Source organism: Falsihalocynthiibacter sp. S25ZX9 (assembly GCF_041205405.1).
GTDB lineage: Bacteria > Pseudomonadota > Alphaproteobacteria > Rhodobacterales > Rhodobacteraceae > Falsihalocynthiibacter > Falsihalocynthiibacter arcticus.
This window is the reverse complement of the sequence record NZ_JBGFCD010000016.1, coordinates 54,950-111,785: the sequence shown is the minus strand read 5'-3', so window position 1 is coordinate 111,785 and position 56,836 is coordinate 54,950. Positions and strand designations below refer to the sequence as shown.

56 protein-coding genes, 1 tRNA gene and 3 pseudogenes (2 of these 60 cut by a window edge) are annotated in these 56,836 nt (G+C 53.4%); 41 read left to right on the top strand and 19 right to left on the bottom strand.

Features of this window, described 5'->3' with window-relative positions:
- Positions 1-545, top strand: partial view of a hypothetical protein gene (locus tag AB9F29_RS17190; protein ID WP_369756543.1) — the 3' portion only. The gene continues 403 nt to the left of window position 1, outside the view; only the last 545 of its 948 coding nucleotides appear in the window; the start codon falls outside the window, past its left edge; it ends in the stop codon at positions 543-545.
- Positions 546-609: 64 nt separating this feature from the next.
- Positions 610-921 (top strand): annotated as a pseudogene (locus AB9F29_RS17185) (transposase); the annotation flags it as partial.
- Positions 922-1,070: 149 nt separating this feature from the next.
- Here AB9F29_RS17185 and AB9F29_RS17180 read toward each other — a convergent pair.
- On the bottom strand, positions 1,071-1,958 hold the full coding sequence (locus AB9F29_RS17180; RefSeq protein WP_369756542.1) for an NAD(P)-dependent oxidoreductase: 888 nt from the start codon (positions 1,956-1,958) through the stop codon (positions 1,071-1,073).
- Between the two features lie 329 nt (positions 1,959-2,287).
- Between AB9F29_RS17180 and AB9F29_RS17175 the strand changes: the two genes are divergently transcribed.
- The 3 genes from AB9F29_RS17175 to AB9F29_RS17165 all read left to right on the top strand — a co-directional run bounded on the left by AB9F29_RS17175 (position 2,288) and on the right by AB9F29_RS17165 (position 6,104).
- Complete coding sequence (locus AB9F29_RS17175) at positions 2,288-3,247, top strand: TAXI family TRAP transporter solute-binding subunit (protein WP_369756541.1); 960 nt, start codon at positions 2,288-2,290, stop codon at positions 3,245-3,247.
- Between the two features lie 61 nt (positions 3,248-3,308).
- Entirely contained in the window at positions 3,309-5,093 is a 1,785-nt protein-coding gene (locus AB9F29_RS17170) for a TRAP transporter permease (RefSeq protein WP_369756540.1), read from the top strand.
- A gap of 165 nt (positions 5,094-5,258) precedes the next feature.
- Positions 5,259-6,104, top strand: coding sequence for an urea carboxylase-associated family protein (locus AB9F29_RS17165; RefSeq protein WP_369756539.1), 846 nt, complete (start codon positions 5,259-5,261; stop codon positions 6,102-6,104).
- A gap of 56 nt (positions 6,105-6,160) precedes the next feature.
- On the opposite strand, the gene AB9F29_RS17160 is transcribed toward AB9F29_RS17165, so the two are convergent.
- Positions 6,161-6,820, bottom strand: coding sequence for a rhomboid family intramembrane serine protease (locus tag AB9F29_RS17160; protein ID WP_335586838.1), 660 nt, complete (start codon positions 6,818-6,820; stop codon positions 6,161-6,163).
- Here AB9F29_RS17160 and AB9F29_RS17155 point away from each other — a divergent pair.
- From AB9F29_RS17155 to AB9F29_RS17140, 4 genes and pseudogenes are all read left to right on the top strand, one after another.
- Positions 6,819-7,166: pseudogene (locus AB9F29_RS17155) on the top strand (SOS response-associated peptidase family protein); the annotation flags it as partial. The gene AB9F29_RS17160 and the pseudogene AB9F29_RS17155 overlap by 2 nt on opposite strands.
- A 41-nt stretch (positions 7,167-7,207) precedes the next feature.
- Positions 7,208-7,522, top strand: coding sequence for an SOS response-associated peptidase family protein (locus tag AB9F29_RS17150; RefSeq protein ID WP_369756538.1), 315 nt, complete (start codon positions 7,208-7,210; stop codon positions 7,520-7,522).
- A gap of 298 nt (positions 7,523-7,820) precedes the next feature.
- Positions 7,821-8,747, top strand: coding sequence for a hypothetical protein (locus tag AB9F29_RS17145; RefSeq protein ID WP_369756537.1), 927 nt, complete (start codon positions 7,821-7,823; stop codon positions 8,745-8,747).
- Between the two features lie 136 nt (positions 8,748-8,883).
- The gene (locus AB9F29_RS17140) at positions 8,884-9,369 is read left to right on the top strand and encodes a hypothetical protein (protein WP_369756536.1); all 486 of its coding nucleotides are present in this window, start codon (positions 8,884-8,886) and stop codon (positions 9,367-9,369) included.
- A 229-nt stretch (positions 9,370-9,598) separates the two neighbouring features.
- Here AB9F29_RS17140 and AB9F29_RS17135 read toward each other — a convergent pair.
- Both AB9F29_RS17135 and AB9F29_RS17130 read right to left on the bottom strand, forming a co-directional pair.
- Positions 9,599-10,806, bottom strand: a pseudogene (locus AB9F29_RS17135) (IS3 family transposase).
- Between the two features lie 583 nt (positions 10,807-11,389).
- Positions 11,390-11,479: transfer RNA gene (locus tag AB9F29_RS17130), tRNA-Ser, on the bottom strand.
- A gap of 172 nt (positions 11,480-11,651) precedes the next feature.
- Between AB9F29_RS17130 and AB9F29_RS17125 the strand changes: the two genes are divergently transcribed.
- From AB9F29_RS17125 to AB9F29_RS17095, 7 genes are all read left to right on the top strand, one after another.
- Positions 11,652-12,476, top strand: coding sequence for a DUF2059 domain-containing protein (locus tag AB9F29_RS17125; RefSeq protein ID WP_369756535.1), 825 nt, complete (start codon positions 11,652-11,654; stop codon positions 12,474-12,476).
- A gap of 262 nt (positions 12,477-12,738) precedes the next feature.
- Positions 12,739-13,446 (top strand): 50S ribosomal protein L21, encoded by a 708-nt coding sequence (locus tag AB9F29_RS17120; protein WP_039000633.1) that lies wholly within the window; start codon positions 12,739-12,741, stop codon positions 13,444-13,446.
- An 11-nt stretch (positions 13,447-13,457) separates the two neighbouring features.
- The gene (gene rpmA, locus AB9F29_RS17115; RefSeq protein WP_039000634.1) at positions 13,458-13,727 is read left to right on the top strand and encodes a 50S ribosomal protein L27; all 270 of its coding nucleotides are present in this window, start codon (positions 13,458-13,460) and stop codon (positions 13,725-13,727) included.
- Positions 13,728-14,074: 347 nt separating this feature from the next.
- The gene (locus AB9F29_RS17110) at positions 14,075-14,605 is read left to right on the top strand and encodes a GNAT family N-acetyltransferase (protein WP_369756534.1); all 531 of its coding nucleotides are present in this window, start codon (positions 14,075-14,077) and stop codon (positions 14,603-14,605) included.
- 277 nt (positions 14,606-14,882) lie between these two features.
- Entirely contained in the window at positions 14,883-15,920 is a 1,038-nt protein-coding gene (obgE, locus tag AB9F29_RS17105) for a GTPase ObgE (protein ID WP_369756533.1), read from the top strand.
- Positions 15,908-17,032 (top strand): glutamate 5-kinase, encoded by a 1,125-nt coding sequence (gene proB, locus AB9F29_RS17100; RefSeq protein ID WP_369756532.1) that lies wholly within the window; start codon positions 15,908-15,910, stop codon positions 17,030-17,032. The genes obgE and proB overlap by 13 nt, the downstream gene beginning before the upstream one ends.
- Before the next feature lie 112 nt (positions 17,033-17,144).
- A complete protein-coding gene (locus AB9F29_RS17095) occupies positions 17,145-18,398 on the top strand; it encodes a glutamate-5-semialdehyde dehydrogenase (protein WP_369756531.1) in 1,254 nt (417 codons plus the stop codon).
- 42 nt (positions 18,399-18,440) lie between these two features.
- Here the strand turns inward: AB9F29_RS17095 and AB9F29_RS17090 are convergent, their stop codons facing one another.
- Positions 18,441-19,040 carry a histidine phosphotransferase family protein gene (locus AB9F29_RS17090; protein WP_039000638.1) on the bottom strand — a complete coding sequence of 200 codons (600 nt, stop codon included), beginning with the start codon at positions 19,038-19,040 and terminating at the stop codon, positions 18,441-18,443.
- A 29-nt stretch (positions 19,041-19,069) separates the two neighbouring features.
- Between AB9F29_RS17090 and AB9F29_RS17085 the strand changes: the two genes are divergently transcribed.
- The 3 genes from AB9F29_RS17085 (at position 19,070) to AB9F29_RS17075 (ending at position 20,944) form a co-directional block, all read left to right on the top strand.
- A complete protein-coding gene (locus AB9F29_RS17085; RefSeq protein ID WP_369756530.1) occupies positions 19,070-19,258 on the top strand; it encodes a DUF3553 domain-containing protein in 189 nt (62 codons plus the stop codon).
- Between the two features lie 82 nt (positions 19,259-19,340).
- Entirely contained in the window at positions 19,341-20,120 is a 780-nt protein-coding gene (locus tag AB9F29_RS17080) for a GNAT family N-acetyltransferase (RefSeq protein WP_369756529.1), read from the top strand.
- Complete coding sequence (locus AB9F29_RS17075; protein ID WP_369756528.1) at positions 20,117-20,944, top strand: lysophospholipid acyltransferase family protein; 828 nt, start codon at positions 20,117-20,119, stop codon at positions 20,942-20,944. The genes AB9F29_RS17080 and AB9F29_RS17075 overlap by 4 nt, the downstream gene beginning before the upstream one ends.
- Positions 20,945-20,963: 19 nt before the next feature.
- On the opposite strand, the gene AB9F29_RS17070 is transcribed toward AB9F29_RS17075, so the two are convergent.
- Both AB9F29_RS17070 and AB9F29_RS17065 read right to left on the bottom strand, forming a co-directional pair.
- Positions 20,964-21,599, bottom strand: a complete 636-nt coding sequence (locus tag AB9F29_RS17070; RefSeq protein WP_369756527.1) for a thiamine phosphate synthase — start codon at positions 21,597-21,599, stop codon at positions 20,964-20,966.
- Between the two features lie 55 nt (positions 21,600-21,654).
- Entirely contained in the window at positions 21,655-21,984 is a 330-nt protein-coding gene (locus tag AB9F29_RS17065; protein WP_369756526.1) for a TfoX/Sxy family protein, read from the bottom strand.
- An 82-nt stretch (positions 21,985-22,066) separates the two neighbouring features.
- Here AB9F29_RS17065 and AB9F29_RS17060 point away from each other — a divergent pair, with 82 nt between their 5' ends.
- From AB9F29_RS17060 to AB9F29_RS17050, 3 genes are read left to right on the top strand one after another with little or no spacing between them, the layout of a single operon-like run.
- Positions 22,067-22,813, top strand: coding sequence for a TrmH family RNA methyltransferase (locus tag AB9F29_RS17060; protein WP_039000643.1), 747 nt, complete (start codon positions 22,067-22,069; stop codon positions 22,811-22,813).
- A 54-nt stretch (positions 22,814-22,867) separates the two neighbouring features.
- Complete coding sequence (gene ctaA, locus AB9F29_RS17055; protein ID WP_369756525.1) at positions 22,868-24,007, top strand: heme A synthase; 1,140 nt, start codon at positions 22,868-22,870, stop codon at positions 24,005-24,007.
- Positions 24,008-25,486: a carboxypeptidase M32 gene (locus tag AB9F29_RS17050; protein ID WP_369756524.1), complete on the top strand. Its 1,479-nt coding sequence runs from the start codon at positions 24,008-24,010 to the stop codon at positions 25,484-25,486.
- Positions 25,487-25,489: 3 nt separating this feature from the next.
- Here the strand turns inward: AB9F29_RS17050 and AB9F29_RS17045 are convergent, their stop codons facing one another.
- The 4 genes from AB9F29_RS17045 to AB9F29_RS17030 form a co-directional block, all read right to left on the bottom strand.
- A complete protein-coding gene (locus tag AB9F29_RS17045; RefSeq protein WP_039000646.1) occupies positions 25,490-26,779 on the bottom strand; it encodes an HlyC/CorC family transporter in 1,290 nt (429 codons plus the stop codon).
- A gap of 95 nt (positions 26,780-26,874) precedes the next feature.
- A complete protein-coding gene (locus AB9F29_RS17040) occupies positions 26,875-27,798 on the bottom strand; it encodes a site-specific tyrosine recombinase XerD (protein ID WP_369756523.1) in 924 nt (307 codons plus the stop codon).
- Entirely contained in the window at positions 27,798-29,363 is a 1,566-nt protein-coding gene (locus tag AB9F29_RS17035; RefSeq protein ID WP_369756522.1) for a hypothetical protein, read from the bottom strand. The genes AB9F29_RS17040 and AB9F29_RS17035 overlap by 1 nt, the downstream gene beginning before the upstream one ends.
- Complete coding sequence (locus tag AB9F29_RS17030; protein WP_257722127.1) at positions 29,353-29,487, bottom strand: hypothetical protein; 135 nt, start codon at positions 29,485-29,487, stop codon at positions 29,353-29,355. Before AB9F29_RS17030 ends, AB9F29_RS17035 begins: the two co-directional genes overlap by 11 nt.
- 210 nt (positions 29,488-29,697) lie before the next feature.
- Here AB9F29_RS17030 and AB9F29_RS17025 point away from each other — a divergent pair, with 210 nt between their 5' ends.
- Together AB9F29_RS17025 and aroB are read left to right on the top strand one after the other, a co-directional pair.
- The gene (locus tag AB9F29_RS17025) at positions 29,698-30,234 is read left to right on the top strand and encodes a shikimate kinase (RefSeq protein WP_369756521.1); all 537 of its coding nucleotides are present in this window, start codon (positions 29,698-29,700) and stop codon (positions 30,232-30,234) included.
- Positions 30,231-31,355, top strand: a complete 1,125-nt coding sequence (aroB, locus tag AB9F29_RS17020) for a 3-dehydroquinate synthase (protein ID WP_039000653.1) — start codon at positions 30,231-30,233, stop codon at positions 31,353-31,355. The genes AB9F29_RS17025 and aroB overlap by 4 nt, the downstream gene beginning before the upstream one ends.
- A 54-nt stretch (positions 31,356-31,409) precedes the next feature.
- Here aroB and ssb read toward each other — a convergent pair whose 3' ends face one another.
- Positions 31,410-31,922 (bottom strand): single-stranded DNA-binding protein, encoded by a 513-nt coding sequence (gene ssb / locus AB9F29_RS17015; protein ID WP_039000655.1) that lies wholly within the window; start codon positions 31,920-31,922, stop codon positions 31,410-31,412.
- Positions 31,923-32,129: 207 nt separating this feature from the next.
- On the opposite strand from ssb, the gene AB9F29_RS17010 reads away from it, so the two are divergent.
- A complete protein-coding gene (locus AB9F29_RS17010; RefSeq protein WP_369756547.1) occupies positions 32,130-32,663 on the top strand; it encodes a lytic transglycosylase domain-containing protein in 534 nt (177 codons plus the stop codon).
- A 1-nt stretch (position 32,664) separates the two neighbouring features.
- Here the strand turns inward: AB9F29_RS17010 and AB9F29_RS17005 are convergent, their stop codons facing one another.
- From AB9F29_RS17005 to miaA, 6 genes are all read right to left on the bottom strand, one after another.
- A complete protein-coding gene (locus tag AB9F29_RS17005) occupies positions 32,665-34,746 on the bottom strand; it encodes a dipeptide ABC transporter ATP-binding protein (protein ID WP_369756520.1) in 2,082 nt (693 codons plus the stop codon).
- Between the two features lie 3 nt (positions 34,747-34,749).
- Positions 34,750-35,940, bottom strand: a complete 1,191-nt coding sequence (locus AB9F29_RS17000) for an ABC transporter permease (protein ID WP_369756519.1) — start codon at positions 35,938-35,940, stop codon at positions 34,750-34,752.
- Positions 35,941-35,948: 8 nt separating this feature from the next.
- Entirely contained in the window at positions 35,949-37,031 is a 1,083-nt protein-coding gene (locus tag AB9F29_RS16995; RefSeq protein WP_335584338.1) for an ABC transporter permease, read from the bottom strand.
- A gap of 94 nt (positions 37,032-37,125) precedes the next feature.
- Positions 37,126-38,784 carry an ABC transporter substrate-binding protein gene (locus AB9F29_RS16990; protein WP_369756518.1) on the bottom strand — a complete coding sequence of 553 codons (1,659 nt, stop codon included), beginning with the start codon at positions 38,782-38,784 and terminating at the stop codon, positions 37,126-37,128.
- Between the two features lie 266 nt (positions 38,785-39,050).
- A complete protein-coding gene (locus AB9F29_RS16985) occupies positions 39,051-39,962 on the bottom strand; it encodes an AraC family transcriptional regulator (protein ID WP_236939967.1) in 912 nt (303 codons plus the stop codon).
- A gap of 272 nt (positions 39,963-40,234) precedes the next feature.
- Positions 40,235-41,107 carry a tRNA (adenosine(37)-N6)-dimethylallyltransferase MiaA gene (miaA, locus tag AB9F29_RS16980; RefSeq protein WP_369756517.1) on the bottom strand — a complete coding sequence of 291 codons (873 nt, stop codon included), beginning with the start codon at positions 41,105-41,107 and terminating at the stop codon, positions 40,235-40,237.
- Positions 41,108-41,252: 145 nt separating this feature from the next.
- Between miaA and pyrH the strand changes: the two genes are divergently transcribed.
- The 13 genes from pyrH (at position 41,253) to lpxB (ending at position 53,345) form a co-directional block, all read left to right on the top strand.
- Positions 41,253-41,999, top strand: coding sequence for a UMP kinase (gene pyrH, locus AB9F29_RS16975; protein WP_039000661.1), 747 nt, complete (start codon positions 41,253-41,255; stop codon positions 41,997-41,999).
- 120 nt (positions 42,000-42,119) lie between these two features.
- Positions 42,120-42,683 (top strand): ribosome recycling factor, encoded by a 564-nt coding sequence (gene frr / locus AB9F29_RS16970; RefSeq protein ID WP_039000663.1) that lies wholly within the window; start codon positions 42,120-42,122, stop codon positions 42,681-42,683.
- A 23-nt stretch (positions 42,684-42,706) separates the two neighbouring features.
- Positions 42,707-43,429, top strand: a complete 723-nt coding sequence (locus AB9F29_RS16965) for an isoprenyl transferase (protein ID WP_039000664.1) — start codon at positions 42,707-42,709, stop codon at positions 43,427-43,429.
- Positions 43,426-44,127, top strand: a complete 702-nt coding sequence (locus AB9F29_RS16960; RefSeq protein ID WP_369756516.1) for a phosphatidate cytidylyltransferase — start codon at positions 43,426-43,428, stop codon at positions 44,125-44,127. The genes AB9F29_RS16965 and AB9F29_RS16960 overlap by 4 nt, the downstream gene beginning before the upstream one ends.
- 2 nt (positions 44,128-44,129) lie before the next feature.
- A complete protein-coding gene (gene dxr, locus AB9F29_RS16955; RefSeq protein ID WP_369756515.1) occupies positions 44,130-45,308 on the top strand; it encodes a 1-deoxy-D-xylulose-5-phosphate reductoisomerase in 1,179 nt (392 codons plus the stop codon).
- Positions 45,309-45,317: 9 nt separating this feature from the next.
- Entirely contained in the window at positions 45,318-46,655 is a 1,338-nt protein-coding gene (rseP, locus tag AB9F29_RS16950; protein ID WP_369756514.1) for an RIP metalloprotease RseP, read from the top strand.
- An 82-nt stretch (positions 46,656-46,737) separates the two neighbouring features.
- The gene (locus AB9F29_RS16945) at positions 46,738-46,872 is read left to right on the top strand and encodes a hypothetical protein (RefSeq protein WP_335584346.1); all 135 of its coding nucleotides are present in this window, start codon (positions 46,738-46,740) and stop codon (positions 46,870-46,872) included.
- Positions 46,873-47,022: 150 nt separating this feature from the next.
- On the top strand, positions 47,023-49,389 hold the full coding sequence (gene bamA / locus AB9F29_RS16940; protein WP_369756513.1) for an outer membrane protein assembly factor BamA: 2,367 nt from the start codon (positions 47,023-47,025) through the stop codon (positions 49,387-49,389).
- A 31-nt stretch (positions 49,390-49,420) separates the two neighbouring features.
- Positions 49,421-50,023 (top strand): OmpH family outer membrane protein, encoded by a 603-nt coding sequence (locus AB9F29_RS16935; protein WP_369756512.1) that lies wholly within the window; start codon positions 49,421-49,423, stop codon positions 50,021-50,023.
- 93 nt (positions 50,024-50,116) lie between these two features.
- The gene (fabZ, locus tag AB9F29_RS16930; protein ID WP_369756511.1) at positions 50,117-50,581 is read left to right on the top strand and encodes a 3-hydroxyacyl-ACP dehydratase FabZ; all 465 of its coding nucleotides are present in this window, start codon (positions 50,117-50,119) and stop codon (positions 50,579-50,581) included.
- A 3-nt stretch (positions 50,582-50,584) separates the two neighbouring features.
- Positions 50,585-51,382, top strand: coding sequence for an acyl-ACP--UDP-N-acetylglucosamine O-acyltransferase (lpxA, locus tag AB9F29_RS16925; protein ID WP_369756510.1), 798 nt, complete (start codon positions 50,585-50,587; stop codon positions 51,380-51,382).
- Positions 51,382-52,185 carry an LpxI family protein gene (locus AB9F29_RS16920; protein ID WP_369756509.1) on the top strand — a complete coding sequence of 268 codons (804 nt, stop codon included), beginning with the start codon at positions 51,382-51,384 and terminating at the stop codon, positions 52,183-52,185. Before lpxA ends, AB9F29_RS16920 begins: the two co-directional genes overlap by 1 nt.
- Entirely contained in the window at positions 52,185-53,345 is a 1,161-nt protein-coding gene (gene lpxB / locus AB9F29_RS16915) for a lipid-A-disaccharide synthase (RefSeq protein ID WP_369756508.1), read from the top strand. Before AB9F29_RS16920 ends, lpxB begins: the two co-directional genes overlap by 1 nt.
- On the opposite strand, the gene mnmA is transcribed toward lpxB, so the two are convergent.
- Positions 53,342-54,487: a tRNA 2-thiouridine(34) synthase MnmA gene (gene mnmA / locus AB9F29_RS16910; RefSeq protein ID WP_369756507.1), complete on the bottom strand. Its 1,146-nt coding sequence runs from the start codon at positions 54,485-54,487 to the stop codon at positions 53,342-53,344. The two genes, lpxB and mnmA, sit on opposite strands and share 4 nt — an antisense overlap.
- 123 nt (positions 54,488-54,610) lie before the next feature.
- Between mnmA and AB9F29_RS16905 the strand changes: the two genes are divergently transcribed.
- From AB9F29_RS16905 to ligA, 3 genes are all read left to right on the top strand, one after another.
- Entirely contained in the window at positions 54,611-54,889 is a 279-nt protein-coding gene (locus tag AB9F29_RS16905; RefSeq protein ID WP_335584354.1) for a DUF1153 domain-containing protein, read from the top strand.
- A 97-nt stretch (positions 54,890-54,986) separates the two neighbouring features.
- On the top strand, positions 54,987-55,700 hold the full coding sequence (ctrA, locus tag AB9F29_RS16900) for a response regulator transcription factor CtrA (RefSeq protein WP_335584355.1): 714 nt from the start codon (positions 54,987-54,989) through the stop codon (positions 55,698-55,700).
- A gap of 112 nt (positions 55,701-55,812) precedes the next feature.
- On the top strand, positions 55,813-56,836 hold the beginning of the coding sequence (gene ligA / locus AB9F29_RS16895) for an NAD-dependent DNA ligase LigA (protein WP_335584356.1). The gene runs 1,094 nt beyond the window's last position; 1,024 of the gene's 2,118 nt are visible here — the first part of the coding sequence; it begins with the start codon at positions 55,813-55,815; its stop codon lies beyond the right edge, outside the window.

Sequence of the window (56,836 nt, the reverse complement as noted above, 5' to 3'; positions counted from 1 at the left end):
TGGGGTTCTTCGGTGGTAGTGTTAAAATTTCTGGGACCACAGCCATCATTATGTCTGGCGACGCCGTATATTTGTTTGATACCGTAGCTGGAAAGCAAACAGCCAAGTTCACTGGTGAAGATACAGCGAAGGCCGATTTATATGGGTCGTCTGTCTCTATTTCTGGCACCAGCGCTGTCGTTGGCGGCGTGGAGAAAAAACACGGCGTAGCCTATTTGTACGACACGATCACGGGAAAACAGGTGGCCAAATTTACGGCTAAGACCTCCTCCGTTCCAGACTCACTCTCGTCCAAGGTTACAATTTCTGGAACCACGGTCGCCATTTCAACCTTTGGCCCGACAACACAAAATGGCGCGGTCTATCTTTTCGACACCCTATCGGGCGAGCAGGTTGGAACGTTTTCAGACATCAATGATCAGAAGGACGGAGCTTATGGCGGTTCGCTCGCGATGTCTGGCAGCGCCGTCCTCATTGGAGCCAAAAATAGCAATACGAACAGCCTCGTAAAAAGCGGCGCGGCTTATCTCTACCATAGACAATAAGTGGACCTGTCACGGTTTGATGCCGCCCCTTTGATAGCATTTACTGCGCTAAAGGAGACAGACTATGGGACTGAAACGGACGGACGAATCTCGCAAGGATGCGGTGCGTATCGCACTGACCAGCGGACTGATGCGCAAGCAGGTTGCTGAGGATCTGGGTGTTGGGATGTCGACGCTGAACAAGTGGATAAATGCACACCGAGACACCGATGTGGTGTCGAAAGAGGATTTGAGCCTCGCGCAAGAGAATGACAGGCTCCGACGCGAGAACCGCATTCTCAAGAAGGAGAGACATCCTAAAAAAAGCCACCCAGTACTTTGCGGGACTAAAGCAATGAGGTTTAGATTTATCGAAGAAAATATGGGGCGCTTTCCAGTTGGCTTGCGCCCCAAGTTCCCTCCAGATTGCGCGGAGTCCTTGGCGTTAAATCTTTGACCTCACGCGGCCATTTTGCCCATCACCTTTCTCCGCAAGAATTTCATTGGTGTCATGTTTTCTGCGGTTTCTCTGGCGATACCTGTGTGTTAACCTTTGAAACGGCGGGCGTAAAAGTCGACCATCTGGCTGACCATTTCATCGGCTTGGCCGTTATCACGTGCAGTGTTCAATGCCTCTAACGGACCTTTGACCATGATACTGTCAACGCCTGCATCCTCAGTCATTCGGGCATAATAGCCCACGTCTTTTGCGGCATTTTTAATCGTGAATGCCAATTGAGTGGGATCATTATCGACCCCGTAGGATTTTACAAAACCCATCATGCCTGAATGCAATGGGCCGGCGGACATCACATCGTATAGCTGGGCGCGATTTACGCCAGCGACATCTGCCATAGCAAAGGCTTCGGACATTGCATTGGCAACGGTCATTCCAAAGAAGTTGTTGATCAACTTGATCGTGTGGCCAGAGCCCACAGTGCCGAGATGGAAAACATTTTCACCCAAATCCTTAAGAACAGGTTCCACTGCATCAAACGCGGCTTTGTCGCCCGATGCCATGATATTCAACAGGCCGTCTTTTGCGTGGTTTGGTGTACGTCCCAACGGCGCGTCCAGAAAATGCCCGCCCGCGTTTGCGACTTCTTCCGAGAGGGTGCGACTGCTGGCAGGGAGGGAGGTGCCAAAATCAATGATGGTAGCCCCTTTGCGCAGGCCTGCAATGACGCCCTCTGCGCCGCGCATGCGTCCCTCGACGTGATCGGATGTGCCCATGCAAAGCATGACAATATCGCTCGCCTGTGCGACTTCTTTGGCGTTGGCAGCCTCAGTTGCGCCACGTGCGATGGCCGCGTCCAAATAGGTGCGGTCGGTATTACCCAAAATGGTCAGCGCATACCCTTGGTCCTGCAGGCGTCCAACCATTGCGCCGCCCATGAGGCCAAGGCCGATAAATCCAATTGATGGTTTGCTCATATGAGTATCCTTTCAGAAACTTTTTGGTGTGCTCGAAAGTTTACGATGCACGTTAGGAAATTCCGATATCGCAGGTTGCCGTCAGTTTTCCAAGTGGATGTCGATGTTTTGCCTCGATTTGGGGCGTCAGTGCCCAAAACCTTCCAGCGATTGCGCGCCTAAAGGAGGTAGAAAGGTGGTCCCAGTAATTCGACCAGCTTGCAGCCTGATTTAAGTGGATCAGGGTTTCATTTAGGCTGCTACAGGGAATTGCGAATTCCTGATCTTGCAGATACTCTTCCGAAACGTCACCTTCGGTGAATAACGACCCACTTGGAGCAAAAAATCAGATGAAAAATTTCATGAGATCGGCTGCGGCCGCGATTGCACTGACTACAATTGGCTTGACCACCGCGTCTGCCGAAACCCGTATTACATATAAATCAGCAAAGACCGGTTCGTCGTACTACCAGATGGGCGTTGAGCTGGCGGAAGCCATGAAAAGCGGCACCGATGGCGACATCATCGTGACCATAGAAGAGAGCCAAGGCTCAGTCCAGAACGTGATGGAGGCCCGTGCGCGCGGTGGGGATTATGTGTTTACCACTCCCCCTGCGCTGGTCGGCCTCGCACAAGAAGGCAAGGCCATGTTCGAGGGCAAAGGGGATCCGAAGTTCAGCGAGATTCGCGCTCTCTTTCCGATCCCGTCACTTACTATGCATTTTGTGATGTCCCAAGAAAGTGGTGTCACGGACATCACAGGACTGGCAGGCAAGACAATTTTGCTCGGCAAAGGCTCTTTTGGAGCGACAGAGGGCGAGAAATATCTCGGGTTGTTCGGTATGGCGGATAGCGTCCAGATTGCGGATGTCGAACTGTCGAATGCGGTTGCAGCTCTCAAAAACGGTCAGATCGACGGCTTTGTCACAGCAGGCTCATGGCCCGCGCCCAATGTGATCGAAGCCGCGGCATCGACGCCGGTGACTGTCTTTTCCCTGACACCAGAGCAGATCGCGGAGACAAAGCGTACAGCTCTGACTATTCCGGCGGGCACCTACGCGGGGCAGGAGGCGGATATTGAGACAACATCCCTACCAGTCGTGGCCTACACGACCACGGCGATGGATGACGAGACGGCCTATCAACTGACCAAAACGTTCTGGGAAAGCAAAGCTAAGCTGGCTGAAAACTCCCCGTGGTGGAACGGCGTCGATCAAAACCTGATGCCGACGATCGGGACCACGATCCACCCCGGCGCGCAGCGTTATTATGCTGAAGCAGGTATCACCCTGACCGACGCACAGAAGTAACCACGCTCACAGGCCGGACGAAACCCTCCGGCCTGTCACTCTTCGATAAAAAGGCCACGCTATGCACATGCTTCCCGAAGGACGCCTGAACGCCGCTTTCTGGTTACTGCTTGCAACGGGGCTTGTGGGATATCATCTGGCGCTGATTTTCTCTGGTCTTGTGCCAAATCTGGTCAGTAGGCCGCTCCATATGGCGTTTATTTTGCCGTTTATACTGGTGTTTGGCGCAACCACTCGTAGGCGGCTGATCAGTGGGATTCCTCTTGCGATCCTTGGTGTCTCCGCAGCCCTCTGGGTCGCTGTCAATAGTGACCGTCTGGGGGATCAATACGGGTTTCTTGAGAGTGACTTCCAACTGTTTGTCGCCATCACCTTGCTGGGCATCACGTTGGAAGCGGCGCGCCGAGCAATCGGCTGGCCGCTTCCGGTTGTTGCAGGTCTCGCACTGCTCTACGGGCTTTACGGTCAATACATCCCCGGACAATTCGGCCATTCCGGCACCCCCACAGCCAGCTTTTTGGGCACACTCACCATCGCTGAAGGGGGCATCTGGGGTGCGCTGACGGGCGTCTCGGTTGGTGTGGTTGCGATTTTCGTTATCTTTGGCGCTGTGTTGAACGCTGGGGAGGCGGGGCAAGGTTTCATGAATGTAGCGGCAGCAGCGGCAGGACGGCTCAAGGGCGGTGCGGCCAAGGTCTCGGTTATCTCCTCCGCGCTGTTCGGGTCTATCTCCGGCTCGGCTTCTGCCAATGTTGCTTCAACCGGTGCCGTCACGTTGCCCGCGATGACCAAACTTGGCTATCCCAAGCGACTGGCGGCCGCGGTCGAGGCCGTCGCATCCTCCGGCGGGCAAATTATGCCGCCTTTGATGGGGGCAGGTGCCTTTGTTATGGTTGAGTTAACGGGCGTGCCTTACACGTCGATCATGGCGGCCGCGGTTCTGCCAGCGTTTCTCTACTTCCTTGCCGTCTGGGTCGGAATCAACGCCTATGCTGGGCGGTTCGATTTGAAGGGCGTAGATCCAGCCGACCGCCCCGCGCGACGCGATGTGTTTGTCACGTCGTTGTTTTTCCTTGTGCCTTTCTCAGCCCTGCTTTGGGCGATGTTCGTCGCCAAATACACACCGGAATATGCAGCAGCCCTTGCTATCATTACCGGTGCGCTGCTGCTGTTCATCAACGTGGATTTAAAAAGTCGACGCGAGCAGATCGTAGACCGCTTTGTCTCGGCCATCATGAACGCGGCCAAACAAGTGTCGATGATTGCGGCCATAATCTTGTGCGCCTCGATCATTATTGGCGTGCTCTCAATTACGGGGTTAGGCGTTAAGATTACATCGCTAATTCTCGAAGGCTCCGGTGGTCTACTCTGGCCGTCGTTGCTGTTAACGGCGCTTGCTTGCCTGTTGCTTGGGATGGAAGTGCCCACGACGGCAGCCTATGTCATTTGCGTCTCTGTAGCCGGGCCAGCCCTGATACAACTGGGGTTGGAGCCATTGCAGGCGCATCTGTTCGTGTTCTGGTTCGCGCTGTTGTCCACGATAACGCCGCCTGTGTGCGGGGCCGTGTTTATTGCGGCAGGTATGGTCGAGGAAAACTGGTTGAAGGTCGCACTTACCGCGATGGCGCTCGGAGTAGGGCTCTATATTATCCCGCTCGGCATGATTGCCAATCCCGATATCCTGCGGCTCGCGCAAGACCCTGTCGGTGCTCTCTTCGCGATGCTGAGGATCGCTGCTGGCCTGATGCTCGTCTCTCATGGGCTGATCGGGGCGCGTAAGGTTTTGTCTACTGTTCTGCTGGTCGGCGCAGGATTGGGGATCGTATTTTCAGCAGCCATAATCTGACAACCATGGACTTGCCCTGATTTGAGATTGTCAGTCTGGGGCAGGCGCGTCAGAGTGCCGGAGCGATCACGCACAGCAGTTCGAAGGAATATTTTGCTTTGTCTGCGGTTCGGATGTTTTTAGATGTACCAATGACAGCATCGCTTTGTTAGAAAGTTTGCCCAAATGAGACAGCCTCCTCTTGATGCCCAAGCCCGTCGCGACGTGAAACCAGTGATTTGCTATCCAGTTGAAAGCCTACCGGTGCCGGATATGAAGCAATACAGAGCTGCGCGTGCGGGGATGGAACTAAAGGAGAGGATCGTTGCACCGCCTCGTGACGCGTGTACTTTTGACGTGCCTGCAGGACATTTTTTCCGAATTGTCTGCGAAGGCGGGTCACAGGTAGGAGATCTGAACTTGTGGAATGCGAACGATCTAACGGAGAAGTTTTATTCAGGGAAAACCCGTGCGTTGCATGGGACGCATATTACCACGGGTGAGCGAATGTGGTCGAGTTTTCCATATCTGCGCCCGATGGCAACCGTAACTGATGACACATTAGATTGGTACGGAATCGATGCGTTCGGCGGGTCAGTACACGATGTGATCGGTACGCGATGCGATCCCTATACGGGACGCCTGCTGTCGGACCATGACTATCATCATTGCTGTCATTCAAACCTGACGCGCGCGCTGGCCGATCGCAGCGGCTTGCCTCTATCAGAGGCCGAAGGGCATGTGCACGATGTTTTGAACGTCTTTATGTGCACGGGGTTCTCCCGCGATACCGGCCAATATTTCATGAAGGCAAGCCCTGTACGACCTGGAGATTACATCGAGTTTTTCGCAGAGATTGATCTATTGGGGGCTTTGTCGGCCTGTCCTGGTGGTGATTGCTCCTCAGAGCATTCCAGCGACACAGCCGCCTGCTATCCCCTGGTCGTCGAAGTTTATTCTCCCGAGGACGGGGCATTGGGTGATTGGAAAAGCCCCGCATTCAATGCTTATTCGCGCAGCCATGGACGTTAGGAAAAAAGAAAACATAGCGGTCTTATGATGGTCGCCTCGACGTAATTGCCGTGCCGTCACCGACGCGCAAACGCCCATGCGGCAGTCCAGCCAACGATCCATCCGCCTAAGTGGGCCTCCCAAGCAAGCGCACCAGAAAGTGCGAAGAAAAGCACCACATTGACGACAATCAAGCCCGCTATACCGCTCATGACGGGTTGTAAGGATGCGCCAAGGTTCCGTCTCCGCCTGTAATCCCATGCTTGCCACAACCCCAGAAGGCCAAAAACGGCTCCGGACGCACCAATCATCGGGCCACTGGCGGATGACAGCAGGCCAAACGCGGCGGCACCGGCAACGGCTGAGAGGGATAAAAGGAGAAGGGTTCTACCTGTGCCAAGGACCGTTGCTATGCCCTTGCCTAAGGCGAGGAGGACCACGCTGTTCATGGCAAAATGTGCGAAGCTGCCGTGTAGTAAGGCATGCGATAGAAACATCAGAGCTTTCTGGCCCGTATAGAGCGGGGCGAGACCCTCCCTAAGCAGCGGTGGCCAAAACGCGCCATACAAAAAGACATTCATGCGCCAACTGTCAGACCCTATCCAGCCTGCATCTGAGAGCGTAAGCGGCAGCTCTATCGCCGCCATCAAGCCGACCAAGGCCCAAAGGAATGCAGGCGCGCCGGGTTCAGTTGGTTGGGGATGCGGGTAGTATTGATCGCGCTTGTTATTTTGCATGAACTCCCAATACACTTTTCACGCTCGCAACGAAAGCAACCTTGGCGAGATTGAACTGATAGATGCGGTCGATGAAATGAATGGAGCCAGTATGCGCGGACGCTTTATTGACCCGAACCTGCGCGGGACGGATTTTGAACTATCGGAACTTAAGTTTAATCCATTCCCCCGACGCTACAATATCAAGCCAACACAAGAAGTGTATGTGATGCGTGACACATTGCAAATGGCGCGTTGGGGTTTGATACTTTCATGGCACCGTGGCGGCATTAAAGATTGGAAAGCCAATACTATCAATGCGCGCATTAAGGACGCAGCAAACAAACCCAGATTACGCGGCGCGTGGAAATACGGACGATGCCTGATACCAGCTGGCGGATATTATGAATGGACTGGGGAAAAGGTACGAAGGTGCCGCACTTTATTCAATCTGTTACGAACCAAGAAACCCTTTGGCTCGCGGGCTTGTTCTCGGAGTGGAATGACTTGCGAACTTGCACGATTACGACCCGTGAGGCCAATGAAACTGTATCGGCGGTCCATCACAGAATGCCTGTTATCCTTGATACCGCCGAGCAGGACGAGTGGCTAACGGGGCATGAGGGGCCCAATATTGGTGGCGCTTCGCAATTGCGGCATCATCCAGTGGGGGGCTTTGGTATCGCGGATGTTGGTACGGGACTGGTCGAACTGCTTGATTGAGTGGTTTTCGAGGCCGTTTCTTATGGATTGCTCGGCATTTAGAGATCAATAAAATAAGGGGTATAATCGGCCTTCGAAAGGCACAATCGGCATAGTTGGAGGGGAAGGGTGTCATAGTAAGTTGTCATAGACAAAGCCCGCAATGCGTTGACTTAGGCAGAGAGGCACGCACTTGCTCAAAGTGTGATGCTTTCAGTGCCGGACCACTTGAAATAGAATAATAGAAGTCGCGTAATTGAACTGGAATTTTAAGTGTTGAGATTGCAGACTGCGCAGGAATATTTCTGAGGATTAAGCAATGAAGAAAACAATGGGGCGAGCAATTAAGTTTCGAGAGCAAGTCCTGAAAGATCTTCGGAACCCTTTGAACCTACTGATTTGGAACCGTGATGATACGTATGCGCGGGACGTCGAGAAACGGATCAAGGACGCATTTGCGTTCTATGTTGATCCGGATGGTGTGAATTTTTTACAAGAAGGTGTCCAAAAGCTCGGTGAAGAGGATTTTTTCCAAGCAATCTCAAATATGGAGCTGCCTTTCGGCAGTATTTGGTTGGAGTTCGATGTCAAAACTGAAGACGGCATGAATGAAGGCCGTATCGGTGTCGTAGCGGACTTCATCCGAGACGGACTGCGTGTATTTTCGGCTCAGCTGTTCAAGCTGCCAGAGGACAAAGGTCTGGTGATCCTCTATTCCGGTTCAGAAGTGCTATTCAAGCGTGATGGGCAAGTTGAAATATTGGACAATCCCGCTGCTTTTCATCAGGACCTTCTATCGGAAAGGGAGAAAGGGCGACTGCAGCGAGGCGTCCCTCCGCGCGACCAAATTGGCGAAGATACAATTCGGCAACGTGAAAGTGATGCCTTAAGGTATGCCGTCCGCTGCGTCGCACTGCTACTGGCTATATCGGGCCTGCATCGTCGACCGGAAATTCTTGATGTTGAGAAATCACAGGAGCCATCAAAACGTATCGTAAAGCAGTTTGAGCGGCGCGGAGAAGCCGCACCTGCGTACGGGCTTTCTGTCATTCGTCTGGGCAAGGAAGGGCGCTCTGCCGCATCTATTCAGCACGAGGAGGCCAAGGCAGACGGCCGTCTAAAGCGGTCGGCACATTGGGTGAGGGGGCATCTATTTCTGGCGAGGAACGGAAAGCTCACTTGGCGGAAGCCACATGTTCGTGGTGAGGGAGTTGCGATCGCTAAGCCGCGCCATTTTACATCGTAAACGATGCCAGCCACTGAGGGCTCTCTTAGTGGACTTGGATGCGGTGCACAGCTAACGACTCGTGTATGCTGGCCCGGCTTGAAACACCTGCCGTGGGGGAAGCAACTGGAGGTTTCTTTCTCAAAAGGAGATGAACATGCAAACTATTCGTCCAAAAAATGTTCGCGTAAGCGATGTCGCAAAGCACTGGAACTTCACTCCGGACATGGTGCAAAGCATACTCATATCTAAAAAGTTGCGCAACGGATTTCAGTTTTTCATGATTTCAAGCTATAATCACGCGACCGAGGCTGACCAGTCTCGGCTTGTTATATATCATGGGAGAGGGACTAAAATGCTTGCACGCGTCACACAATACAAGATGAAACCCGGCTCAATGGAAGCCACGACCGCGATCATGAATTCACTAAAGAGCCAAATTATGGGAATGCCCGGGATGCATAATTTCATCAATGTCGCGAATGAGGATGGGAGCGGCTATGTCATTTCTGTGGTCGAGAGTGAGGTAACTTCGAACGCCAACGCAGCAAAAGTTGCGGAACTCTGGGGCGCATTTTCTGACTATATGGAAGCCGCCCCTAAAGCGGTCGGTTTTGACGTAGTTGCAAATTGGAGCAATTAATCCGCGCTCGTCTTCGCTAACGTTTTTACATTTTATGACGCAATCAACTAATGCGCTCTCAGTCTTAAACATGTTTGCTGAAATGCCTCGCCAAACGAATAGAAAAGTGCGGAGAAGCTTGGATGGAGAGGTGACGTTGCGAAAGCGTTCGCGCTAAAATTCGCGTAGGAGAGGTGGTCCTGCTTTTTCGACCAGTTCGCAGCCAGTTTAAGGTGGATCAGATATTCATTTAGGCTGCCGATCTCATTGGTTCTGTTTTTCTGTCATAGGCTTCATCTGGGGGCAAGATTCTGTGCGTGGAATGTGGGCGTTCCGCGTTGTAATACGCCATCCACTTTCCAATCCCGGCGCGTGTTTCTGAACCGTTTTCAAATGCGTTCAGGTAAATGCATTCATATTTCAGGGACCGCCAGAGCCGCTCGATCATGCGGTTGTCGACCCAGCGGCCCTTCCCATCCATGGATATGTCCACGCCGGCATCTTTCAGCGCCTGTGTCCATTCTAAGTCGGTGAACTGGCTGCCTTGATCGCTATTCATGATCTTGGGCTTATCGTATTTGGCGATGGCCTCGTTCAGGGCTTCAACGCAAAAATCCGCTTCCATACTGTTCGATAAACGCCAGCTCAGAACCTTGCGACTGTGCCAGTCCATAATCGCCACCAGTTACAGAAACCCACGGTGCATAGGGATGTAAGTAATGTCGACACACCAGACCTGATTTGACCGATCAATTGTCAATTTCCTCAGCAGATATGGGTAAACCTTATGCTGGGGGTGTTTCTTGCTGGTGTTTGGCGTCTGATAAATAGGCACCAATCGCATAAGCCTCATTAGGCGCTGCAAACGATGGCGACCGCATTTGTGACCCTGTCGCTGCATGTGTCGCGCCATTTGCCGAGACCCATACCATGGTGTTTCAAGAAACAGCTTATCGATCAATTCCATGAAGCGCAGATTTTCGGCACTTTTACCCTTCGGCTGATAATACAGACTCGAGCGCGACAGCGACAACATCTGGCATTGCCGCCGCAAACTGATCTTCGGGCAATTTTTCTCAATGCACATCCGCCTGCGATCCTTGCTCAACAATCCCAGGCGCGTTTCAAAAAATCGCGCTCCACCCATTGGCTGACAGGGGTGTTTACACCCCGAGAGGCACCAGTTGACCAATCTTGGAATGAAGTTTGTCTATCGTAGCATCGTCGACCTGTGCAGGATCGCTGCCTCGTTTGGAAAACCCGGCAACCATATTCTTAATCGCGGCTCGCTTCCAAATTCCAATCTGCGTGGCCTCTCGGTGTTTGCTTGCAAACACCTGCCGGTAATAGATGCACGCTGTACTTCTTCGATAACTCCGCCATTGTCATTTATTCGCGGATTGCTTCAAGCGCTACCTTGGCTTTGAAATCGGGCGAATGGTTCTTTCGTTTTGTCATTTTGGATCATCTCTCTCACAAGTTGATCCACCTTAACTACTAATCCCAATTCCCGCGACCACCTCTTCCGATGAAGCCAGACCGATTTCTGAATTTGCCAAGGCGTTTCTTGAAGCAGCACCAGAGCCCGGGGAGGTTGTGGAAGCCTATCTGCAGCATCTCAGCCCAAATGGATGGTCCGGCAGCCGAGCAGAGATCATGGAGCACCGATTGGCAGCCATCGTTTCTTTGGCCGATCAACACTCGCCGGAGGTAGCAAGCACTGTCGCTCGTCTCACCCCAGCTATTAGCGGCCGTATTGACCGCATTCGTCAGTCAGAACAGAATGAAGACCGTGAGCGCGACCAGCGGTTCGAGTAAGCGTCGTCATGTCTGTAAGATGTTTTAATCGCGCGAGTTGTAGAATTCCTGATCGTTTCGACATTCTTGCGGATGTTTCGTCTATGACGGATAAACTAGGCCGAGTCTTACCCATTCCAGCAACCTCCGAAACAATCCTCAGTCTAATGGGGGACTAATTGGGGGATGTAAAATTTCTAACTTGGAGTAAATCCTTCAAAATCAGCTCGATAGTGATTTTAAATGGCGGAGAGACAGGGATTCGAACCCTGGGAACCCGTTAAGGCTCAACGGTTTTCGAGACCGCCACGTTCGACCACTCCGCCACCTCTCCGCGTAGGATCCGTGGGCGGTTTAGTCTGGGGCGAAGAAATCTACAAGCTCTTTTTGCACCGTCGTGTCGAATTGCGCTGATCACGGGGGCTGACTGCAAATTGAAGGGGAGGGTGCTTAAATTATTTGTTAGAATACACTATGTCTATATGAGTCGCCAAAAAGGGGTATGTATGCGGTCTGTTATGTTAGCCATTGTGTTTGTGCTTGGGATCGTTGGCCCCGTCGTCGCCGAACGGGAGTCGGATCTGAATCGATTGTCCGAAATTCTGCTTGTGGATGACATGATCGAAATTTTGTCCGACGAGGGGATGCAATATGGCGAGACCCTTGGGATGGAACTTTTTGACGGGCGTGGCGATGCCGATTGGGAGCGCCGCCTAACGGCGATCTATGCGCAGGACAGAATGAGGGCGGAGTTTCGCGCAAGTTTCGACCCACTTTTGAGTGACGAGACCCTTGCTGCCGCGCTGGCGTTTTTTAATACGCCCTTCGGCGAAAAGCTCGTGCGGTTGGAAATGAGCGCGCGTTTGGTAATAAGTGATCCCGACGTAAATGCGGCAAGCGAGGCGCGTTTAAAGGCAATGATCCGCAACAATGACCCTCTTTTACCCCGCATACGAGAATATATTAAGGTTTACGACCTTATAGATATGAATGTGGCAAGTTCGATGAACGAAACCTTCGAGTTTTTGTCGGCAATGGGCGATATGGGAGCGTTAACAGATGACATGACAGAGAGCGCAATTCTGGCGGATGTCTGGCAGGATGAACCCCAAATTCGGGCGGATACGACGGAGTGGTTGATGACTTATTTAACCATGAGTTATTCGCCATTATCCGAGGACGAAATGACAAAAAACATTGCGTTTGGCCGCACAGACGCTGGCCGACAATTTAACAATGCGATGTTCAAAGCCTTTGGGGACGTCTATGCGGAGATCTCGCGTAAATTGGGGCGTGCGGCTGCGGGGTACATCCTGAGCGAGGACATTTAGACGGACCTCTTGCGAGGGCGTTTCCGTTAACAGACATTGAGACATTAAAAACCCGTTCAGAAGGGGATAATTCCCAAAGGTGCCTTGACTTCGCTGGGGTTTACGATGATAAGCCGCCATCTTAGTGCGGGATTCCTACGGGATTCCTGTCTTGAGAATGATTTTTTTTACCGCCCATAGGGGCGCGCTGTCCGAGGTGCCATTCTGGCGAAACTCCCAAATTTGGGGACCACAAGACGCGGAAATTGCGAAGGAAGACTAAATGTTTGCGGTTCTAAAAACCGGCGGCAAGCAATACCGGGTTCAAAGTGGCGACGTGCTGCGTATTGAACGTATTGCTGCAGATGCGGGCGAAACTGTTCAGTTCAACGAAGTTCTTATGGTTGGTGCCAATGTTGGCGCCCCTTTGATCGAAGATGCTGCTGTGCAAGCCGAAGTGATCGACCAGATCAAAGGCGAAAAGCTTATTCACTTCGTAAAGCGTCGTCGTAAGCACGGCTCGCAACGCACAAAAGGTCACCGTCAACGGCTGACCTTGGTTCGGATTACGGATATCCTTGAAAAAGGTGCTGCGAAATCTGGCGTTAAACTTGCACAAGGCACGGGCTCTGTTCCTGCTTCTGTGGTTGCTGCGATGGCTCCAGTTGTGCCAAAAGCGAAAAACGCTCTTTCTGCACGTGCAGCGGCTGCGGCGGCTCCGAAAGCGGAAACTGCTGTAAAAGCTCCTAAAGCAAAAGCGGCGAAAGCTGCCCCTGCTGAAGCGGCTTCCGGCGCAGACGATTTGAAAAAATTGTCCGGTGTTGGCCCCGCGCTTGAGAAAAAACTGATCGCGGGTGGTGTTACTTCCTTCGCTCAGATCGCTGCTTGGACAGATGCTGACGTTGCAAAATTTGACGAGGCGCTCTCGTTCAAAGGCCGCATCGAACGCGAGGGCTGGATTGCCCAAGCTCAAGAATTCACTAAAGGCTAAGGAGAGACCAGATGGCACATAAAAAAGCAGGCGGTTCATCCCGTAACGGTCGCGACTCAGCTGGTCGTAGACTTGGTGTAAAAAAATACGGTGGCGAACTCGTTATCCCGGGCAACATTATCGTGCGTCAGCGCGGAACAAGAATGTACCCAGGTGCTGGCGTTGGCATGGGCAAAGATCACACGATTTTTGCAACATCCCTTGGCAACGTAAAGTTCCACAAAGGCCTTAAGGGCCGTACATTTATTTCGGTTCTCCCAGTGGCGGAGGCCGCAGAGTAAGCCGAAACCTAGTGTTTGTTTTTAGGGTCGGCGGAAACGCCGGCCCTTTTTTTATTTCTGTAACATGGCTCTGTTAGACGGGCGAAGGTTTCGGAATTTAATAAAATTTTAAGGAACTCGGTTCACGCCCTTGGGTGCCAATATCTAAAGATCACATCTCGTAAGGCTTTTGAGGAATCCCTTGTCGGTTGTGGTCCAAGCCCCCATGTAAGGTGGGTGAAAGTGATACTTGGCCGGTTATCGGAGCGGACCAATGAGAAAAGTGGCCTTCCATGAAGGCCTAATAAAGACAGGCAGGAATGCCCATGGGCATCGTGTCTGTTTGTGAGGTTCGGAGGAGCTTAAGCATGAGAGTAGAGACAATTTCAGGTCAGCAAGTAATAGAAACAGAACGGTTTATTTTGCGCCCCGTGCAAAAATCCGACGCAGGCCAGTTGCGCATGTATGCAGGCGATCAACGCGTGGCAGAGTTCACGAGTTCCATCCCACATCCATTGCCGCGCGGCGCGACCCAAAGTTTCATTGAGCGCGCTCTTAATCCGGAGCGCAGTGAAGACGTCTGGATTATGGCCTCGACGAAGGATGAGGTTTTGGGCGTTATTAGTCTAAAAACGATGGACCGTGCGCAATCTGAAATCGGCTATTGGGTGGCACCCGCTTTTTGGGGAGCAGGCTATGCGTCCGAAGCGGTGCGGGCTATCCTTGAGGCGAACCCGCAAAAGTGCAAAACAATTTTCGCAGAAGTCTTCCAAGATAACCCAGCCTCGGCGCGGGTTTTGACCAATGCGGGGTTTGAATACCTTGGCGATGCCGAGAAGTTTTCTGTTGCCCGCAACACGAGTGTCGCCACTTGGACCTATCTTTTGAAATACGCTTAAAGGACGTTTAGGACAGTTTCGTTTCGGCCGCCCTTTGCCAAATATTCAGGCCTCTTCTGATGTTATAGGAGGGTTAAATGCTTCGATCCTTTGTTGAAAAGTAGTTTTGAGAGACATACAGTAACAGTGGTTTTACGGATTTTCGGCGTCAGGGTGCTTTTTGCGCAAAATTGACGGCGAAAATTGTGTTTATGGGGCCCGCAAGAGCCTTGCAGGCTTGAGCCTGCGCCTGAACTCCGATAACGCCTGACACAGTCGCAATGGAAGGCCGCCAGACATGAAGTTTCTCGATCTATGTAAAGTATATATTCGCTCTGGTGGCGGCGGGGGCGGCTGTGTGTCGTTTCGGCGCGAAAAGCATATCGAATACGGTGGCCCCGATGGCGGCGATGGCGGACGTGGCGGCGATGTGATCGCTGAGGCGGTTGATGGTCTCAACACGCTGATTGACTTTCGCTACCAGCAGCACTTTTTGGCGCGCAGTGGCCAACCCGGAATGGGGGCCCAACGCACGGGTCACGATGGCGCGACCGTTATTTTGAAATTGCCCGTCGGCACCGAAGTTTTGGACGAAGACCAAGAGACCGTGATCGCGGATTTGACCGAAGTTGGTCAGCGGATTGTCTTGGCCAAGGGTGGCAACGGCGGTTTTGGCAACCTGCACTTTAAAACGGCGACCAACCAAGCGCCACGGCGTGCGAACCCCGGTCAAGAAGGCATCGAACGTACCCTTTGGTTGCGCCTGAAATTGATCGCGGACGCGGGTCTTTTGGGCATGCCAAACGCGGGGAAATCCACATTCTTGGCCGCAACATCCAATGCGCGTCCAAAAATTGCCGACTATCCGTTTACCACAGTTTACCCGAACCTTGGCGTCGTTGGTGTTGACGGTGCGGAATTCGTTATGGCCGATATTCCGGGCCTGATTGAGGGCGCAAGCGAAGGGCGGGGCCTAGGCGATTTGTTCCTTGGACACGTCGAACGCTGCTCTGTTCTGTTGCATTTGATCGACGGTACCGCCGAAAATGTGGCCCAAGATTACCGCACGATCATCCACGAATTAGAAGCCTATGGCGGCGAATTGGCCGACAAGCCGCGCATAACCGCGCTCAATAAAATCGACGCGCTGGACGAAGAAGAACGCGCCGAAAAACGCGCCGAACTTGAAGCCGCCGTCGGTGGTCCGGTTATGATGATGTCGGGTGTGGCAAAAGAGGGCCTTACGGATGTTCTTCGGGCTGTCCGCGCTGAAATAGTGGCGGATAAATTGCGTCTGACGAAATCACACGAAGTACCCGAGCAATGGCAACCCTAAGAACGTCTGCTGAAATTCTGGGCGCCTCAAAACGCCTCGTTGTTAAAATCGGTTCCGCGCTATTGGTGGACCGCAACACAGGTCAATTGCGCGAGGATTGGCTCGCGGGATTGGCCGCGGATGTTGCCGAGGCTAAGGCGCGCGGCGTTGACGTTATCCTTGTGTCTTCGGGGTCGATCGCATTGGGGCGCAATGTGTTGGGCCTTCCCAAAGGGGACCTGCCACTAGAGCAATCACAGGCCGCCGCCGCCGTCGGGCAAATCCGACTGGCCCGCGCCTATGAGAATGTTTTGGCTCCGTTGGGGCTTATCACAGCGCAAGTTTTGGTAACCCTCGAAGACAGCAATGATCGGCGGCGTTACTTGAATTCTCGCGCGACTATGGGCCAGTTGCTTAGTCTTGGCGCGATCCCCATCGTCAATGAAAACGACACGGTGGCCACCGATGAAATCCGTTTTGGCGACAATGACCGCCTCGCTGCCCAAGTTGCCGTCACCACAGGCGCGGATGTTTTGGTGCTGTTGTCGGACGTGGACGGGTTTTATAGCGCAAATCCGGGCCTTGACCCCACGGCAAAACGCTTTGATTATATTGAGGCGATCACACCGGAAATCGAAGCAATGGCGGGTGATCCCACCTCAGGCCTGTCCAAAGGCGGAATGAAAACAAAAGTGATGGCGGCGAAAACCGCGACGGGCGCGGGTTGCGCCATGGTGATCTCCGAAGGCTCTCCTTTGCGGCCCCTGAAGGCGCTGCTGAATGGCGCCAAATGCACTTGGTTCATCGCCCAAGTCGATCCTCAGACCGCGCGAAAACGCTGGATTGCGGCGATGAAACCTCAAGGCAGCCTCCTTGTCGATGCCGGGGCCGCACAGGCCTTGGCGCGCGGTAAATCGCTGTTGCCCGCAGGGGTAACCGAAGTGCGGGGTAAATTCGGGCGCGGCGATCCGGTTCAGATTTTGGGCCCCGACGGGCCTTTGGGCTGTGGCTTGGTGCGTTATACCGCCGCCGAGGCGCAATTGATCAAAGGCCTCGCGTCCGATCAGTTTCCGGACGTACTTGGATATCCGGCCCGCGCCGCTTTGATCCACCGCGATGACATGGTTCTCTAAGCCGTTTGTGATACCGTCTATGCCAAAAAGTGATTGTGAACAGGCTTGGATTTAAGGCCCAAATAATCTTATATGACGCCAAGATTATGTTTCCAGATTTGAAAGTTGCCCCATGAAAGATAGCGAAAATATTCCCGCCCTGATGAAAGGCATCGGAACACGCGCCCGCGCCGCCGCGCGTGAATTGGGATTTGCATCGGGGCCTCAAAAGGAAGCCGCACTTCTTGCAGCAGCCGATGCTGTTTGGGCCCGTCGGGATGAGATCGTCGGAGCCAACGTATTAGATATGGAATTTGGCCGCGACAAAGGCTTGTCCTCCGCGATGCTCGACCGATTGATGCTAGACGAAACCCGCATTGAGGCGATCGTCGCCAGCCTGCGCGCAGTTGCTGGACAAAACGATCCCGTGGGCGAGGTTCTGACGGAATGGGACATGGAAAGCGGCCTTCATATCAAACGCGTGCGCACACCTTTGGGCGTCATTGGCGTTATTTACGAAAGCCGCCCGAATGTGACGGCGGATGCTGGGGCTTTGTGTTTGAAGGCTGGCAATGCGGTCATTCTGCGGGGCGGTTCTGAGAGCTTCCATAGTTCGGGCGTCATTCATGCTTGTCTGCAAGATGGACTCAAATCGGCGGGGCTTCCCGTTGATGCGGTGCAACGGGTTCCCACACGGGATCGCGCTGCGGTGGCAGAAATGCTGCGCGCAACCGAGTTTATTGACGTTATTGTGCCACGCGGAGGCAAGGGCCTTGTCGGGCTTGTCCAGCGCGAAGCACGGGTTCCGGTTTTTGCGCATCTCGAGGGAATTTGCCACATCTATGTAGACGCCGCCGCCGACCCAGAGAAAGCGTTGAAGATTGTCGTGAATTCGAAAACACGGCGCACGGGGATTTGTGGTTCGGCAGAATGTTTGTTGGTGCACAAGGATGTGGCGGCGACATTGGGGCAAGCCATCGTTGACGCGCTGATCAAGGCGGGCGTCGAAGTGCGGGCGGAAGGCATGAATGGGTCTGTCGAAGCATCTGCGGACGATTTTGGCAAAGAGTTCCTTGATATGATCATCGCCGCGAAGGTTGTGGACGATATCGACGGCGCCATCGCGCATATCAAAAACTACGGCTCAAACCACACCGATTGCGTTATCACCGAGGACCAAGCGGTTGCCGACAGGTTCTTTACCCGCCTCGATAGTGCGATCTTGATGCAGAATGCATCGACCCAATTTGCCGATGGTGGCGAGTTTGGCATGGGGGCAGAGATCGGCATTGCCACGGGTAAAATGCACGCGCGTGGCCCCGTCGGTGCGGAACAACTCACCAGCTTCAAATACATCGTTGTTGGGGATGGCACGATTCGAAAATAGCCCCAAAGAGCGCGGCATTGGCCCTAGAACCAGTGCTGCGCGCTAAAACCGAATTGAAATTTCGGTTTCCCGTAATTCCGCGTTCATTTTTTTTTGTGTGGCTTTCAACGCTTCGGGAACCAGCGCAAAATGCACCAAAGCCGGCGTGACTTCTACGGACGTATTTGGGTCCGACATCACGCCCCAAATTTCAGGGTTGATTTTCATTTTTTCGGCCCGCCCCAGCAATTGCCATTGTGCGCCATCATGCTCGACGACAATATTCCCCCCATAGGGCATCGCGGATTCCAGACATTGGATCAACAAGAAAGCCAGCTTGCCTTCGGAGCGGGGTAGGTCACTCAACACGTTCCACTCATAGGACACCCGCCCACCTGCGCCGAAACTCTTTAGAATATCGCGTAATTCTGAATTGCTAATCTTTTGCCCCTCACGTGCAGCACCATAGGCCACGCGGAAAAAACGAATCCGTGCGTTGGCATTTGCAACACTCTCAACGATTAGACCCATTTCAGGGCCGTCGATGCTCCCACCCATTTGAAGCAGTTCAACCCCATTGCCGATTGCGCCCAAAGGGCTGATAAGATCATGGCAGATACGGGATCCAAGGAGGGCGGTGAGGTCTCGTTGATGTGTCGGCATGAATAATCCTAGAAAGCGAAAGTGAAAAAATGAATGATCTATTAGAGCCCGGAATGTTTGTTAAGCATCCCGGAAAACCAGAATGGGGTCTTGGGCAAGTACAATCGGTTATTAATGGTAAAATAACCGTTAATTTTGAACAATGTGGAAAAATAACCATCGATGGTCAAAACGTTTTCTTAACCCCGATATATGACATCGACTCTGAACAAAAGTGACGTGGGGAATTCGGGCGCAAAGGTTGCATGATAGCGCCGTTTTGCCTAGAAGTCCCAGAGTTTAGCGGAGCGCTCCCCATCTATGTCGACGTCTGATCCCAAGTTTGAAACACGCCTCGCGGTAACCGAAGCGGATTTGCGGGCCGCACAGCGGTTGCGGTATGAAGTTTTTGTCGATGAGCTTGGTGGGGACGGCCCACTTGTGGATCACGAAGAACGGCTTGAGCGCGATGAATTTGATCCGTTTTACGACCATCTGATCCTGATTGACTCGTCAAAAGATAGCGAAAAAGGCGAGCATGTCGTGGGCGTTTATCGTCTGTTGCGCGGTGAAAAGGCCGCGGATGTGGGGCGGTTTTATTCGGAGAGCGAATATGACCTTTCGGCGCTGAAATCCTCTGGTCGCAAGCTGCTGGAATTGGGGCGCAGTTGTGTGCACAAGGATTATCGCGGTGGCACCGCAATGTTCCACCTCTGGAACGGTCTTGCAAGTTATGTCCTTGACCACAATATAGAAATCCTTTTTGGCGTGGCCAGTTTCCATGGCACTAACCTCGAAGAACTGCGCCAACCCTTGGCCTATCTACATGCCAACCACCTTGCGCCGCCCGAGCTTCGTGTGCGCGTGTTGGAAAATCATTTCCAGTCGATGGACCTTGTTAATGTTGCGGATATTGATCGCCGCGCCGCGATGATCAACACGCCCGCATTAATCAAAGCCTATTTGCGGCTGGGCGGTTTTGTGGGCGAGGGGGCCTATATTGACCATGCCTTCAACACCACCGATGTTTGCCTCTTGATGGATACTGAAAAAATGAATGCCAAGCATAAAAGTTTTTACACCAAGAACCGCGCCACATGAATCCGACGTGGACTTCAGAAACGCTCCCAGAGCAGCCAAAAATAACGGCCTCTGGGTATGTTCGTGCGGTTTTTCGGGGGGTGCCGCTTCTGCTGATTACCACGTTTTGTTTGCTCCTTATGCTTGTGTTGCGGCTGGTTGAACGTCCGATTTACGGGTTGCGACGCCCGTTTACGCCGTTCATCACGCAATTTGTCTGTCGGAGCGCCTTTTTGCTCTTGAGAATTGAGTTCTCGACGCGCGGTGAACGTATGCGGCACAAGGGAGCGGTTGTTGCTAACCACTCGTCATGGCTGGATATTTTTGCTTTGAACGCGCGCAAACGGATCTATTTTGTTGCGAAATCCGAGGTCGCCCTTTGGCCTGGAATTGGCTGGCTCGCGCGCGCTACAGGGACCGTTTTTATCGCGCGCCGCCCTTCGGATGCCCAAAAACAGCGCGAAATTTTTCAGTCGCGCCTCCTTGCAGGGCACAAACTTTTGTTTTTTCCTGAAGGAACTTCAACGGACGGACTGCGGGTTCTTCCTTTTAAATCAACGCTTTTCGCGGCGTTCTTCGCGCCCGAAGTTGTTGAAGAAACATGGGTTCAGCCGGTAACGCTCAATTATACCTCCCCCGAAGGGGAAAGCGCGGGTTTTTACGGCTGGTGGGGGGATATGAACTTTGGGGCGCATTTCCTCAAAGTCTTAGCGGAAAAGCATCAAGGATCGGTTCAGGTGATCTATCATCCAGCAGTTCCCGCGCGCGATTTTGTTAGCCGAAAAGGCTTGGCAACGTACTGTCAGCAAACTGTTCAGAATGGATTAACGCCACCGTTGGATTAATGCCAAGGTGGCGCTGCCCTTAACCTTTAATTTTCAAAATCATCGCTCTGAGGGCTTCTAGCGGGTCATCTTTGGACCAGATTTCCGTACCTATGCCAAAGAAGTCGACCATAGGCGCGAGAAGTTCAATGTTTTCAAGAGATAGCGCACCTTCGGCCACCATGGGCACTTCGATCATTTCGCTCCACCACTGGAACAAATCTAGCTCTGCGCGCGTGCCGTCTCCGAGGGGCGTCATGCCGACAGGACCAAAGGCCACATAGTCCGCGCCGTTTTCGGCGGCGGCCATGCCGTCATGATTTGAGGCACCACAAAAGGCACCGATGATTGCGTCTGCGCCGAGTTCTTTGCGGGCGTGGCGCACCGTGCGCGCACCGTCCAGAAGATGGACACCATCTAGCCCCAAACGCTCGACCAATTGGATGTGACGGTCGATAACAATCGCCACGTCGCGGCTCTGACAGACGTCGCGTAAAGCATCCGCAGCACGCGAAATGCGGTCTTCGTCGTGGCTCGCCATAGCAAGACGTACACAAGAGATAGCCTCGCCGTCCAGAACCCGCGCTAATTGATCGGGAAACTGCGATAATTCGAACTCTGGCGGGGAGATAAGATAGAGTTGTGCGGTTTCGGGCGCGGTTTGATCGTCAGCCATTTTATGGTTCCTTGGTGGATTCTGTGCCCGTCATAACGGGGATTTTTGGGCTTGGCTACTTAGGAGGCAGGCTTTTGGCATTTGCCAGTGAAAGTTCTATCCATTTACGCCGTTTTTCGTCGTCTGCAATGGCTTCTTCGCTGGCGTCGATCATTCCGCCCATGGGACGGCCCGTAAACGAGAGCGGCGCTGCGCCCTCAATTGCCAAGGCCTCGGCCTCGCGGGCTTTGCCGGGGCGAAACATGCCACCGCCTTTATGAACGCCGCAAACCATATGGCCGCGATAGAGAAAACACACCCCGCCAAACATCTTCTTTTCGGTGATCCCGTCAACGTCATGGAAATCTTCGCGCATCATTTGGGCAAGCCCTTCGTCATATGCCACGGTCTTCTCCTTGCGTTGCGGTTTTGGGGAGCGTAACACGTGCAAAAGCATTCGCAAATCCAATCATAAGAAGGCATATCCTGTGAGCGAAGAAAATTGGCGAGGGCCACAGCCGTCCTTTATATTAGTGCGTCCACAGATGGGCGAAAATATTGGTGGTGCGGCGCGTGCCATGTGGAATTTCGGCCTTGATCGGATGCGCATCATTGAGCCGCGCGACGGTTGGCCAAATCAAAAGGCCGTCGCAATGGCGAGTGGAGCAGGACGGTTGCTTGACGAGGCGCTGATCTATGAAAACGCCCCCGATGCCTTGGCGGACTGCAATTATATATTTGCAACAACCGCGCGTCACCGCGACCTGACCAAACCCGTGATGACGCCCGAACGCGCCATGGAGCACGCCCGCGCGCTGATCTCGCAGGGTCAGAAGGTTGGCGTGATGTTTGGGCCGGAACGGGCAGGGCTTGAGAACGAGGATATCGCGCGCGCCAACGCAATCATTTCGGTGCCCGTTAATCCCGAGTTTGCCTCCCTGAACCTTGCGCAATGTGCGCTCCTAATGGCCTATGAATGGCGTCGTCAAAACTCTAATGTTCCCCCCGAAGTCGTCGCTATGGCTAAAACCGAGTTTGCACCCGATATTGAGATCCAGAAACTCGGCGACCATTATGAGCAACGTCTTGACGAAGCGGGATTTTTCTATCCAGAACCCAAGGCCATTAGTATGAAGTTGAACCTTCGGAATATGTGGGCGCGGATGCCGATGACGCGCGCCGATGTGCAAATGATGCATGGTATGCTGCGACAACTTCTCCGCAAAAAAGACTAGATTTGAGCCAAGATATGGGCCTAGTTTGCTTGGCCTGAAAAACGGAGCGATCCAATGAGTAAACCGCGCACTATATTCGAAAATGTCGGCGATGCGTCCGCGCCCGCCACTGCAAAACCGGGCGGTATTGACCGCGCTCCCAAGGGGGCGCGTCGTGGCATTCGGGCGTGGTTGATGCTGATCTTTGTGATGGTGGCCTTGATGGTTGTGATTGGGGGGCTGACGCGCCTCACGGACTCGGGTCTGTCGATCACTGAATGGCGGCCGATCACGGGGGCCATTCCACCGATGGGCGCCGAGGCATGGGGTCTGGAATTCCTCAAATATCAGGCCACACCGCAATATGAAGCGCTCAATCGCGGCATGGAATTGTCTGAGTTTCAGTTCATCTATTGGTGGGAATGGGGCCACCGTCAACTTGGCCGCACCGTTGGCCTTGTTTGGGCGCTCGGGTTCCTTGGTTTTGCCGTAACGCGCACTATTCCGACGGGTTGGACGCCACGTTTGCTCCTGTTGGGGGCGATGGGCGGGCTTCAAGGCGCGATTGGCTGGTGGATGGTGGCCTCTGGGTTGGAGGATGGCATGACGTCTGTTGCGTCCTATCGCTTGGCTACGCATCTGGGCCTTGCCTTTGTGATCCTTGGCCTTTGCGCGTGGTACATCCTCCTTCTGGGACGTCGCGAAGTTGACTTGATGAAGGCGCGGCGTGAACGCGAGGCGAAGCTGTTTTCCATGTCCACGGGGCTGATGCATTTTGCCTTCCTGCAAATCCTACTGGGCGCGCTTGTGGCGGGCATTGATGCTGGACGCAGCTTTACCGATTGGCCCTTAATGGCGGGCACATTCCTTCCGGATGGCATGTTCGAACTCACCCCCCTCTGGACCAACTTTTTTGAGAACGCGGGCCTTGTACAATTCGTGCACCGTATGGCGGCGTACCTACTGCTGATCTTTGCCTTTGTCGTCTGGCGGAGGTCGCGCAAAAGCGGCAAGGCGATCACGCGGCGGGCCTTTGATCTAGTGCTTGTCATGATGATTTTACAGGCGATTTTGGGCGTTTTGACCGTTTGGAATGTTGCGGTTTTGCCCATTGCGATTCAGCACCAAATCGGTGCGCTGCTCCTTTGGGTGCTCATCATAAACGCGCGCTTTAACGCACAATATCCACGTGAACAATTGATCCGGAGAGCCTAAATGACAGCCTTTAAGAACCTGATGGATTTCACCCGTCAAACCGTTGCCTTGGGGCAAATTTCGGGACGTTTGGGCTGGGATCAAGAAACCATGATGGCCGAAGGCTCGGGCGCGCAACGGGCCGAAGAAACGGCCGCCCTTGAAGGGGTTTTACACGCACGACGCACCGATCCAAAGGTCACGCAATGGCTTGCGGATATCCACGACGCGACCCTTGATCAAGCAGGCCAAGCCCAGATGCGCCTGATCCGTGAACAACATACCCGCGCAAGCAAAGTCCCTGGAGATTTGGCGGCGGAAATCGCGCGTGTTACGTCCTCGGCGCAAGGGATTTGGGCACAGGCCCGCGCGGCGGAAAACTTCGCGCAATTCGCACCGACCTTGGAGCGCGTCATTGCGTTGAAACGCGAAGAGGCGCAGGCGATTGCAGGAGATGGCGATGTCTACGACGCCATGTTGCAGGACTACGAACCCGGAACTTCGGCCAAAGAAATTGGCGCGATGTTTGACGCATTGCGCCCAAGGTTGGTGGCTTTGCGCGGCAAGATTTTGGGATCAGAAACTACCCCAAGGGCGCTGGATCGCGACTTTGACCCTGATTTGCAAATGGCCCTGAGCAACAAGCTTGCCCAAGGGTTTGGCTATGATTTCAACCGTGGTCGCCTTGATAAAGCTGTGCATCCTTTCTCAAGTGGCTCGGGCAATGACGTGCGGATTACCACCCGCACAGACCCGCGCAATCCGTTCAACTGTATCTATTCGACGATCCACGAGGTGGGCCACGCGTGCTATGAGCAAAACATCTCACAGGACTATCTGCTGACGCCGGTGGGGAATGGTGTTTCGATGGGTGTGCATGAAAGCCAAAGCCGGATTTATGAAAACCAGATCGGCCGTGGCGCGGCTTATTCGGACTATCTGTTCGGTCAAATGACCCAAACATTTGGCGATATTGGTGTGGCGGATGCTGAGGCATTCTTTGCCACAGTTAACCGTGTCTCCTCGGGTTATATCCGCACTGAAGCTGATGAAATTCACTATAACTTGCACGTTTTGTTGCGCTTTGATCTTGAGCGGCAATTGGTGTCAGGCGAACTGGCTGTGGCTGACCTTCCCGAAGCGTGGAACGCGCGTTTTGAGGCTGATTTTGGCGTGAAAGTGGACAAGCCAAGCAACGGTTGTTTGCAGGATGTACATTGGTCCGTTGGGCTATTTGGGTACTTCCCAACCTACACTTTGGGCAATGTGTACGCGGGCTGTTTGAACCAAGCGATGCGCAAGGATCTTGTTGGTCTGGATACAGAGTTCGCGCAGGGGAACACCTCCCGCGCGACACAATGGCTGGCTCAGAACGTGCAACAACATGGCGGCCTTTTTGAGAGCCGCGACGTGATTGCCCGCGCAACGGGCGGCATAGTCAACGAGCAGCCGCTTCTGGCATATCTCGAAGAGAAGTTCGGCCAGATATATAATCTGTAAGCGTTAAAGGGGCCGGATTTTCAGCTTGGAAATCCGGTTTCCGTCCATTTGGAATACTTCAAATTGAAACCCGTGAAAGGCATAGGTTTGGCCTTGGGTCGGGATCAATTGTGCCTCGTGTATCACAAGGCCGGCGATGGTGTTTGCCGTCTCGTCGGAAAACGCCCAATCGGTCGCGCGGTTGAGGTCGCGAATGGTGGTCGCGCCATCCACAAGGAAGCGCCCGTCGTCGCAAATTTCAATGACAGGCATGTCACCGTCGTCAAATTCATCCATAATTTCACCAACGATTTCTTCGAGAATGTCTTCGAGCGTAATCAACCCTTGTAGTGCGCCATACTCATCGACAACCAAGGCGAAATGGGTGCGCCGACGCAAGAACTCACGCATTTGATCGTCCAGCGTCGCGGTTTCCGGAATGAAGTAGGGTTCGCGGACAACTTCCATAAGATTGAAGTTTTTCATTGCATCCGCAGGGGCTTGGCCGACTTTAAGTGGTGCGTTTAACCCGCGCAACAGATGTTTTGTATGCAGAATTCCGACAACGTTTTCCGGCTCGTCGCGATAAACGGGCAGGCGGGTATGACGGCTGTTGAGTAAGAGGTTCAGGACTTCTTCCGTGGGCATACTCGCGTCGACCATCTCAATTTGGCTGCGGTGAAGCATGATCTCTTCGACGGTACGGTCCGACAAATCCAAAGCGCCCAAAATACGGTCGCGATCTTCCTTTTCGACAATGCCTTCCGAGTGGCCCAGTGAAATCGCTCCGGCAATTTCTTCGCGTACAGCGAGGACGTTTTGGTCGGGATCCGTTTGGACGCCAAATAGGCCCAGAATTGCGCGCACCAGCATTCGCACAAAACTCACGATGGGCGAAAAGACGGTAATCACGACGGAAATCGGCCCGCTCACCCCAGCGGCGGCGGTTTCTGCATTGGTAATGGCGTAGGTTTTGGGCAGCACCTCAGCGAAAATCAAAACGAGCAGCGTCATAATAAGGGTGGCCATTGCCACGCCCGACTCGCCAAACATGCGTGTAAACAACGCGGTCGCCAGTGAGGTGGCGAGGATGTTGACAAGATTGTTGCCCAACAAGACCGACCCGATGAGACGTTCGTTGTCTTCGGTGATGTTTAAGGCACGTTGCGCGCCACGCGATCCCTTGTCGGCTTGCATGCTCAGCTTGCCACGAGAGGCGGCTGTGAGCGCGGTTTCCGAACCGGAGAAGAATGCAGAAAGGACCAAAAGGGCAACGATTGAGCCAGAAGTGATATAAAATGCGGTGTCGTACACGGCGTTAAAACATCCAATATGAGGGTGAAATGAGAAGTATATCTGTTATGGGGTGCAAATCTGTTGGGTTCAAGAGCGCTTCAAAGGGCAGGGTCTCAAGGTTTGGCGAGTGGATGATGCTCAAGGACCAGCGCATGCAGGCGTTCCTCTAACACATGGGTATAGATTTCGGTGCTCGAAAGGTCTGCGTGCCCCAAGAGCGTTTGGATGACGCGCAGGTCCGCGCCATTGGCCAAAAGATGGGTTGCGAAGGCGTGTCTCAATCGGTGGGGTGTGACCAAATCGGGGGAGATACCGGCGGTGACGGCGATTTCTTTTATCAATAAATAGAAACGGTTACGGGTCATGTGGCCTTGTTTGGCACGAGAGGCAAAAAGGTAGGGGGACAGAGGTGTTCCATGTTCTCTGAGGGCCAACTCCTGCAAGGAATCCCGATGTTCCAGCCAATCCGCAAGGGCCTCGCGGGCCGGATCAGAGAGCGGAACCATGCGTTCTTTGTTGCCTTTGCCCTTGATCAAAAGCATCCGTGGATCGCCACGCGTCGCAGCAACGGGCAGGCTGACCAACTCGGTGACGCGCATCCCGCTGGCATAGAGAATTTCCAGCAAACAGGTGTTGCGCAGGCGGTCGGAACGGTTGCGCCCATGTGTAGCGGCGGCGTTCAGCAGGCGCTCTACGTCTGCTTCGGAAAGCGTTTTGGGGAGGCGTTTGCTGCGCCCAGGGCCGCGAATCTGCAATCCGGGATGGTCGCCCCGCAAGCCGTCTTCAAAGGCATAGCGATAGAAACTTTTGATCGCCGAGAGTCGACGGGCGCGGGTGGCGATCGAAAACCCTTGGGCGTCGCAATGCACAAGGTAGCGCTCAATACGGGCGCGATCCGCCGTCATTAGGGTATCGTTTTGTGATCCCAAATAGGCCTCGAAATCGGTCAAATCGCGCCGATATCCGGCTTGCGTGTTTTCGGAGGCGGCCCGTTCGGCGGCCTGTGCGGTGATGAAATTTTCGATCTCTCGTGACATCACGCACGCTCAAGGAGCATGAGTTCAAGCGATGCCCGCCGTGCGATATCCTCAAGGCCAACGCTGCGCAAAATAGCAATGGCACGGGTTACATTGTTAAGGTCGCCCCGAGCCCCTTCAGCAAACAATGTGATCGCGCGCAGAATGGCGCTACCGAAATTGCCACCGGAGACTTCGACGTCGTCTGGTGAAAACGGGGTGCTGCGCAGGAACCCATCATGAATGGCAATCGCGCGGGAATCCGACAGGCCGTTCAACTCGGGTTTGCCCTGTGCGAGGCTGACGAGGAAGGCCTCCTCTTTGGAGGTGACCCTGTTCTCGGCAACAGCAGTTTGGGCGGCACTTTCGTAGTCGTCGCTCAGCAATGAGAGCCGTAAAACCAAGGCTGCGGTGTCGCCACTCAAGGGAAACTTCGCGAGGTCCGTGGCGTACTGATGCGCAAGGAAGCCTTCGAGTTGCACGGCTTTCAGGGCGTCCCAGACGAGGGGGAGTGAGGACGAAACCGCTCCAGGGTCTCTGGAATTCACAGCCGTATCAAAGCGTTGCACTGCTTCGACGCGATCCCATACGCCACCAGAGGCCGCAGGGGTTCTATCGGTATAGAGGGCCAGAAGCACGTTGTCAGAGACGGCACCTGAATGAACAAGCCGCTCGGCCGCTTCAAGGCGCGCGCGCCAACCGTTGTTCGCGGTGAGATCCGTATGGGCGAAAGCACGAGGTAGCAAAGTCGTGGGAATAGGCTCGCCGATGGCCGCATAGAGGCGAAACATCAGGGGGCTTGGGCGGACGGAAAGGGGAAGCGGTTGCGCGACATCCGCGAACTCGGGATCCAGAAAACGGGCCAAAACGTCGCCCTCTTCTGGCGAGACATATCCAAGGGCGATGCCGGTTTCAAAGATCAAGGCCGCAGCATTCCAGTCGCCAGTACGGGCGAGGCAAAAAACGCGGGCGGTGATTGTCGGCGCGAGGTCTGCGGCTTGATTGAGCGCGTCACAGGCCGCGTCTTCGTTCTCGGTGAGGAGGGCGATGTCAAAGCTGCGACTAAAGAGGGCGGGTGTACGCACGTTCGCGCGGTCCAGAAGCGCGGCGGCCTGCTCAAGCGCACCGATATCAAGCAATTTATCGATCCGCGTTTGAAACAACACATCCTTGTTCGTGGCATCAAACGTCGGGTCCAATTCGGCCAGCAAAAGCGACATGGTCAACTCTTGCAAGACGGGGAGGGTCTCAACGGGGATTGCGACGATCAAACGCGCGAGATCAACGCTTGAGGATTGCCCCCAGAGCGAGAGCGGGAAGCCCGTTACCGAACTGGGCAACAAGCCTACGGCGTCTGCCGTTTGCTGATCGAGAGAGGTTGTCTCGACGGCATGCGGCGTCGCCGAGGACGTCACGTCGCGATTGGTCGCGTTTGGCGTCACACTCGGAGCGATCAATGTTGGTGACAGCCAATCAATCACGGAAAGTGGCTCAACTCTGGACGTCGTAGATTGCGCATTCACAGGAACCGTGGACGCGAAAAACGCGCTCAAACAAAGCGCAAAGGGCAGATGTTTACTGGTCACTGATGGATACCGGAATGCGTATTTCCTCTTGTTCAGGTGTCAGATCCCCAATGTAGCCAAATGCCACAACGGCGACAAACGCCAGAACCACGAGTCCGAGTACAACCTTGAGAATTAGCTTCATTGGTACTGCCTTCTATTTGCCTCAACACCAACATTCTCACCTTGTGGGCGAAAAACATTGATATTGCTCATCTTAGTCGCGTTTTCCGCGAATGTTAGGGCAATTATTTGCCCAATTGCTGTATTTATATATGGCCTTTTGCAGAAGATCACGCCATTCAGGGAAAGAAACCTAAATTTAAGCGGATGGCAGCCAGTTTTGAGCTATAGCTTGCAAAAAACAGTCGTACTAGTGGGAATGATGGGCGCGGGAAAAACCGCGATCGGCAAAGCCCTTGCCACAGAACTCAATGTTCCCTTTCTGGACAGCGATGAAGAAATCACCAAGGCGGCAAACCGTTCAATTGCCGAGATTTTCGAACGTGATGGCGAGGCTTTTTTCCGCGAGCGCGAGACTGAAGTTATCACCCGTTTGCTCAAAGAGGAGCGGGGGGTTTTATCGACGGGTGGCGGCGCATTCCTGTCGGAACGAAATCGGGATGTGATTGCCAAAACTGGATTCTCCCTCTGGCTTCAGGCCGATCTGGATTTGCTGTGGTCGCGCGTGCGGCACAAGAATACACGACCTTTGTTGCGCACAGACAATCCTTATAAGACCTTGAAATCGCTTTATGAGTTGCGTGTGCCTGCCTATTCCAAGGCGGAAGCGGTGGTGCTTGGACGGGCTGATTTTTCCATCGAAGACATGCGCGACGCCGTGATCGAAACCCTGCTAACTGTACCAGATTTACTAAAGGTGACCCCATGACAGCCTCCCCCTTGCAAACCGTTTCCGTTGACTTGGCGGAGCGCTCCTACGAGATCAAAATAGGTGAGGGATTGTTGGCGCAATCGGGGGCGTTCATCGCGCCGTTTTTACGACGTCCCCATGTGGCGATTGTGACGGATGAAAACGTCGCCAAACTACATCTTGAGGCTTTGCAGGCGGGGCTGGCGGCCGCGGGCATCACGTCCGAAGCTTTGGCGCTTCCTGCGGGTGAGGCCACAAAATCATGGCCACATTTCAGTCGCGCGGTCGAATGGCTTTTGGACGCAAAAGTCGAGCGGAATGATGTGGTTATCGCGCTTGGCGGCGGCGTTATCGGCGATTTGGCTGGTTTTGCGGCCGCAGTTTTGCGCCGTGGCGTGCGATTTGTGCAAATACCGACCTCCCTTTTGGCGCAGGTCGACAGCTCGGTCGGGGGCAAAACGGGCATAAATGCGCCTCAGGGCAAGAACCTGATTGGTGCGTTTCATCAACCATCACTGGTTTTGGCCGATATCGATGTGCTCGACACTTTAACGCCTCGCGATTTCTTGTCGGGCTATGGCGAAGTGGTCAAATACGGCCTGTTGGGGGATGCCCGCTTTTTTGATTGGCTCGAGAAAAACGGCCCCGCGATGCTGCAAGGGGATAAGGCGGCGCGCGCCTATGCGGTCAATCGTTCTTGTGAAATGAAAGCCGATATCGTGGCACGGGATGAAACCGAGCAAGGCGACCGTGCCCTCCTGAATTTGGGGCATACGTTCTGTCACGCGCTGGAAAATGCGACAGGTTATTCTGATCGTCTTTTGCATGGCGAAGGCGTGGCCATTGGCTGTGTTTTGGCCTTGGAGACTTCGGCGCGTTTGGGGTTGTGTTCCCAAGAAGATCCAAGCCGTTTGCGCGCGCATTTGAGTGAAATGGGTATGAAGGTCAATGTGGCGGACATTGCAGGAGATTTGCCAAACGCCGCAGCTTTGCTTGCCTTAATGGGGCAGGATAAAAAAGTGGTTGATGGCACGATCAAATTCATTTTGACCCACGGCATCGGCAAGGCGTTTGTCTCGGCGGAGACCGACACCGATGTTGTGCTTCAAGTCCTCAAAGACGCGTTGAACGAGCGATAAAAAAACGCCGCTCTGTTAGGAGCGACGCTTTTGATATCTCGATATGAATGAGGTCTAGAACGGGATTTCGTCGTCGATGTTGCCACCGCCCTGATTTCCGCCACCTTGATTGCCACCACCTTGGTTTCCACCTGACGAATATCCGCCACCGCTTGGACCGGAGTCATATCCGCCGCCGCTTGGGCCAGAATCATATCCACCGCCGCCGCCTTCGGAGCGTCCGTCGAGCATGGTCAATGTGCCGCCGAAGCCTTGAAGCACAACCTCGGTTGAATACCGATCTGTGCCGTCTTGGGCTTGGTATTTGCGGGTTTGGAGTTGGCCTTCGATATAAACCTTGGAGCCTTTTTTGAGGTATTGTTCAGCGATCCGAACCAAACCTTCTTGAAAAATGGCGACGCTGTGCCATTCTGTTTTTTCACGGCGCTCACCCGTGTTTTTGTCTTTCCAATTTTCCGACGTGGCGATGCGCAAATTGCAGACCTTGCCGCCATTCGGGAAACTGCGGACTTCGGGGTCGCGACCCAGATTCCCAATGAGAATGACTTTATTGACCGATCCAGCCATGGCGGGCCTCCCTTTTCGATTCTGTTTTATAGAGGGCAGGTTACACCATTACAGCCTCAAATCAGCAAGCGGAAACATACCAAATGGCGACAGGGGGCTGGAAATGATCTCAGAAATGGATATAGTCGCGCCAACAATATGAGCGGGTGACAGGTTTTGCAGAAAACAACGTTGGCATTCTTGGCAATTTTAGCCACATCACTGACCGTGGAAACAACACGCGCTGAAGGTTTGGTTCTTGGAACCAAGACGAAAAAAAACCTGTTCTCCGCACAGCTTAGGGTGCTCGATACGCGGGCAGCTTCGCAATACAAAAGTTCAGACCGCCTCCGCCCCAAGCAAAAAGCGGGCCTTATTTTGCCGTTTATGGGCAAGTATAGTGGTCCCTATTTGGCGGTCGCGCGGGATGCTGCGCGACGTCACAGTATTCCTGAAGATTTGTTCTTGCGTCTGGTGCAACAAGAGAGTGGCTGGAATGTTTACGCCAAGTCCCACAAGGGCGCGACGGGCCTTGCCCAGTTGATGCCAGATACCGCAAAGGCCCTTGGTGTTAATATCGATGATCCGGCGAAAAATCTAGATGGCGGCGCACGTTACCTCAAGATGCAATACAACCGTTTTGGCTCGTGGCGTCTTGCGCTTGCCGCCTATAACGCAGGTCCAGAGGCCGTCGCGAAATACAACGGTGTCCCGCCGTATAAAGAGACCAAAAACTACGTCAAAGTCATTTTGGGAAGCTAGGTCATTTCGGTTCGGCCAGTTTAATCACGGGTTCCATTTCGGCCAAATCCTCTTGCGAGAGGTGACACTTAATGTGGTGCCCCTCGGCCAGAATTTTGTCCTTTGGCACCTCGATATCACACAGCCCGTTTGGCACCTTATACTTCCAGCGACATCTTGTTTGAAACGGGCATCCGGTGGGCGGGTTGATCGCTGACGGAATGTCGCCTTTCAACACGATTTGCCTTTTCTCGACCGACGTATCGGCAATGGGAACGGCGGATAACAACGCCTCGGTGTAGGGATGATAGGGCGGCGAAAAAATCTGGTCTGTCGTGCCCAGTTCCACCACATGCCCAAGGTACATCACCAACACACGATCACTCAAATACCGCACGATAGACAGGTCGTGACTGATAAACAGGAGCGTCGTCCCATTCTCGCGTTGAAGTTCCATCAAAAGGTCCGCGATGGCGGCTTGGACGCTGACATCCAGCGCGGAAACCGGCTCATCTGCCACCACGATGTTGGCATCGCCCGCAAAGGCCCGCGCGATGCCAACACGTTGCTTTTGGCCCCCCGAAAGCTGGCGCGGTAAACGGTCGGCAAAATCACGGGGGAGTTTCACAAGATCAAGAAGGTCAAGCATTCGGTCTTTGCGCGCTAGGTCACTGTCCCCAATGCCAAAAACTTCGAGCGTACGGATGATCTGTCGCCCGACAGTCATGGAGGGATTAAGCGTATCAAAAGGGTTTTGAAAGATCATTTGCAAACCCGAGACAACCTTGGTCGACCGTTCTTGAATGGGGGTGGCCTGAATTTCTTGGCCCATGAACGTCACTGTGCCTTCCGTCGCTTCCTCAAGCCCCATCAGGATTTTGGCTAGGGTGGATTTTCCGCAGCCACTTTCGCCAACGATGGCCAAGGTCTCCCCTTCGCGGGCTTCAAAACTTAACGATTCATTTGCCTTGACGGTTCGCTTTTTGCCACCAAATCCAGAACTTGCGACCTCATAGTATTTTTTAAGGTTTTCAACTTTTAGAACCGTTTTCCCAAGCGAGGTGCGCGCGGTTTTACCACCCGTTTCCGCAGTGGCGTCCCAATTGATTTCGTTGGTTCGGAGACAGCGACTGCCGTGGCGGTCGTCGTCTGCAATCGACATCATCGGGATCGCGGATTGGTCGCATCTGCCTGCCTCAAAATAGTCGCAGCGCGGGCCGAAATTGCATCCCTTCGGGCGCTCATGAGGCTGCGGAAAGTTTCCCGGAATTGCCACAAGGGGGCGTGAGTTTTTATCCGCACTTGGGAGGGGGATCGAGCGAAAAAGCGCTTGGGTATAGGGGTGTCGCATCTCATCGAAAATATCGGCAATCGATCCTCTTTCGACGGCCTCGCCAGAATACATGACGCAAAGGCGATCACAGGTCTCAAGCACCAATCCGAGGTTATGCGAGATGAACAACATTGAGGTGCCGTATTTTTTGCCCAACCCTTTGACCAACTCAACAATGCCCGCTTCCACCGTCACATCAAGCGCGGTTGTCGGTTCGTCCAGTATGAGCAGGCTTGGCTTACTCATCAGGGCCATGGCAATGACAATGCGTTGCTGTTGTCCACCCGAAAGTTGATGCGGGTAGCTCTTGAAAATACGTTTTGGATCAGGGAGTTGTACGTCTTCTATCACCTGAAGTGCGAGGTCGCGCGCCACCGATTTCGAAACGGTTCCATGCACCATCGGCACTTCCATCAACTGGGCGCCAATTTTCATTGCGGGGTTCAAACTCGCCATCGGTTCCTGATAGATCATCGCGATTTCAGAGCCACGCAAGGCCAGCAGTTCTGCGGGCGAAAATGTCGCCAAATCCCTCCCCTTGAACTTAATGGTGCCGCCCGTGACTGCACCATTTGTGCCCAAATCCTGCATGACACCAAGGGCTACTGTAGATTTGCCACAACCACTTTCGCCGACAAGCCCCATCGCCTCGCCCGGCATTACCGAGCAGGAAAAATCCATCACGGCGGGGATTTCGGCGTCGCGGGTGAAAAAACTGATCGAGAGGTTCTCAATTTCAAGAATTGGCCCCGTATATGACGTGTCGTACATGGATTAATCCTTTAGGCTTTCTTCGCGCAACCCGTCGGCGAGAAGATTGAGACCCAAAACAAGGCTCATGAGGGCAAAGGCGGGGGCAAGTGCAGCATGTGGATAACGGGTCAGAAGACGACGCCCTTCGTTGATTGTAGATCCCCAGTCGGGGCTTTCGGGTTCAAGCCCCAGACCGAAGAAACCCAATGTTCCCAGAAGTATAGTCGTATATCCAATCCGCAAACAGAAATCGACAATCAAGGGGCCACGAGCATTGGGCAGAATTTCCCAGAGCATAATATACCACGGACCTTCGCCCCGTGTTTGCGCAGCGGCCACATAATCGCGGGTTTTGATATCGAGCACCAAGCCACGCACAATCCGAAAAACCGTCGGCGCATTTACAAACACAACAGCGACAAAAACGACGAGTGTGTTGCCTGAGATGGACAAGTAATCGGCGAAACGGGGCATAAAATCGACTTTTGTTCCCGCTTGGCTAAGGATTGAAAGATAGGCCCAGCCGCCAAGAAAAATAACGGCACCTGCATAGAGATTGCGTTTTTTCGGCACCGTTCGTAGGCGGGAATTTAACAGAACGACGGCGAATATCAGCGGGAAAAGGAACAAAACCGCAGCCAAATAACTGGGAAGGCCCGTTTCAACAATCTCTGGCGTCACGAGGAGGTAAAACAGCAAAATTACAGGAAAGGCGAGCACAAGATTGGCCGCAAACGAAAGGCTCGTATCCAGTTTTCCGCCATAATATCCTGCGGGGAGGCCAAGGGTGACGCCCACCATAAAGGCGAAAACGGTGGCGAGGGGCACGATCTTGAGGACCTCCCAACTGCCAACGATCATGCGCGAAAACACGTCGCGCGCAAGGTGGTCTCCGCCAAGGAGAAAATAGGGATACTGGCCCTCTGGGTTTGGCAACGGTGAGCCGGGAACTTTGTTTTTGAGGCCCGAGAATTGGTCAAGGGGGGGATGGGTTACAATGAAATCCAAGGCTCCGAAAATCGCCGTGAAGACCCAAAACATCACAAGAGTGAAGCCAAGCGTGCCAGCGGTACTATCAAAGAGTTTTCCATAAAGCCCCAGACGCTTTTTCGCACGGATGGAAACCGCAAAGAGCACGACGAGCGCGATCCATACGGGAATGAATTGAATGAAGATACGCAAGCTGATTGCGCCCCAACCGAGAATATCCATATCCATCCCTATGACAGCCTGATGCGTGGATTAAGGAAGACATAGCCAACATCAGAGATCAGCTGTGTTAAGAGAACAACGGCAACCGCAACAACGGAGCAGCCCAGCAAAAGGTCGATGTCATTATTGCTGGCGGCTTGTACAAGAGTCCATCCGAAGCCTTTGTAATTAAACAGAGTTTCCACGATGACGACGCCATTCAAAAGCCACGGGAACTGGAGCATAATCACCGTAAAAGGCGCGATCAGTGCGTTGCGTAGCGCGTGTTTCATCACGATTTTGGGGAAGCTCACGCCTTTGAGGCGGGCGGTTCGAATGTATTGCGCGGTCATGACTTCGGTCATCGAGGCGCGGGTCATGCGGGCAATATACCCCATGCCGTAAGCCGCGATGGTGATGACGGGCAGGGTGAAATTGGCGAAAGTCGCCTGTTTCGCGGCGGTGGTTGCAGTACCTTTAAAGAGGGTTCTCGTGTCGATCCAACCCCAGTCTGAAAGGATTGGCGAGAGGCCCGTTGCAGAGGAAGCAAAGAGGGCAATAAGAATGACGCCGGACACATATTCAGGCGTCGCCGTTGAGAGAATTGAGACCGTCGAGAAGGCGCGGTCGGTACGACTTCCTTCGCGCATGCCGGCCATGACGCCGACGAAAAGTGCGGCGGGAACCATCACCAGCATTACAAAAAACATCAGCTTGCCTGTCAGGCCAAGACGTTTTGCCAATAGGGGGCCGACGTCTTCTTTGAACACGCTCGATGTGCCCCAATCGCCCTGTAAAATTCCGCAATACGTGGCGGCCTCCAAGGGGGAATTTGGATCAATGCAACGCCCCGTGGGGCGACCGTCATCCGTGGCGTAAGTCCAGCCGGGCACCACACCCATCCATTCGCCATAGCGCACAACAAGCGGGCGATCGAAGCCGTTTTTACTCAGCCAGCTAACGACTTGCGCGTCTTCCATGCGCACCGATCCCTGACTCTTGGCGAGCTTTTCAAGGTTGGGAGAAAGGTTCGTGAGGGCGAAGACAATGAACGTCAGGCAAAACGCCGTCAGGACCATGATCGCAACACGGCGCAGGATAAAAATACCCATGAGGCTCCCTAATTAGGGGGACGGGGAGGCACAAAAGCGTGCCCGAAAACTGAGGCCACCAAAAAGAGGCAGCCTCAGAATGAAACGGGTTGGATTATGCGGCCCAGCCAATGTTTTGGTAATGAATTTCAAAGGTTGGGTGCATTTCATTGCCAATCAAACCAGCAACCGAATGACGGAACAACGCGCGCCAGAAGGTTTGCAAGGTGACGCCTTGGTCTTGCATGATTTCCTCTAGCTGTTTCATCACAACACGGCGCTCGTTAGCATCGGCAATTGCCAAGCTTTGATCCAGCAGCGCGTCAAACTCTGGGTTGTTAAAGCCAGTTTCGTTCCACGCAACCCCGCCCTTATAGGCCAGCACAAGCACTTGAACCCCTAGGGGGCGGTGGGCCCATTCCGTGGAGCTGAACGGAAATTTAGCCCAGTCATTCCAATAGGTTGCCCCCGGAAGCACAACACGTTTTACTTTGAGGCCCGCATCTCGAAGCTGGGCGGCGATTGCATCTGTCGTGTCTTTGTTGAAACCGTCGTCCAAGGAAACAAGTTCATGCTCAAAATCGGCCATGCCTTCGTCTTGCATGATTTTAAGCGCACCCGCGGGATCATGGATTGGCTTGGGAAGCTGTGCGTATTCCGGATGAATTGGGCAGACATGGTGGTTTTCGGCAACCACACCAAGGTTGTTATATCCGAGTTCCAACACTATGGCATTGTCCACTGCCATAGCCAAAGCGCGACGCACACTGGCTTTCTCATAGGGAACAATGTCGCCTATAGTTGCCTGTTGGTTCGGACGCGTCACAAGGGTTGCCGCCGTGACAACTGTCGACTGCACGAGGCCTAATTCGTCAAGGATATCAATGTAGTCGCCGGTTGTTTGATAGTTAGTGTCCACTTCTTCGGATTCAAACGCAGAGACCCAAGCCACCGGATCGGTGCCGTAATCGATGAATTCGACGCGATCCATATAGGCGCCATTGCCTTCGTTCCACCATGTATGGTTTTCGTTGCGTACCAACACGCATTTTTCGCTAACGGCGTAGCTTTCGGGAATATAGGGGCCCGTGCCAATTGGATTATCAAAGGGGTCGCCGTGGTTCAGCGTTTCATGCGCTATGGCTGCCGGATAATCGGCCATGCTTGGAATGAGCGAGATGTCAGGGCGTGCAAGATGCAGCACAATCGTGTGATCATCGACGATTTCAACGGCGCCTTCGGCCAATGTTTTGGTCTCGGGGTTGATTAACACGTCAAAACGGGTCGCCATGGAATTGCCTTCCACGTTCCCGTCACACCACCATTCAATATTGAGGGCCACGTCGGCGGCGGTGAACGCATCGCCGTTGTTCCACGTCACACCTTTGCGGATGTTCAATTTATATTCGGTCGCGTCGTCGTTGATTTCCCAGCTTTCGAGCAAAACGGGTTCAAACGTGCTTTCGATAGTGTATTTGACCAGATACTCAAGGAAGCCCCGCGTCACGTTTGCATGCTCGGACCAGTCGTAAAGACGGGGTTCTTTCATCGCGAGAACGTTTTGCTGAATACGTAATGTCCCCCCCATTTTGATCGCGCCCTGCGCCTTGGCGGGCGTAGCAACACCCACGAGCGATAGAGCGGCCGCACTTGTCATTCCGAGCGCTGTGGCACGTCCGAGGAATTCACGCCGACTAAGAGTTCCGGCTTTGAATTCATTCGCGTAGCTCATGGCTGCTGGATGAAGGGGCTTCCCGTTGATCGTATTCTTCATTTTTATCTCCCTGAGAAACATTCTGGCTCTAAGATCCGTCGAGAATACTTATTTTATTGAAGTTTTTTATTGTTTTTCCCGTTCAGTGCGTCCCATAGACGCATCAAACCAGTTCAAGGTCAACGGTTCGGTCAAAATTTTTGACGACCCAATGTGACATTATTCTAGTTTGAAACACGACATTTAGCGCGTTTCTACATGAAAAAAGCGGCTCCAGAATGAAATCTGGTGCCGCTTTGAATGTGATTGTCGGTGGGTTCTGTGCGTTAGTTTTCTTTGCGCCAACGCGAGGGTGTGCTGCCGATGTGATGTTGGAAGGCGCGGGTGAAATAGGCCGCCGAGCGAAACCCGAGATCTTCGGCGACTTTTTGGATCGGCTCTTTGGTTTCAACCAAACGGCGGCGCGCTTCAAAGAGCACGCGGTCGTTCAAAAGCATGTGCGCGGGGCGTCCACAAGCCTTGTTACAGACCCGCGTAAGGTGGGTTGGGGTCACGCCCAAAGCCTCTGCATATTCTGCAACAGTCATGCCTTCAGTGTAATGAGTTTCAATCATTCCAGCAAAGCGAACGGCCAAGCGTTGACCCGCCGAGGGCGCTTTATCTTCTAGGTCACTGAGCAGCAGTTGACGTTGCAGCCAGACAGAAAGTAAGCCCGTGTGGTGATGCATTGCGGACGATCGCTCAGGGCGATCACCTTCAAGTTCGCGCTGTAGGTTTTCCAAGATGCCTGTGACTTCATTTTGGGGGCCAGAGTCCCGCAACCGCAAATGAACAGGCTCTTTTGGAAACGACAAGTCGTTGGATTTGGGGATGAAAACGGCGGTGCCAAAAACCAGGGCCGAGGCCTCGAACCCGTGCATGGTTCCCGCAGGAATAAAGATGGCGTTATGGGCGCCATATCCAGACGTCACCCCTGCAACCGTGATGCGCCCTTGTCCACGTGTAAACCACAGCAAAACATCGGTGGAGTAGCTGCGCATGGCTTCAACACGCCACCGACCGCCCTTTGCGAGGCGGGCAATTTGCGACATCCGCAGTTCGGATGCGTGCGTTTGTGGGAGCGATTCAATGACCGATTTCAGGGCCGCGTTCGGAACAGATTTCGGCTCTGTGTCCTTCTTTAAGAAAGGTTTTGGATCCGTCATAAACTTTGGCAGGCTGGGCGTTTTTTGCGTCATATCACATCCAATTTTTGCCGCAGGCAGCGGGCATTGTGCCCACATTACATGGGGCAATCACACTGGATAGGCCGCGGCCCGATTGGACCGAAACGTACTCACTATTTCTAGGGGTTCGCATGCGCCATACCGGGCTAAGGAAACGCAATTGAATTTAGACAGTGTTCGTTATGTGAAACTTTGGGGCAGATCGAGGCAATTCTAAAGCGAAAATTGTCGAATATTGAAGGAATGGGGGGAGGAGTTAAAAGGCGTTGCGTTAAGGACGCGAACTAATGGGGAACATGCGAATTCCAGTCGCGCATCTTGCTCCGGAACCACGTTCTCTGGCGTTTTGCATATTGGCGACTTGAGATAATAGCTGCTTCAATCGCGGCCTCAAGCGAGAGGCGATCTTCTAGATGTGCGATCAATTCGGGCGCACCGATAGCTTTGGACGATTGATGCGCGGGGTTCCACGTGGGCCACATTGCGCGGGCCTCCTCAATCGCACCCGCCTCTATCATCAGGTGAAACCGCCGCTCAATACGGGCCGCGAGCCAATCGCGGTCTGCGTCAAACACAATCGGGTATGTGTTCGCAAGGGGCAAAAGCGGTGGCGGCGTTTGATCTTGCCAATGCGCAAGGCCAAGTCCCGTTGCTTGCTGAACTTCCCATGCCCGTTGCACCCGCATTGGATTAAGAGCGTCGATCCGTGCCTGTGTCTGCGCGTCAAGTTCCGCGAACATCCCGTCATGGCCTTCCGAGAGACGGCGGGTGTCAGCGGTTTCGCGCAACACATCAGGGGTGGCGGGAATGAGTGCAAGGCCTTGGGTCAGCGCTTGAAAATACAACCCCGTTCCGCCCACAATTACGGGACGCTTTCCCGCGAGCAAAGGCGTGATATCGCGCAGCCAATGGCCAACCGAATAGGGCGCGTCATAGGCGACATGGCCGTATAACTGGTGATCGGCAGCGGCCATATCAGTGGCCATGGGGCGGGCGGTAAGAATGTTCCAGCCACCAAACACCTGCAGCGCGTCGGCGTTGAGAATGACACCCCCTTGCGCGGCAACGATCTCAAGCGCCAGCGCCGATTTTCCAGACGCCGTTGGGCCCGCAATTAGGACGGGCAAATCGGGGGAAATGTCGTGGATCTTGAGCATTCTGAACGCTTCCTTACCGGTGTCACATCGTTTTTTGTCAATTTCCTTGGCCGCAAGCGCCGTTTAGCCGTTGAACCTAGGCCCGTTTTGGGACATTTTGGCCGACAAGGCAAACAGTCAGTCATTGGTAAAAGGGGAATTCGGCATGAGCACTTCTGGCGAAGAAAGTCGCACGGGAACACATCCGACATTTAGTCGGGTTATGCTGAAAATTTCTGGAGAGGCCCTGATGGGCGACCGTGGATATGGCCTCAATCCGCCGACCGTGGAGCGGATCGCCCGCGAAGTTAAAGTTGTGCATGACATGGGTGTTGAGATTTGCATGGTCATCGGCGGCGGCAATATTTTCCGCGGCCTTCAGGGCAGTGCCCAAGGGATGGAGCGCACTACCGCCGACTATATGGGCATGCTCGCCACCGTGATGAACGCCCTCGCGATGCAAAGCGCGCTTGAAGGGCAGGGCATCCACACACGCGTGATCTCGGCCATCCCGATGGATCAGGTTTGCGAGCCCTATATTCGCCGCCGCGCCGTGCGCCACCTTGAGAAAAAACGGGTCGTGATCTTTGCGGCAGGGACCGGAAACCCCTATTTTACCACGGATACTGCGGCCACTTTGCGCGCCAATGAAATGTCCTGCGAGGCGATCTTTAAGGGCACCAAGGTTGATGGCGTTTATGACAAGGACCCCGCAAAATTTGACGACGCCGTGCGCTATGACAACGTGACCTTTGATGAAGTTTTGCAAAAACGTCTGGCTGTGATGGACGCGAGCGCCATTGCTTTGGCGCGTGATAACAATCTGCCGATCATTGTTTTCTCCCTAGATGAACCGGGTGGTTTCAAGGGAATTTTGGCAGGTGAAGGGACGTATACACGGGTGCACGGCTAAAAATTAATCAATTCATACCGAATTGGGTTTCTGGCGCGTGCGTCCTGTTGTCTATACAACCGGTACGCCATGCGGTAAGACGTTTTAAAGTACGTGACACCAAAAAGAGAAGAGCAGAACATGTCCGAAGAATTCGAAATTGATCTTGATGACCTTAAACGTCGTATGGACGGGGGGATTGCCTCCCTTCGGGTCGAATTTGCATCCCTACGGACCGGCCGCGCGTCCGCGAGCATGCTGGAACCCATTATGGTCGATGCCTATGGGCAGAAAACCCCGATCAACCAAGTCGGCACGGTAAACGTTCCTGAGTCGCGCATGGTCACGATCAACGTGTGGGACAAAGCCCTTGTCGGCCCCACCGAAAAAGCCATCCGCGAAAGTGGTCTGGGGATTAACCCCCAGTTAAATGGCACGATTATTATGCTGCCAATTCCGGAGCTTAACGAAGAGCGTCGCCGCGAATTGACCCGCGTTGCCGCGCAATATGCCGAACATGCCCGCGTCGCTGTGCGCAATGTACGTCGCGACGGTATGGACCAGCTCAAGAAAGCCAAAAACGACGGTATGGGCGAAGATGACTTCAAAATCTGGACCGACGAAGTTCAGGATTTGACCAACACATATATCGCCACTGTCGACAAAACGCTTGAAACAAAGCAAGCCGAGATCATGCAGGTTTAAGCAGGCAATAGGGAAGGCACCCCGTGGCCCAAGAGAGCGAAAACAACAGCCCGCACCATGTGGCCATCATTATGGATGGCAATGGTCGGTGGGCCAAGTCTCGAGGGCGGCCGCGCTTATTTGGCCATCACGCGGGCGCCAAACGTGTGCGCGAAATCGTTGAGGCCTGTCCCGATTATGGCGTCAAATATCTTACAATTTTTGCGTTTTCGACTGAAAATTGGAAGCGCACGCAAAGCGAAGTTGCTGGCCTGATGAGCCTGTTTCGCCGTTATATTCAGCGGGAAGCTCAGGCACTTCTTAAGCAAGGCGTGCGCGTTCGATTTATCGGGGACAGATTAAGACTCGACCCTAAGCTGCAGAAACTTATCGATAACCTCGAAACTCTGACCGCCGAAAACGATGGGGTGCATTTAACTATAGCGCTCAATTACGGCGGACGTGACGAGGTTGCCCGTGCGACCAAACGCATGGCGCGCGAAGTGGCCGCAGGGCGCATCGATCCTGAATCCGTTGACGTGGAAACATTGGCGCAATTCCTTGACACGCGGTTCCTCCCAGATCCTGATTTGGTGATCCGGACCTCGGGGGAGGCCCGCATTTCCAACTTCCTTTTGTGGCAATCGGCCTACTCGGAATACGAGTTTACCGACATTTTGTGGCCAGATTTTACGCCTGACGTCTTTGGCGAAATCCTTAAACGTTTTGGCGCACGCGATCGCCGCTTCGGAGCCGTCAGCCTATGAGTCGTTTATCTAAGTGGTCGGATTTAATGCCACGCACGATGTCAGCAATTGTTATGGCAGTTGTTGGGGTTACGGCGGTTTATTCCGGTGGAATTCTGTTCAACACCCTGATTATTCTTAGCCTCACTGCGATGCTGTGGGAGTTGTGGCGGATGATGGCCGAAACCCTCAAGGCGGGGCGAGATTGGCCGATTTTTGCCGCCTACGCCCTTGTGATTGTTTCCGCGTCATGGGCCTTTATCTTTCTGCGAGGTACTCCCAATGGCATTTGGACAATTACAGGTTTGTTTGTCATCGTCGTTCTTACGGATATCTTTGGATATTTCGCGGGCAAAATCTTTGGTGGCCCAAAATTTTGGCCCCTGATTAGCCCGAAAAAGACATGGTCGGGTACGGTCGCGGGATGGGTTTTGGCAGGGATATTTGGCGCGATTGCTGCGCTTTATCCCTATGTTCCCGAGTCGGTTCTGCTTGTCAGCCCCTCAGTCACGGCAACGGCGCTTAGTTTTATGCTTTTGTCTTTTGCGTCTCAGATGGGAGATATCGCCGAGAGTGCCTTGAAAAGGCGCTATAAAATCAAAGACAGCTCCAACCTTATTCCAGGTCATGGCGGGTTTTTGGACCGGTTTGATGGCATGGTCGGCGTGGGCTGCGTGTCGGCGGTCTATATTCTCATCGTCCTTGGCTTCGGCGTTTAAACATGCGCCGCATTTCAATTTTTGGCGCGACGGGCTCGATCGGCCAATCCACCATCGACCTGATCAAACGGGCGCCCGACGCCTATCATGTTGTCGCCCTAACTGGTGGGCGAAATATTGCGCAACTCGCGCGGGATGCCATTGATCTCAAGGCCGAAATCGCTGTGACGGGGTTCGAAACTTGTCTTTCCGATTTGCAAAATGCACTGGCTGGAACGGGCATTGAAGTTGCTGCAGGACCGCAGGCTTTAATCGAGGCGGCGGACCGTCCAACAGATTGGTTCATGAGCGCGATTGTAGGCGCGGCGGGTCTTGCGCCGGGGTTGCATGCTTTGCGCCACGGAGGCGTTTTGGCGCTGGCGAACAAAGAGAGTTTGGTGACGGCGGGCCCGTTGTTGAAATCCGAAGCGGCCAAATATGGCGCGACAATCCTGCCCGTCGACAGCGAGCATTCCGCCGTTTTTCAGGCTTTGGTCGGCGAAGATATTTCGCGCGTGGAGCGTATCATTATTACTGCAAGCGGCGGTGCCTTGCGCACGTGGCCGCTGGAAAAACTGGCGACCGCGACAGTGGCAGAGGCTTGCACCCATCCCAATTGGGATATGGGCCAACGTATTACAATTGACTCCGCTTCTATGTTTAACAAAGCGATGGAGTTGATTGAAACAAAAGAGTTTTTCGGTGTTTCGGCTGATCAAATAGAAGTGCTGGTTCATCCTCAAAGCCTCGTGCATGCGTTGGTTGGATTTGTTGACGGTGGCATAATTGCGCATATGGGGCCGCACGATATGCGCCACGCCATTGGCTATGCACTGCATTGGCCACAACGGGAAAAATTACCCGTTGAGCGATTGGATTTGGCCAAAATCGGCAAGCTTGAATTTTCCGCCCCCGACCTTCAACGTTGGCCTGCGTTGCGTTTGGCGGATGAGGTTATCCGCCGTGGTGGCTTGTCTGGTGCGATTTTCAATGCGGCCAAGGAATGCGCGCTTGATCTGTTTCTCGCGGGCGAGATTGGTTTTCAGGAGATGGCGCAGGTGGTTGAATTGGTGTTGAACAGGCATTGGCAGAATTCCGCAGACAGCCATAAAATTGACGTGATCCCCCTTGATGACGTCCTAAAAGCAGATCACACGGCACGGGTATGGGCGCGTGAATGCGCCAAGACTTTGCATAATTAAGGACAGACCTTGGATTTTTCTTCGATATTCTCTTCACTGGGCGGTGGCGTGTTTACGCTTATTGCTTTTGTCGTGGTTATTTCCGTTATCGTGGCGATCCACGAATACGGGCACTATATCGTTGGGCGGTGGTCTGGAATCTATGCCGACGTGTTCTCGCTTGGGTTTGGCAAAGTTTTGTTTTCGCGGGTCGACCGGCACGGTACAAAATGGCAAGTCGCGGCGCTGCCGTTTGGCGGATATGTAAAGTTTCGCGGGGATGCAGATGCGGCCAGTGGCAAAGATGGCGAGGCCATGGTGGGTCTGTCGGATGCCGAATTGCGTCACACAATGCATGGCGCACCTTTGTGGGCACGGACGGCAACCGTTGCTGCGGGGCCGTTGTTTAATTTCGCCCTGTCAATTTTGATCTTCGCTGGTTTGGCCATGTCTGTCGGGGTGGAAAAATCGCCGCTAACGGTTGGCGAAGTTATTGAATTACCAGCAGGAACTGGAGATTTACGTGCCGGAGACGTGTTGCTTTCGGTCGAAGGGCTTTCACTAGACGGGTCCGAAGGCTTGCGCACCACATTTGACGCACTCAAAACAAACTCGGCACTCTTATCTTATGAAATCACCCGTGAGGGACAGGAAATGACCGTTTTGGGGCCTCAACTCCAACCCGCTTTGGTCAGTGCTGTATCCCCCGACAGCGCGGCCTATGAGGCAGGGCTTGAAGAGGGCGATGTCATCCTTTCCATCAACGAGGAGCCGATCTCTTATTTTGGCCAGTTGATCCCCATTGTTGAGGCCTCGGCGGGTGCGCCGCTCAATTTGATGGTCTGGCGCGCAGGGGCGGAAATGCCTTTTGTGCTTAATGCTCAACGCAGGGATTTACCCACCGCAGACGGTGGTTTTGAAACCCGTTGGTTGATGGGAATTAGCGGGCGGTATGCGTTTACACCGCTCAATGAGGCCGTTGGTCCCGTTGAGGGTTTGACGCTTGGATTTAATGCCACCAAACGCGTGATAACCCAGTCGCTTTCAGGGATGTATCACATGGTGGCTGGGAAAATTTCGACCTGTAATATCTCGGGACCCATTGGTATCGCCAAAGTAAGCGGGCAGGCGGCTCAAGGCGGCATCAGCGATTTTATCAGTTTTATCGCGGTGATTTCCACGGCCATTGGTCTGATGAATCTGTTCCCCATTCCAGTTCTAGATGGAGGACATTTGGTGTTTTATGCCTATGAAGCCATTTTCCGTAAGCCGCCAAATGACACTTGGGTGCGTGGCCTGATGACAATCGGGTTGGGGCTTATTTTGTCGCTCATGGCGTTGGGGTTGTTCACAGATTTGGTCTGTTAATCAACAAAAAGTTAATATAGCCCAATTTGTGCCATATTTCTTGCCTACAGTGGATTGGAATAGTCAATACACGAGGTCTAACATGCAAACGATTAACAACGGATACCGCGGACTTTCCCTTCTTGTGGGGCTCAATATGGATCGCCTGATTGTTTCTGGCGCGATGGTCGCAGCTTTAATGCTTGGGGCGTTTGTATCGGTGAACCTCGCGATTTAAGACGGGGCAAAACAGCGATCAAACGCTGGGTTGTAGCTAAATTTTGTACGAATAGTAGAAAGCGTCCCTTGGGGCGCTTTCTTGCTTTTGACATAGGGGGCTTTTCCCGTTAGTTAGGGCGGACCTAGGGTTTTATACGGATGGAAGTCCATGAGTGATTTCGCCACCGATGCGTTCAAAAGCATCGTGACGCTTAAGAGGGCGCTTTGCCGCGTCTCAGCGTTTCTTTTTCTTTTTATTTCAGCTGTTTGCACGGTTGTTCCCTCTGGTGCGGAGGCGCAGGACTATACGTTCTCGTCCTTTTCCATCGACGGGAATTTACGCGTGGATTCCGCGACAATCATGACCTACATGGGAATCGTCCAAGGCCAAACCCTGTCGGCGGGCGAATTAAACGCAGCCTACCAAAACTTGGTCGGGTCGGGTTTGTTTGAATCCGTCGAAATCAACCCGCGTGGCAATACCTTAGGCGTTAGGGTCGTCGAATACCCAACAATCAACCAAATTTCGATTGAGGGAAATAAGCGTATCAAGGACGACGCGCTCTTTACGGTGGTACGTTCGCAGCCTCGGTTGGTTTTCAATCCAACAGTGGCCGAGCAGGATGCCGCCTCCTTGGTTGAGGCTTATGAAATCGGTGGACGCCTTGCGGCCACTGTCACGCCACGGATCATCCGCCGGTCTGAAAATCGCGTCGATTTGGTGTTTGAAGTTACCGAGGGCCAAACGGTTGATATCGAGCGCCTCACGTTTGTGGGCAACCGCGCCTATAGTGACACGCGATTGCGCCGTTTGCTTGGCACCAAACAGGCTGGTATCTTTCGCACCTTTGTGAAATCGGACACGTTTGTTGCGGATCGTATTGAATTTGATAAGCAAGTCTTAACGGAATTCTATACGGCGCGCGGGTTCGTCGACTTTGAGGCCGTTTCCGTCACCAGCGAACTTTCCCGTGAACGCGACGGTATTTTTGTGACCTTCCGGATCAAAGAGGGCCAGCAGTTTAGTTTTGGTAATTTAACGGTTTCGTCGGAATTCGCCAATATTGACCCGGCAAAGTATCAAAGACTGATCAAAATTAAGTCGGGCAAAGACTTTTCGCCGGCACGCATTGAAGCCGCCATTCTACGGATGGAAAACAAAGCGCTCAAAGATGGCCATGATTTTGTCCGCGTGGACCCACAGATCGTGCGTAATGATCGCACACGGACGCTGGATGTTGAATTTGCTCTGGTGCGAGGACCGCGGATTTTTATCGAGCGTATCGATATCGAGGGCAACACCACGACGCTTGACCGCGTTGTGCGCCAACAGTTCCGCGCCGTAGAGGGCGACCCGTTTAATCCGCGTGAAATCGCCCAATCTGCGGAACGTGTGCGTGCGCTTGGGTATTTCGAAGACGCCGAAGTGAACACACGCGAAGGAAGCACGTCAGACAATGTTATCGTCGATGTTGATGTGGTTGAAACCACCACGGGTTCGTTAAATCTGGGTGTCGCCTATAGTACGAATGACGGTCCCGGATTGAACCTTGGCTATACGCAAACCAACTTGTTGGGCCGTGGGCAAACCTTCAGTTTCGAGATCAGCACTGTTTCCGATGAAAATTCTGTTAATGTTGCTTTCTCGGAGCCATATCTCTATGGGCGGGATTTGCGGTTTGACATTGATCTAGGCCGTATCACGACGAGCAATACAACGCAGCAATATGATACCACGCGGGATACAATCTCTCCTTCGATTGATTTCCCCGTCAGCGAACGCGGGCGTTTGGGGCTGAGATATCGGTTCCTCGATACGTCGCTCTATAACTCAAGCATCGATAACTCGCGCTTGGTGAATGCGGACGTGGGGGAACGCTCGGACAATGTTCTGGGGTATTTCTATACTTTCGACTCGCGGCGCAGCAAAATTGACGAAGATTACAGTTATGTTTTGCGGTTTGGACAAAACTTTGGCTACATAGACGATGATCCCTTTATGCGTGCGACACTTTTAGCAGGGGCCGAAACCAACGCTTTGGACGGTCTCGTAACTTTGCGCGCCATTGTGGAAGCGGGGTCGTATACTGTTTATAATGGTGGGAAATCCCGCATTACCGATCGCTATTCGCAAACAACCCGTAAGATGCGCGGGTTCGAGAACTTTGGCACGGGACCACGTGACCTGAACGCCGTGAACCAAGACTCTCTTGGCGGCAATCTGTTTTCGGTTCTGCGCCTCGAAGCCGATTTCCCGATTGGGCTTCCCGAAGAATACGGGATTTCTGCGGGTCTTTTCTTTGACGTTGGCTCGATTTGGGGTTTGGATGACACGGCGGGTGGCCCGACCGATGCGGCCTGTCCCGTCACAGATTGTACGGTGGATGATGCGTTCCACTTACGGTCCGTGGTTGGATTTGCGGTGTATTGGAATACACCGTTGGGGCCTTTGCGGTTTAACTTCACCAAAGCAATCAAGAAAGAAGTCTATGATGTGGAGCAGCCGTTTGAACTTACTGTTACAACTAGGTTCTAAGTGGGGCATTGGCGGTTTCGGTCAGCGTTTTATGGCGCTCTCTAGGGCGATTTTGGCCGCAATCTGCGTCATTGCATTTTGCGGTTTCCCTGCGTTGGCACAGAGTCCGGACAGCACAATAGGCGGATCACACGCTGAGGCCGGTGTCACGGACGCATTGGATATTCAGGCAATTGTTCAAGGCAGTTTTGTTATTTTGGACCCTGAACGCCTGTACGCGGAATCCGCGTTTGGGTTGCGAATTCAAGAAGAGGTCAAGGCACTCGCCAAAGAAATCCAGTTGGAAAACGGCAAGTTGACTCGGGATTTAGAGACCGAAGAATTGCGCTTACTTGAACGACGCGCGGTTTTGTCTCCAGACGAATTCCGTGTCCTCGCCGATGCTTTTGACGACAAGGTGCAAGGCATTCGTGATGCTCAGGAACGCAAAGGCCAAGAACTCGGTAAGCGGGCAAGTGAGGGGCGGCAAGGGTTCAACGATGCCAGTCTCCCTATTTTGCGGAAAATCCTAAGAGAGCGCAATGCCTTGGGAATTCTGGATTCTCGTGTGATTTTACTGCCCGATCCCACGATCGATATTACAAACGAAGCCATTTTACGTGTGGATCAGGTTTTGCAGGATGGCAAACCGTAAGGCGTGGTTTTCACGGGGTTAGCGCTATTGAATGCGCGGCCCAGTTTTGGTACTCAAAGAACATAATAAAAACGCGAAGCGACTGGAGCCTCCATGCAATCCAAAGACATGACCCAAGCAGATCTTGACCTTATTCAACGCATTATTCCCCATCGGTACCCGTTTTTATTAGTGGATAAAATGAAGGACATCGATCCTGGAAAAAGCGCGGTTGGTGTTAAGAATGTAACGATAAACGAACCGCATTTTCAGGGTCACTTCCCCGGGGCGCCGATCATGCCGGGCGTGATGATCATCGAAGCCATGGCGCAATCCGCGGCTGTGCTGGTTGGTCTGTGGCTCGAAATGGTCGACAAGCCACTGTTGGTGTATTTCATGTCTGTGGACAACGGCAAGTTCCGCCAGAAAGTTGTGCCCGGCGATGTCCTTGAGTTGCATGTGACCGTCGTAAAGGCGCGCGGGATGATTTGGAAATTCCACGGTGACGCGAAGGTTGACGGCAAAATTGTCGCTGAAGCGGATTTCACTGCAATGATTGATTTGCAGGGTGAGGGCTAACTTTTGAGAATTGATCCCAGCGCCAATATCCACCCTTCCGCGGTTGTAGAAGACGGTGCGATCATCGGGCCGGCCTGTGTTGTCGGGCCATTTTCGCATATCGGGGCGGATGTGACTTTGGCGCGGGGTGTCGTTCTCAAGAGTCATGTCGTGTTGGCGGGAATAACTGAAATCGGCGAAGATTGCGAGATTTTCCCCTTTGCCACGATTGGTGAAGTGCCACAGGACCTCAAATTCGACGGCGAAAAAACCCGCTTGATCGTGGGGGCGCGCAATCGTATCCGCGAGGGTGTCACGATGAATACTGGCACCACTGGCGGCGGCGGCATCACCCGCGTGGGCGACGATTGCCTGTTTATGACAGGCGCTCATGTGGGCCATGACACCACGGTCGGTAACCGCGTGATTCTTGCCAACCATGCCGCACTTGCGGGGCATTGTGTGGTGGCGGATGACGTTATCATTGGGGGCCTTTCAGGCATTCATCAATTCGTTCGACTGGGCCGTGGTGCGATCATTGGTGCCGTCACTATGGTGACCAATGATGTCATTCCCTATGGGCTTGTGCAGGGGCCGCGTGGCGAATTGGACGGGCTTAACTTGGTCGGGCTTAAGCGGCGGGGTGTGTCGCGGGCTGATATTTCCGCGTTGCGCGCAGCGTTTCAGATGTTGCGGCAAGGTGAAGGCCAGTTCCAAGAACGCGCTATGCGCCTTTCAGAAGATTACGACAGCACCTATGTGGATGAAATTACGCAGTTTATTTTAGGGGAAAGCGATCGCGGCTTTCTGACTCCAAGCTAGTGGCGGCCGACGCACCAAACCGCCTTGCGGTGCTTGCAGGGCGCGGGGATTTACCGCTCCAAGTCGCCGCGCGGGAAGCCGACAGTTTTGTTGTGACGTTTCAGAGTGTTGAGACAAATGCACAGCCTGACTATGAAGCCCGCTTTGAAAAACTCGGCGGGTTGTTCAAGGAATTGCACAAGCAGGGCGTCAAACGGGTGTGTTTTGCGGGAGGTCTTCGACGCCCTGCGCTGAATCCGTTGCGTTTTGATGCAACGATGATGCGTTTGGCGCCACGTTTGATTGCAGCCATGAAGGGCGGCGACGATCACATCTTGCGCATTGTCGTGGAGGTCTTTGAGGACGCGGGGTTTACCGTTGTTGGTGCCCATGAAATTTGCCCCGAAATTTTAGCCACCGAAGGGCTTATTGCGGGGGAGGCGCCCAGCGAGCAGGCCTTGAGGGATATGGATCGTGCGCACGCCATTCTTACGGCGCTGTCACCGGTGGATGTGGGGCAGGGCTGTGTTGTTGCCAATGGGCTTTGTTATGGCATTGAAACCATTCAAGGCACGGACGCGATGCTTAGCTTTATCGCGCAAAACACGCTCTCCCGGCAGGGCGTCCTGATGAAGCGTGCAAAAGTCGGCCAAGAGTTGCGGGTGGATATGCCCGCGATTGGGCCTGAAACCTTGCACGGGGCCCATAGCGCGGGTTTGGCGGGGGTTGTAGTGCAGGCTGGGCAGGTAATGATTGTGGATCCGGTTGAAACCTGTGCGTTGGCCAAGGAACTTGGCCTTTTTATCTATGGCGAGGCCCGCTAATGCGGGTCTTCCTTATTGCGGGCGAGCTTTCGGGGGACAAACTTGGCGCGGCCTTGATGCGGGGGCTAAAGTCGCGGTTGCCTGACGTGGAGTTTCGCGGTGTTGCGGGGCCGATGATGCAGGCCGAAGGAATGCCCTCCTTGTTTGAAATGTCCGAACTTTCGATCATGGGGATTGTCGAAGTTCTGCCGAAATATTTCGCCCTAAAACGTCGTATTCGTGAGACGGCTCAAGCAGCGCTCGACTGGAAAGCGGATGTCGTCATCAGTATTGATAGCCCTGACTTTTGTTTGCGGGTGGCGAAAATCCTCAAGGCGCAAAGTAATATTCCAACGGTGCATTATGTCGCTCCCAGTGTTTGGGCGTGGCGCGAGGGGCGCGGGCCGAAGATGGCGAAGGTGATTGACCACGTCTTGGCGCTGTTGCCATTTGAGCCGCCCTTGATGCAGAAATCGGGCATGACCTGCGACTTTGTCGGCCATCCGATCGTGGCGGAACCAAAAGCAACTCAAGCCGATGCGGATGCGTTTCGCGCCTCGCACGGGCTCTCTTCTGAGACGCCCTTGATCTTGGCGCTTCCGGGATCGCGACGTGGCGAAGTGAGCCGTTTAGGCGGTATTTTTGGTGCCGCCCTCGCACAAGCCGTCAAGGAAATCCCGAAAGCGCGTGTTGTGTTGCCCATCGCTCCGGGTGTCCGCAATCTGGTGCGCGAATTGGTTGCCGAATGGGATATCACCCCGCCCGTCATCCTGCTGGAAACCGACAGCAGCGCGGCTGGGCAGGCCGAAAAACGCGCAGCATTTGCTGCGGCGGATATTGCCCTCGCGGCATCAGGCACCGTTTCACTTGAGCTGGCCCATGCGCGCACGCCGATGGTGATCGCCTATGATATGAATTGGCTCAGCCGGAAAATGATTGCGCGGTTGTTGAAGGTCGACACGGTGACCTTGGTGAACCTTGTGACTGAACGCCGTGATGTTCCCGAGTTTTTGGGCGAAAATTGCCGACCCGAAAATATCGCGCCAGCCCTTGTTGATCTTTGGAAATCGCCACAGGGCCAATTGGCCTCAATGGAGATTACGATGGAAAGACTTGGTGAAGGTGGCGAAGATCCTGGTGCGCGTGCCGCAGAGTCCGTGATCGTCGCCCTCGCGCGTTAATTACCGCGCCAAATCCAGCCGCCCCCGAAAATACGACTGCTGTCATTGTCATAGAACACGCAGGCTTGACCGGGCGAGACGCCTTCTTCCGCCGAGAGCAATTCCACCGTTGCTTCGGTTTCGGAAATTGGACGCAAGATCGCGTCACGTGGCGGGCGGGTCGAGCGCACTTTGACGGAAATATGCCACTCTTTTTGGCTCATCAACGGTTCATCATTAAGCCAGTTGATTTCGCGAATAGGAATGATCCGTGTCGAGAGCGCCGATTTCGGCCCCACGATCACGTGTTTCTTTTCGGGATCAAGCTTCACCACATAGATCGGATCGGTCAGGCCGCCAATGCCAAGGCCACGGCGTTGACCGATGGTATAATGGATCACGCCCTTGTGGCTGCCCACAACATTGCCGTCCAAATCCACGATATCACCGGGATCGGCGGCTTCGGGGCGCAACTTAAGAATGACGCTGGCGTAATTCCCGTCGGGCACGAAACAAATGTCTTGGCTGTCGGGCTTGTCCGCAACAACGAGGCCGTATTTTTGCGCCAGTTTTCGGGTTTCGTCCTTGCTCGCCAAATGGCCCAAGGGAAAGCGCAAATAAGACAGCTGGTCTTCGGTTGTCGAGAACAGAAAATAACTTTGATCGCGGTTGGCATCGGTTGCACTGTGCAGCTCAGGGCCGTTGTCGCCCATTTTGCGTTGGATATAATGGCCGGTCGCCATGCAATCGGCATCCAAGTCCTTGGCGGTTTCCAAGAGATCCTTGAATTTCACACGCTCGTTGCAGCGAATGCACGGCACGGGCGTCGCACCCGCAAGATAGGCATCGGCGAATTCGTCAATCACGGCATCTTTAAAAATGTTCTCATAATCAAGCACGTAATGTGGGAAGCCCATTTCCTCGGCAACGCGGCGCGCATCATGAATATCCACGCCCGCACAACAGGCGCCTTTTTTGGCCAGCGCAGCACCGTGATCATACAGCTGGAGTGTCACCCCAACCACGTCATAGCCCTCATCTGCGAGCATTGCGGCCACTACAGAGCTGTCCACGCCACCCGACATTGCAACCACAACGCGTGTCTGGGAGGGCGGTTTGGCAAAGCCAAGAGAGTTAACGGGGTGGGTCGAATCCAACGGCATCTTAATTATCCTAAACAAGGTCCTGCAGAATATAAGAAAATGCGAACTACTAACAAGGGGGCGTTTCATTCTCTCTTAAGGCTGTTTAGGCAAATTCACCTCATGGAAATCGAGGGGAATGGTATGTTTTTGAAAAAAGTTGAGGGCCCGCGTGCAGTTACGCTGCCCGATGGGTCCGTATTAACCCGTGCGGATTTGCCGCCGGAGCAGACCCAACGTTGGGTTGCGAGCCGTAAAGCAGCGGTGGTTCGGGGGGTCGCCTATGGGTTGATTCCCTTAAAAGAAGCCTTGGAAAGGTATGGCTTGAGCGAAGAGGAGTTCGAATCATGGGTCGAAGCCATCGAAAAACACGGTGAATCGGCCCTAAAGTCCACAGCATTGCAAAAATATCGACAACTTTAGGTTGTTAATGGTAATGTTTCTCAATTGGTAACTTGTAGTTAACCAATTTTAGCCAGTGTCGAATGAAGAAGAAGGGTTACCAGCGGAGATTAACAAAATGCGAGTCCTCTTAGTAGAAGACGATCCAACTACATCTAAAAGCATCGAACTGATGCTCACTCATGCGAATCTAAATGTCTATTGTACCGATCTTGGGGAAGAAGGTATCGATCTTGCGAAATTGTATGACTACGATTTGATTTTGCTCGATCTTAATTTGCCGGACATGAACGGACACGAAGTGCTTCGACAACTTCGTTTGGCACGTATCGATACGCCTATCCTCATTCTGACGGGCGAAGATGATACCGAGAACAAGATCAAAGGTTTTGGTTTTGGAGCGGATGATTACATGACGAAACCTTTTCATCGTGAAGAATTGGTTGCACGAATTCATGCCATCATTCGTCGCTCAAAAGGCCACTCCCAGTCGGTCATTAGTACCGGCAAGATTTCGGTCAACCTTGATGCGAAAACCGTCGATGTTTCGGGTAAAACGGTGCATTTGACGGGTAAAGAATACCAAATGCTAGAGCTTCTCTCCCTTCGTAAGGGGACAACTCTCACCAAAGAGATGTTCCTTAACCATCTCTATGGCGGCATGGATGAACCAGAGCTTAAAATTATCGACGTGTTTATTTGTAAACTTCGCAAAAAACTCGCCGAAGCAACAACTGGGGATAATTACATCGAAACTGTTTGGGGGCGCGGCTATGTTTTGCGCGATCCACAGCCAATGGAACTTGAGGAACCCCTTGCCGTTGGTGCCTAACTTGCAAACCATGTTCAGTTTTTAGGTGTAAGAAAACTGTACATGCTCTTTCTCTTCCGCTGGACCTCACTTGTCTTGACGCATAGTTTGCTCTCATGGCAAGCGAGGTCCAATGGAACAGAAAAAACCACAAGACATGATCGAATCTGAAGCGAAGATCGAACTCGTGCGCCTTGCAAAAATATTGTCGAAAGCCAATTCTGACTATCATGGCCTAGACGCGCCCACCTTGTCGGATGCTGAGTATGATGCTCTCAAACGCCGAAACAGCGAGATAGAAGCTCGATTTCCCGCTCTAAGGCACTTCGATAGCCCGAGTGAGAAAATTGGTGCCCCTGCGGAATCCGGGTTTGGCAAAATCACCCATACAATTCGAATGCTCTCTCTTGGAAATGCGTTTGAGGAGCCCGATGTCGAAGACTTTGATGCGCGTATTCGAAAGTTTCTGGGCTATTCTACGACCGAGGCTTTGGAATTTACTGCTGAGCCCAAAATTGATGGCCTGTCGCTTTCGCTACGGTATGAAGACGGTCAACTCGTACATGCTGCGACGCGTGGGGACGGCTCAATCGGTGAGAATGTTACCGAAAACGCGCGAACGATATCTGATATCCCACAAGAACTATTCAACGCGCCCTCTATCCTTGAGGTTCGCGGTGAAGTGTACATGTCTCATCAAGACTTTCAGAACTTGAATGAACGCCAGATTGCAAACGGAGAAAAAACCTTTGCCAATCCGCGCAACGCTGCCGCTGGTTCCCTTCGTCAACTGGATTCAAAGATCACCAAAGGCCGACCGTTAAAGTTTTTTGCCTATGCGTGGGGAGAGCTTTCAGAGCCACTGGCAGAAACGCAATTCAATGCGATTTCGCGTTTAAAAGCATTTGGCTTTTCAGTAAACGATCTGACGGAAATATGTCAGGGGCCACAAGAGCTTTTGGCTCATTACAAATCTATCGAGCAGTCCCGAGCCTCGCTTGGTTATGATATTGACGGCGTCGTGTATAAAGTGAACCTCCTGACTTTGCAAAAACGATTGGGATTTCGAAGCACAACGCCTCGCTGGGCGATCGCACATAAGTTCCCTGCCGAACTTGCTTGGACACGCCTCGAAAAAATTGAAATCCAAGTCGGAA

What these genes read in the sequence shown, in the direction of transcription:
- AB9F29_RS17110 (WP_369756534.1), top strand. Translation starts at nt 14,075, where the DNA reads ATGAGAGTAGAGACAATTTCAGGTCAGCAAGTAATAGAAACAGAACGG.
- AB9F29_RS17090 (WP_039000638.1), bottom strand. Translation starts at nt 19,040, where the DNA reads ATGCCGACACATCAACGAGACCTCACCGCCCTCCTTGGATCCCGTATC.
- AB9F29_RS16990 (WP_369756518.1), bottom strand. Translation starts at nt 38,784, where the DNA reads ATGAAGAATACGATCAACGGGAAGCCCCTTCATCCAGCAGCCATGAGC.
- rpmA (WP_039000634.1), top strand. Translation starts at nt 13,458, where the DNA reads ATGGCACATAAAAAAGCAGGCGGTTCATCCCGTAACGGTCGCGACTCA.
- ctaA (WP_369756525.1), top strand. Translation starts at nt 22,868, where the DNA reads ATGAGTAAACCGCGCACTATATTCGAAAATGTCGGCGATGCGTCCGCG.
- AB9F29_RS16995 (WP_335584338.1), bottom strand. Translation starts at nt 37,031, where the DNA reads ATGGGTATTTTTATCCTGCGCCGTGTTGCGATCATGGTCCTGACGGCG.
- AB9F29_RS17075 (WP_369756528.1), top strand. Translation starts at nt 20,117, where the DNA reads ATGAATCCGACGTGGACTTCAGAAACGCTCCCAGAGCAGCCAAAAATA.
- AB9F29_RS17145 (WP_369756537.1), top strand. Translation starts at nt 7,821, where the DNA reads ATGAAGAAAACAATGGGGCGAGCAATTAAGTTTCGAGAGCAAGTCCTG.
- AB9F29_RS17150 (WP_369756538.1), top strand. Translation starts at nt 7,208, where the DNA reads ATGGACTGGGGAAAAGGTACGAAGGTGCCGCACTTTATTCAATCTGTT.
- AB9F29_RS17070 (WP_369756527.1), bottom strand. Translation starts at nt 21,599, where the DNA reads ATGGCTGACGATCAAACCGCGCCCGAAACCGCACAACTCTATCTTATC.
- fabZ (WP_369756511.1), top strand. Translation starts at nt 50,117, where the DNA reads ATGCAATCCAAAGACATGACCCAAGCAGATCTTGACCTTATTCAACGC.
- bamA (WP_369756513.1), top strand. Translation starts at nt 47,023, where the DNA reads ATGAGTGATTTCGCCACCGATGCGTTCAAAAGCATCGTGACGCTTAAG.
- AB9F29_RS16945 (WP_335584346.1), top strand. Translation starts at nt 46,738, where the DNA reads ATGCAAACGATTAACAACGGATACCGCGGACTTTCCCTTCTTGTGGGG.
- AB9F29_RS17140 (WP_369756536.1), top strand. Translation starts at nt 8,884, where the DNA reads ATGCAAACTATTCGTCCAAAAAATGTTCGCGTAAGCGATGTCGCAAAG.
- AB9F29_RS16935 (WP_369756512.1), top strand. Translation starts at nt 49,421, where the DNA reads ATGGCGCTCTCTAGGGCGATTTTGGCCGCAATCTGCGTCATTGCATTT.
- pyrH (WP_039000661.1), top strand. Translation starts at nt 41,253, where the DNA reads ATGAGCACTTCTGGCGAAGAAAGTCGCACGGGAACACATCCGACATTT.
- AB9F29_RS16905 (WP_335584354.1), top strand. Translation starts at nt 54,611, where the DNA reads ATGTTTTTGAAAAAAGTTGAGGGCCCGCGTGCAGTTACGCTGCCCGAT.
- AB9F29_RS17030 (WP_257722127.1), bottom strand. Translation starts at nt 29,487, where the DNA reads ATGAAGCTAATTCTCAAGGTTGTACTCGGACTCGTGGTTCTGGCGTTT.
- ctrA (WP_335584355.1), top strand. Translation starts at nt 54,987, where the DNA reads ATGCGAGTCCTCTTAGTAGAAGACGATCCAACTACATCTAAAAGCATC.
- AB9F29_RS17080 (WP_369756529.1), top strand. Translation starts at nt 19,341, where the DNA reads ATGTCGACGTCTGATCCCAAGTTTGAAACACGCCTCGCGGTAACCGAA.
- frr (WP_039000663.1), top strand. Translation starts at nt 42,120, where the DNA reads ATGTCCGAAGAATTCGAAATTGATCTTGATGACCTTAAACGTCGTATG.
- AB9F29_RS17085 (WP_369756530.1), top strand. Translation starts at nt 19,070, where the DNA reads ATGAATGATCTATTAGAGCCCGGAATGTTTGTTAAGCATCCCGGAAAA.
- miaA (WP_369756517.1), bottom strand. Translation starts at nt 41,107, where the DNA reads ATGCTCAAGATCCACGACATTTCCCCCGATTTGCCCGTCCTAATTGCG.
- AB9F29_RS17180 (WP_369756542.1), bottom strand. Translation starts at nt 1,958, where the DNA reads ATGAGCAAACCATCAATTGGATTTATCGGCCTTGGCCTCATGGGCGGC.
- AB9F29_RS17170 (WP_369756540.1), top strand. Translation starts at nt 3,309, where the DNA reads ATGCACATGCTTCCCGAAGGACGCCTGAACGCCGCTTTCTGGTTACTG.
- AB9F29_RS17165 (WP_369756539.1), top strand. Translation starts at nt 5,259, where the DNA reads ATGAGACAGCCTCCTCTTGATGCCCAAGCCCGTCGCGACGTGAAACCA.
- AB9F29_RS17095 (WP_369756531.1), top strand. Translation starts at nt 17,145, where the DNA reads ATGAAAGATAGCGAAAATATTCCCGCCCTGATGAAAGGCATCGGAACA.
- AB9F29_RS16985 (WP_236939967.1), bottom strand. Translation starts at nt 39,962, where the DNA reads ATGACGCAAAAAACGCCCAGCCTGCCAAAGTTTATGACGGATCCAAAA.
- aroB (WP_039000653.1), top strand. Translation starts at nt 30,231, where the DNA reads ATGACAGCCTCCCCCTTGCAAACCGTTTCCGTTGACTTGGCGGAGCGC.
- mnmA (WP_369756507.1), bottom strand. Translation starts at nt 54,487, where the DNA reads ATGCCGTTGGATTCGACCCACCCCGTTAACTCTCTTGGCTTTGCCAAA.
- AB9F29_RS17005 (WP_369756520.1), bottom strand. Translation starts at nt 34,746, where the DNA reads ATGTACGACACGTCATATACGGGGCCAATTCTTGAAATTGAGAACCTC.
- ssb (WP_039000655.1), bottom strand. Translation starts at nt 31,922, where the DNA reads ATGGCTGGATCGGTCAATAAAGTCATTCTCATTGGGAATCTGGGTCGC.
- AB9F29_RS17160 (WP_335586838.1), bottom strand. Translation starts at nt 6,820, where the DNA reads ATGCAAAATAACAAGCGCGATCAATACTACCCGCATCCCCAACCAACT.
- AB9F29_RS17000 (WP_369756519.1), bottom strand. Translation starts at nt 35,940, where the DNA reads ATGGATATTCTCGGTTGGGGCGCAATCAGCTTGCGTATCTTCATTCAA.
- AB9F29_RS17125 (WP_369756535.1), top strand. Translation starts at nt 11,652, where the DNA reads ATGCGGTCTGTTATGTTAGCCATTGTGTTTGTGCTTGGGATCGTTGGC.
- obgE (WP_369756533.1), top strand. Translation starts at nt 14,883, where the DNA reads ATGAAGTTTCTCGATCTATGTAAAGTATATATTCGCTCTGGTGGCGGC.
- AB9F29_RS16960 (WP_369756516.1), top strand. Translation starts at nt 43,426, where the DNA reads ATGAGTCGTTTATCTAAGTGGTCGGATTTAATGCCACGCACGATGTCA.
- dxr (WP_369756515.1), top strand. Translation starts at nt 44,130, where the DNA reads ATGCGCCGCATTTCAATTTTTGGCGCGACGGGCTCGATCGGCCAATCC.
- AB9F29_RS17040 (WP_369756523.1), bottom strand. Translation starts at nt 27,798, where the DNA reads ATGTCACGAGAGATCGAAAATTTCATCACCGCACAGGCCGCCGAACGG.
- AB9F29_RS17050 (WP_369756524.1), top strand. Translation starts at nt 24,008, where the DNA reads ATGACAGCCTTTAAGAACCTGATGGATTTCACCCGTCAAACCGTTGCC.
- proB (WP_369756532.1), top strand. Translation starts at nt 15,908, where the DNA reads ATGGCAACCCTAAGAACGTCTGCTGAAATTCTGGGCGCCTCAAAACGC.
- lpxB (WP_369756508.1), top strand. Translation starts at nt 52,185, where the DNA reads ATGCGGGTCTTCCTTATTGCGGGCGAGCTTTCGGGGGACAAACTTGGC.
- AB9F29_RS17120 (WP_039000633.1), top strand. Translation starts at nt 12,739, where the DNA reads ATGTTTGCGGTTCTAAAAACCGGCGGCAAGCAATACCGGGTTCAAAGT.
- AB9F29_RS17175 (WP_369756541.1), top strand. Translation starts at nt 2,288, where the DNA reads ATGAAAAATTTCATGAGATCGGCTGCGGCCGCGATTGCACTGACTACA.